We start from the raw sequence: 56096 nt of genomic DNA on the forward strand, positions 1-56096 counted from the left end.
CATCAGGCGGTTCAGGCCGTCGACCATCGCGCGGAAATCATGCTCGAAGCGCGCGCTGTCGCCACGCTGGCTGAAGTCGCCGGCGGCGGCGGCTTCGGCCAGGCGACGGATCTCGCCATTGATCGCGCCGAGGTTGTGCTTGACTGCATCCAGCGCCTCGGTGATCACCGCCTTCTCGCCGGGCAGGCGCTCCATGTCCTGGCTGAGGTCGCCGATGGCATAACGGCCCATGATCGCGATCGCGCGCATTTTCACCTGGATGTGCGCATCGACCAGCGTGTTGTTGTCGGCCACCATGGTGCCGAACGCACCGGGGAAGGCGCTGGCGTCCATGCGGTGGCTGATGGTGCCGGCCTCATGCGCCTGCGCCATCGCGGTCTGCGCATCCAGTACGCCGCGCAGTGTGGACTGCACCGCCTGCATGGCCTGTGCCAGGCGGCCGATCTCGTCGCGGCTGCGCACCTGCACCACGTGCTGCAGGTCGCCGGCGGCCACCGCGCGGGCGGCCGCTTCCACCGCCAGCACCGGCTGCACCACGGCGCGTCGCAACCACCAGGCCAGCCCCATCAGCAGCAGCACCGCGGCCAGCACGGTCAGCGCCGCGCACAGCAGCAGGGTCTGCCGCGCCTGCTGCGAGCGCGCCGCCACCGCCGCTTCGGCCACCTGCGTGGCGTGCGTGCTCAGCGCGTCCAGGGCGCTCGCCACCGGGCGATCCTTGCCGCGCACCAGATTGTCGCCGGCGGCTGGCGCGTAGCCGGCTTCGGCGAAGGCCTGCAGCGCGGCGTGGTAATCGCGCTGCAGCTGCGCGTGCAGGCCGGTGAACGCCTGCGCCAGTTCGCGCGTGCGTGCATCGGGGCTGCTGGCCAGACCCTTGGCCAGCTGTTCGACCAGGCGGCCTTCGCTGTCAAAGGCATCCAGGTGCCGCTTGCGCAGCGCATCGTCGTGGCCACGCAGCAGCACGTTCTTCCATTCCTGCACCTGGCCGCGGAACTCGCGCTGCAGGCGTTCGGCGTCGCGGCTGTGCGCGACCTCGGGCGGAACTTCGGTGGACAGTTTCAACCAGGCAGAAGCCAGGCCGGCCAGGGCGCACAGCAGAACCACAGCCAAGCCAACGGAAACCGCGCCGAGCAGCTTGGACTGCAGCCGCGGCGCACGGGTGGACGCATTCATGTGGGAGCACTCTCGGGAAGGGGCGATGCGGTATCGACCGGTTTCGATCCCCTCTGAAGTGCGACGCTCATCACATTCGCGTTTCGTTCAAGGAGGTGAAGGAAACATTTCATAGGACAAATGTGTCCAGATGGAACGAAATCAGACTCTCGACAGGGGATTTAAATGTAACTATGGTAGTTACATGAAATCCGCGAACCCGCTCTCCGACGCCCTGCACGTGATGGCCCACCTGGTCGGCCAGCAGGGCCCGCGCACCTCCGAACAGCTGGCCGCGTGCCTGCCGACGCACCCGGTGGTGATCCGCCGCCTGTTGGCCCAGATGCACAAGGCCGGGCTGGTGAACAGCACGCGCGGCCACGGTGGCGGTAGCCAGCTGGCACGCGAAGCCGCAGCGATCACCCTGCACGACATCTATCTGGCCGTCGGGGCGCCCGCGCTGGTGCAGGTCGGTACGCGCGATGCCGGCCGTGGTTGCCCGATCCAGCAGCTGGTCAACAACGCCCTGCTGGAGGGCGCGCGCGAGGCGCAGCGGCTGCTGGAAGCGCGCCTGCAGGCGACCACGCTGGATCAGCTCGGCGCCGACTTCGCCCGTCATCTCGCTCATCATCGCTCCCTGGAAGGTCACCATGAATCCTGATGTGCTCATCGTCGGCGGCAGCTATGCCGGCATCGCCGCTGGCCTGATCCTGGCGCGTGCCCGTCGGCCGGTCACGATCATCGACGCCGGTTCACCGCGCAATCGCTTCGCCAGCCACTCGCACGGCGTGCTTGGGCTGGACGGCATCAGTGGCGCCGAGCTGCTGAAGACCGCGCGCCAGCAACTGCTGGCTTACCCCAGTGTGCGCTGGCTCAATGCCGAGGCCGTGCAGGCCGATGCCACCACCGACGGTGTGGAAGTGCGTACCGCCGATGGCCAGGTGCTGGCGGCGCGCAAGCTGCTGCTGGCCAGCGGCATCGCCGACCAGCTGCCGGCGTTGCCGGGCCTGGCCGAGCGCTGGGGCAGCACCGTGCTGCATTGCCCCTACTGCCACGGCTATGAAGTCGGTGGCGGCGCCATCGGCCTGCTCGGCGGTCATCCGATGTCGGCCGCCAAGGCGCCGTTGTTTGCCGACTGGGGCAATGTCACCTTCTTCAGCCAGGGCCTGGCGATCACCGACGAAGAGAGCGCCGCCATGCAGCAGCGCGGCGTGCAGATCGAGACGGTGCCGGTGGTGGCTGTGCACGGCGATCAGCCGACCTGGCTGGAAGTGGAGTTGGCCGATGGCCGCCGCATCGCGCAACGCGCGCTGTTCGTGCCGGCCACGCAGGCGATGGCGACGCCGCTCGTGCAGCAGCTGGGCTGCGCGTTGGCGGAGAGCCCGTTGGGCGTGCTGATCGAGGTCGATGCGATGAAGCAGACTTCGGTGCCGAACGTGTACGCCGCCGGCGATGCGACCACGGTCGGCAACATCACCCTGGCCATGGCCGAAGGCGTGCGCGCAGGCATCGGCGTGCATCACGCGCTCGTGGCCCAGGACAGCGTGCCGCGCTGAACGCACGTGTTCCGGTAGATGCCGACCTTGGTCGGCGCTGCTCCATCCACGCATGGCGTGGATCTACCGCAGGGCGGTCGAGCAAGCTGGACGCTACGGACGTGGGTGCATATGCATCCACGCAGTGCATGGATCCACCGCAATCGGGCGCGGTGGGTGCCGGCCTTGGCCGGCACCGTTCCATTACCCCTTCACGCACAGCACCTGCCGCAGCGTATGCACCACATCGACCAGATCCAGCTGCGCTGCCATCACATCGTCGATCGACTTGTACGCTGCCGGTGACTCGTCCAGCACGCCGCTGTCCTTGCGGCATTCCACATGTGCGGTGGCTTCGCGATGCTGTGCCAGCGTGATCTGCTGGCGTGCGGCGCCACGGCTCATCACCCGGCCGGCACCGTGGCTGCAGCTGTGGAAGCTGTCCGCGTTGCCCTTGCCGCGCACGATGTAGCTACGCGTGCCCATGCTGCCGGGAATGATGCCCAGCTCGCCCTCGCGCGCACTGACCGCGCCCTTGCGCGTCACCAGCAGTTCCTGCCCGTGGTGCGTTTCCTTCTGCACGTAGTTGTGGTGGCAGTTCACTGCCATTGCCGCCAGCTGGAACTTCGGCAAGCGGTGGCGCATCTCGGCCAGCACCCGCGACATCATCGCCTCGCGGTTCTGCCGCGCGTAGTCCTGCGCCCACGACACCGCCTCAACGTAGTCGTCGAACAGCGGCTCGCCTTGCATGAAGAACGCCAGGTCCTTGTCCGGCAGGTGGAAGCCGAGCACACGCCGTGCCAGTTCCTCGCGCGCCTTCTCGATGAAGTAGGTGCCGATCAGGTTGCCGGTGCCGCGCGAGCCGCTGTGCAGCATCACCCACACCGTGTCCGTCTCGTCCAGGCACAGCTCGATGAAGTGATTGCCGCCGCCCAGCGTACCCAGCTGACGGTCCAGCTTGTCGGTGCGGATCTTCCGATGCCCGTCCTTGATCTTCTCCAGCCCGGCGGCGAGCCCGGACTGCACCAGCCGGGTGTGGATGCTGTCGGGCATGCGCTGATGCTCGCCACCGCGCCCATTGCCAACCGGGATGCTGCGCTCGATGCTGTTGCGCAGCTGCCGCAGGTCATCGGGCAGGTCATTGGCGCGCAGCGTGGTACGCACCGCCACCATGCCGCAGCCGATGTCGACGCCGACCGCAGCCGGGATGATCGCACCGCGGGTCGGGATCACCGAGCCCACGGTCGCACCCTTGCCCAGGTGCACGTCCGGCATCACCGCCACCCACGGCCCGACGAACGGGATCGCGGCGATGTTGCGCAGCTGCTCGTGGGCCTGTGCTTCCAGGGGCACACCGTTGACCCAGCCCTTGATCGGCGTGGTTCCTTCGGCATGCAGCCATTGATAGTTCTGTTGCGTGTCCATTGTCTTGTTGATTGTCCTTGATGGGCCGGCGGCGCGTCCCTGCGCCGCCGCTGCCCCCTACCTGATCGTCACCAGCTGCTTCAGCACGCCATCCAGGCCGCCGAACACGGTGAGCTTGTCGATCTTCTCGGTGACCTTCTCCAGCGCCTCCAGCTCCTTCAAGCGCATCAGCACCGGGTTGTCCTCGATCAGCTTTGCGGTGTTGAGCTGCGAACGCGTGGCGTTGGCCTCCTCACGGCGACGGATCACGCTGGCCTGGGCCTGCTTCTCGGCCAGTACCACGCCGTTGAGGATCTCCTTCATCTCGCCCGGCAGGATCACGTCCTTGATGCCGACGCCGAGCAGGCGTACACCGTGGCCCTCGATCGCGGCCTGCACATGGGCGGCGATCTCGCCGTCCAGCGCCGCCTTGTCACCCAGCAGCTCGTCCAGGCTGCGTGCGGCGATCGCCTGGCGCAGGCCGAACTGCAGCTGCCGATAGATGAACTCATCGGCGTTGCTGAGCGTGCGGTGTGCACGCACCGGGTCGACCACCTGCACGGTCGCGGCCAGGTTCACCCGCAGGGTCACCTTGTCGCGGCTCAGCAGCTCCTGGCCGGACACGTCCAGCGAACGCGCACGCAGCTCCACACGCTCCACCGACACGTTGCCGTTGAAGTTCCAGAATGCGTGCAGGCCGGCGCCCAGCGTCTGCCGCAGCGTGCCATCGATGAACAGCAGGCCGACCGACTCGCTCGGCACGGTGCTGATCACCGCCACACGCGGCAGCACGCCCAGCTGACCCAGGCGCTGCTGCACCTCCACCGGCACGTACGGCTCGTCACCCAGCGCCAGCACGCGCACCTGGGTGTCGACCGAACCGCGCCAGTACAGACGGCGGCTGCCCGGCGGCAGGACCTCGTCGATGCGGCCGTTGCGCAGCAGCAGGCCGACCTCCCCGGCGCCGACGTTGGCCAGCACGAAGTGCGTGTCCAGCGTTGCGCCAAGCGCTTCGATCAGGCTGTCCTGGTCGCTGCCGGTGTAGGCCGCGCCCTTCGATGCGCTGTGGATGTCCACCTGCGGGCGGCCGCCGAACAGCGACAGGCGGTGCACACCCGGCAGCAGGATCTGCTGGAAACGACGGTTGCGATACACCAGGCCGCGCTCGCCGTCGCCGATTACGACCTTGATGGTCCAGAACATGGGAGTCTCTCCTTGTATGGCTCTGGTGGTTCGACCCGATGGAATGAGTGCCATGACCCGGGTCGAACAGGTCGTGGCAGGGCCGGCGGCACACGCTGTGCGGCCGGCGGAAGAGGGCGGCCATCGGGGGACGGTCCGCGCGCGGAGCCTGCGGTGCGTCATCACGCTTGCGGCCATCGCTGCCGGCAGACAGCGCCGGAGCAGGGTGGGGCAGGTAGTGGTGACAGGCCGAGGCCCGGCGTGCGGTCCGTTGCCGTTCCTGTGGCGCCCGGAGGCGTTCGCAGGACAGGCGACGATGGCCGCTGGGGCTTGCGCCCCGGGTGTTGCTTCTCGTCATGACGTGGAAGGTCATGTGGTTGGAGTGGGAGTCGAACCCACGACAGACGGAATCAGGATCCGTTGCTCTACCCGACTGAGCTATCCAGTGGTGAACCGCGCGGAATCGAACCGCGTGCCGGCGAACCGGCGCCTGCCTCCAGCAGGCGATCCAGGCGATGGCATGTCCGCGACCTCCGGCATACGCCACGGCAACGCCGCGCGCACCAGCCCGTGGTTGAAACGGGACCGTTGGTAGTCGAGGGTGCAGGCCACCGACATTATCGCGAGCGATAATGTTTGGGTGCGATGCAGATAATGTCCAGGCGTTGCCATGCGCGCAGAGAAAATCCTCCGGCGCGGCGGGAAGACCTGGGTCAGTGCGTGGCGGGCTGCCGCGCGGGGTGCAGTTCTGGCATCGCGGGTCCTTGTGTCGACGCAAACGAAAACGCCCCCGGGACTTGCGTTCCGAGGGCGTCGTCAAGCCTCGGAGATCGGGGTGGCCGATCTCCGCAGGGCGGGTATCAGGCCGTTGTCAGCTGGATTTCCTTGCCGAACGCGCGCGCCAGCACGTCCATGCGCAGGCATGGCAGCAGTTTGGCGATGGCGACGGAATGCGCGTTCAAGGGAGGTTTCCAGTGGTTGTTGAAACGAGGTGCGCACGATAAACCACGATTTAGTCGTGCGCAACCATTTTGTTCAATTATTTTCTTCGGAATGTGTGCAATGCCGGCCAGCGGCCGGCACTACCGGGTCTCACGCTTCCGTGCTGGCGGCGTCCAGTTGCGCGACATCCTGCACGCTCAGCGACAGGCTCGCCGCCGCCAGCAGCTCGTGCAGCTGCTCGACGCCGGTGGCGCTGACGATCGGCGCGGTGATCGACGGACGCGCGATCTGCCACGCCAGCGCGATCTGCGCGGCGGTCGCGCGGTGCTTGCTGGCCACGTCATCCAGCGCCTGCAGGATGCGCAGGCCGCGCGGGTTGAGATAGCGCTTCACCACCGTCTCGCCACGCGCCGGGCTCTTGGCTGCATCGGCCGGCGTGCGGTACTTGCCGCTGAGGAAGCCACTGGCCAGCGCGTAGTAGCCGATCACGCCGATCTGTTCGCGCTGCACCAGCGGTTCCAGTTCCTTTTCGTAGCCGGCGCGGTCATACAGGTTGTACTCCGGCTGCAGGGTTTCGTAACGCGGCAGCTTGTAGTCGGTGGAGACCTTCAGCGCATCAGCCAGGCGCGTGGCGCTGTAGTTGGAGGCACCGATCGCGCGCACCTTGCCGGCTTCGATCAGGCGACCGAATGCGGCCAGCGTGGCTTCCAGCGGTGTGGATTCGTCGTCCTCGTGGGCCTGGTACAGATCGATCACGTCGGTCTGCAGCCGGCGCAGCGAATCTTCCACGGCGGCATTGATGTTGTCCGGGGTCAGACCGGGGCGTTCGGCCCATTTGGCCACCTTGGTCGCCAGCACCACCTTGTCGCGCTTGCCGCTGCGCGCGAACCACTTGCCGATCAGCGTTTCCGATTCGCCGCCGGCATTGCCGGGCACCCAGGCCGAATACACATCGGCCGTGTCGACCAGGTTGAAGCCGGCATCGACGAAGGCGTCGAGCAGGGCGAAGCTGGCCTTTTCATCGGCGCTCCAGCCGAACACGTTGCCGCCGAAGGCGAGCGGACGTACATGCAGGCCGGAACGGCCCAGTTCGCGGGTTGCCGTCATGGGCACGGACTCCTTGGGGGAAGTGCTCCAGAATAGAGCGCGTTGTGTGACCGTGCTGCGGCGGTGGCCACAAAACAGTGTTCCGCAACGCGCACGTCGATAACGTTTTGTGAACACCTGGGGCGCTGCGGCTGCTAGTCTCGCCGCATCTTCCGCTGGAGTCGCTCCGATGATGCCTGCTTCGTCCCTGCGTGGTTGCCGCCTGCTGCTTGCTTCGGCCCTGCTTGCCGCTGTTCCCGCATTCGCCGCACCGGCCTCGGTGGCACCGGCGAACATCCAGGTTTCGCCGGCCATCGATGCGGCGGTGAAGGCGCCGACCCGCGATGCCAACAACGTCAAGCGCGATGGCTTCCGTCATCCGGCGCAGACGCTGTCGTTCTTCAAGGTGGCTCCGGAAAAGACCGTCATCGAGATCACCCCCGGCAACGGCTGGTACTCGGAGATCCTGGCGCCGCTGCTGCATGACAAGGGTCATTACGTCGCCGCCGTGGTCGACCCGATGGCGGTGCCGGAAGGACGCGGCCGCGACTACCAGCAGCGCAGTCGCGACAGCCTGGAAAAGAAGTACGCCGGCGCCCCGGCGCAGTTCGGCAAGACTGCCGTGGTGGCCTACGATCCGGCGAAGCCGGTGTTCGGCCCGGCCAATTCAGCCGACGTGGTGCTGACCTTCCGCAACGTGCACAACTGGCGCAAGGCCGGCCAGGCGCAGGGCATGTTCCAGGGCTTCTTCAATGTACTCAAGCCGGGTGGCGTGCTGGGTGTGGTCGAGCATCGCGCCAAGGTCGATGTGGCCGACGACGATGACACCGGCTATGTCGGCCAGCAGCAGGTGATCGCGATGGCTGAGGCCGCCGGCTTCAAGCTGGATGCGCGCAGCGAGGTCAACGCCAACCCGCGCGACACCAAGGACCACCCGAACGGTGTTTGGACGCTGCCGCCGACCAACCAGCACGACAAGGCCGATGATGCGAAGTACCAGGCGATCGGCGAAAGCGACCGCATGACCCTGCGCTTCATCAAGCCATAAGAGGGGGCGCCGGGCCGCGCCCGGCGAGCGCAGCGGCGCGGCAATGGACGCAACGTGTATCCGCCGGGCATGGCCCGGCGCTACCGACAATGGAGGGGACAGTTGAAGAAGGTGTTCTACATCGCCGTTGCCGTGCTGGTGCTGGCGCGGCTGATTGATTTCGTGTTCTACGGTGGCCATGCCTACGACCTGGTAGCGACGGTGGGGTTTGCCGTGCTGTTCACCGGTGCGCTTCTGGAGGAACGCGCGCGTGCCACGAATCCGCCGCCGGTTCGCCTGCGGCGCCGGGCCAATATCATCGCGGCTTGCGGCATCGCGCTGGTGCTGGGCTCGTTCCTGCTGGAGTGGAAGGTCTTCGGCTGATCCCGCCGCAGCCTCGGCCAAAGCGATGCCCGGTGAGCGAGCAGCGCGGCGTGGGACAATGCCTCATCCGCCGCCTGCCGTGCCCGCAATGCTGATCGCCTTCAACAAGCCCTTCAACGTGCTCTGCCAGTTCACCGACCGCAGCGTGCCGCCGCGGCCGACGCTGGCCGGGTTCGGCCTGCCGCCGCGCGTGTATGCCGCTGGCCGGCTCGACCATGACAGCGAGGGCCTGCTGCTGCTGACCGATAACGGCACGCTGGCGCACAAGCTGACCGACCCGAAGCACAAGGCCAACAAGACCTACTGGGTGCAGGTGGAAGGCACGCCCAGCGATGAGCAGCTGCAACAGCTGCGCGACGGCGTGGTGCTCAACGACGGGCCGACGCTGCCGGCGAAGATCGAGCGCCTCGATCCGGCGCCGTCGCTGTGGACACGTGATCCGCCGGTGCGCTTCCGCAAGACCGTGCCCGACAGCTGGCTGGCGATCACGATCCGTGAGGGCCGCAACCGGCAGGTGCGCCGGATGACCGCAGCGGTGAACCTGCCGACGCTGCGCCTGGTGCGCGTATCGATGGGGCCGTACCGGCTGGACGATCTGCAGCCGGGACAGTGGCGGCAGATCGGTTGAAACAGAAAGGGCCGGAAGCCTTGTGGCGTCCGGCCCTCACAGGCTGATGGGGTCAGGGCCCTTCCGCAGGAAGGGGTCTGACCCACTCGGCAACTCAGGCGTCGCTGCCGATGTCGCTGTGCTCGTCAACCACGGTGGCATTGCGACGGTCACGTGCACTGATGCGATGCGCCTGGCCATCCACCACCTGGCCATTGGCGGCCTTCTTCTTCTGCTGCTTGCGGTACAGCGCATAGCCGAGCAGGCCCACACCCACCGCTGCAGCGGCCACGGCCACCGCCGGGTTGCGGCGCACGAACTTGGTGGCGGCCTTGCCGCCGGTCTTTACCGCGCCAATGGCGGCACCGGTCTTGATCCAGTCCGCATTGCGCAGGCTGCCACCGGCGCTCTTCAGGCCATCGCCGGCCGTGTGGGCCAGTTCCAGGGCGCGCTCCAGAGCGCGGTCGGTGATTACAGTCAGCTTGCTCATGCGGGGGTCCTTTGCCTCGGGTCGAACTCCAGTGTCGCGTGTTGCCCGTAAACGGTATGTCAGTCGGCGTCGCGCGTGGCGTGACTCTACCGCAGCCATTCAGGATCGGGCAGGGTGGGCTCGGATCCCATTGCGATGCAATGGGATCCGACCCCGCCCCTCAGGTTCCGCGTGGCTTGGCGCGGTGCGTGGCCGTGGCCGTCCACGGGTCATCCGGCCACGGATGGCGCGGGTAGCGCCCCTTCATTTCCTTCTTCACCTCGGCATAGGTGTTTTCCCAGAAATTGCGCAGGTCCTGGGTGACCTGCAACGGGCGTCCGCCGGGCGACAGCAGGTGCAGGGTCAACGGCACGCGGCCATCGGCGATGCGCGGGGTGTCGGCCAGGCCGAACAGTTCCTGCAGCTTCACCGCCAGCACTGGTGGCAACGGCTCGCCGCTTTCGCTGTCCAACGCGTAGGTGATCGGCCGTTCCAAGCCTGAAGGCACGGTGATGCGGGTCGGCGCATGGCGCTCGACCAGCTGCCGCTGCGACCACTCCAGCGGCGACTTCAGCGCCTCGCCGAAACTGGCTTCGTCCAGCGCGTCCAGCCGGCTCTTGCCAGCGAACGCCGGTTGCAGCCACTGCGCACGGTTGGCCAGCAGCGCAGCGTCACTGCAATCGGGCAACCCGAGTTCCGGCATCCAGCGTCGCAGCGACTCGACCCGCGCCTGCCACTGGCGCAGTCCTTCGGTCCACGGCAATGCCTGCAGGCCGAGCTCGGCCACCGCATCGGTCAGTGCCTGTGCAGCGCGCTGCGGATCGACCCGGCCGGCCGAGCGGCTGTCCAGCACGATGCGGTCGAAACGGCTTTCGCGCAGCGCCACCAGGGCGCGGCGTTCACTGTCCCAGCGCACCACATCTTCGGTGACGAAGCGCTCCGGCCAGGCTTTGCGCAGGGCATCTTCGTCCAGCGGTGCCGCGCGCAGCAGCAGCGCATCGCGCGCTTCGAAGCGCAGTTCGCTGGCCACCAGCCACGGTTCGCCACGCAGGTCGCTCAGTTCGTGCAGGCGCGCGCTGCGGCCATTGGCCAGCAGGTAGCGCAGCGGATCGGTGGGATGCCGGAAACCGATGCGGTCGGGGAAGGCATGCGCGAGCAGGTCACCCAGTTCGTGCGCCTCGATGCTGGTCGGTGGCGCGGTGTCGCAGCGCAGGCGTCGGCGCCACTGTTTGGCAGCGGCATCGATGGCGGCAAGCCCACTGCGATTGGCGTCGGCCGGCGCACGTCCACCGCGGAAGGCAGCCAGCGCACGCCAGCGCGCTGCCAAGGCATCGCCACCCTGGCGCAGCGGATCGCGGGCTTCCAGCAGTGCGGCCAGATCCGCCGCCAGCGCCTGCGCGTGTGCATCCGGCGCGGCCAGCAGCATCGCCGCCATGCGCGGGTGCGTACCCAGCGCCAGCACGCGGTGCCCGAGCGCGGTGATCGCGCCCGAGTCCGACAGTGCACCCAGGCGTTGCAGCAGTTCGCGCGCCGCACCCATCGGTCCTGACGGTGGCGGATCGAGGAAGCGCAGGTCGCTGCTGCCCCAGGCGGCCAGTTCCAGCGCCAGCCCGGCCAGTTCCACCTGGTCGATCTCGGCGCGGCGCTGCGGTTCCAGCCGTTGCGACTGTGGCCACAGCCGCCAGGCCACGCCTTCGGCCACGCGTCCGGCCCGGCCGGCACGCTGGTCGGCCGAGGCCTGTGCGATGGCCACCACGTCCAGTCGTGTGAAGCCGCTGTTGGGGTCGTAGCGCGGCTCGCGCGCCTGGCCGCTGTCGATCACCACGCGCACGCCAGGCAGCGTCACCGAGGACTCGGCCACGTTGGTGGCCAGCACCACGCGGCGGCGGCCGTCGCTGGCGGCCTGCAATACGCGCGCCTGCTGTTCCACCGGCAGCTCGCCATGCAGCGCCAGCACCTCGACGTCGCCGTCCAGCGAGTCCTGCAACCCCGCCTGCACCCGCGCGATCTCACGCTGGCCTGGCAGGAACACCAGCAGGTCGCCGGGGTGTTCGGCCAGGGCCTGCTGCACGGCGCGTCGCACCTGCAGTTCCAGTGCTTCATCGCGGCGCGCCGGGAAATGGCTGATCGCCACCGGGTAGCTGCGGCCCTCGCTGCTCAGGCGTGGGGCATCGAGGAAGCGCGCCAGCCGCTCGCCATCCAGTGTTGCCGACATCACCACCAGACGCAGGTCATCGCGCAGCTGCGCCTGCACATCCAAGGCCAACGCCAGGCCGAGATCGCCACTGAGGTGGCGCTCGTGGAATTCGTCGAACAGGATCGCGCCGACCTCTTCCAGCATCGGGTCGTCCTGCAGCATGCGGGTCAGGATGCCTTCGGTGACCACCTCGATGCGCGTGCGCGACGAAACCTTGTTCTCGAAGCGGATGCGGTAGCCGACGGTGCCGCCCACCTCTTCGCCCAGCTGCCGCGCCATGAACAGCGCGGCGCTGCGTGCGGCCACCCGGCGCGGCTCCAGCAGGATGATCCTCCTGCCCAGCAGCCACGGCGCATCCAGCAGCGCCAGCGGCACCTGGGTGGTCTTGCCGGCGCCGGGCGGGGCTTCCAGCACCAGCCGCGGCTGCGCGGCCAGGTGCTGCTGGATCTGCGGCAGCAGCGGGGAAATCGGGAAGAGCGGGGCGTTCATGTGCAAAGGATAAGGGGCCACGGCGGGCACAGGTACAATGCGCAGGCACTTTTCCCCCGCGATGACCATGCACCTGATCGATATCGGCGCCAACCTGACCCACGATTCCTTCGACCGCGACCGTGACGCCGTGCTGGACCGCGCGCGCCAGGCCGGCGTGGTGCAGATGGTCATCACCGGCGCCAGCCGCGAGCACTCGCCGCTGGCCCTGCAGCTGGCGCAACAGCATCCGGGCTTCCTGTATGCCACCGCCGGCGTGCACCCGCATCATGCGGTGGAATACACCGAGGAATGCGATGCCGAAATGCGCGCGCTGCACGCGCATCCGGAAGTGGTGGCGGTGGGTGAGTGCGGGCTGGATTACTTCCGCGATTTCTCGCCGCGCCCGGCCCAGCACCGCGCGTTCGAGCGCCAGCTGCAGCTGGCGGCCGAGAATGGAAAGCCGCTGTTCCTGCACCAGCGCGACGCGCATGCCGACTTCATGGCGCAGATGAAGAACTTCGAGGGCCGTCTGGGCCCGGCGGTGGTGCACTGCTTCACCGGTGAACGCGACGAACTGTTCGACTACCTGGACCAGGACTGGTACATCGGTATCACCGGCTGGCTGTGTGACGAGCGCCGTGGCGCGCACCTGCGCGAACTGGTGAAGAACATCCCGGCCAACCGCCTGATGATCGAGACCGACGCGCCGTACCTGCTGCCGCGCACGCTGAAGCCGATGCCGAAGGACCGCCGCAATGAACCGATGTTCCTGTCGCACATCGTCGAGGAACTGGCGCGCGACCGTGGCGAGGACGTGGCGGTGACCGCGGCCAATGCCACGGCGGCCACGCGCACGTTCTTCCGGCTGCCCAACGCCGGTTGATGGTAGTGCCGGCCGCTGGCCGGCAACAGCGTGAACGCCGCAATCATCACGCGATTGCCGGCCAGCGGCCGGCACTACCGGAGCAGGTCGCGCAGGCCTTCGCGGTAACTCGGGAAGCGCGGTTGCCAGCCCAGCGCCGCACGCGTGCCACGGCTGTCGATGCGCTTGTTGCTCTCGTAGAAGCGCCGCAGGGCTGGGCTCAGCCCCGGGTCGTCCCACGCCACTGGAGGCGGCATCACAAAGCCACCCAACTGCGCGGCGAAGGCCAGCACCTCCTGCGGCGGCGCAGGTTCGTCGTCACTGGGCAGGTACAACCCTTGCGTGATGGGTCGCTGCATCGCGGCGATGATCACCGCGGCAAGATCCTGCACATGCAGCCGGTTGAACACCAGCCCTGGCCGCACCACGTGGCGTGCACGCCCCTGCGCCAACTGCACCAGCGCATTGCGACCCGGTCCGTACAGGCCGGGCAGTCGGAACACCGCCGAGGCGATGCCGCGTTGTCCGGCCAGTGCACGCCACTGTGCTTCCGCCAGCTGGCGCTGCACACCGGCGGTCTCGGTGGCATCGGCCACGCTGGTTTCGTCGATCCAACCGCCGGCGCGGTCGGCGTACACCGAGGTCGATGACAGGTAACCGACCCAGCGTAGTGCGGGGCTGGCCTGCAGCGCCGGCAGCAGCCTACGCAGCGCCGGATCACCCTCGGCATCCGGCGGCACGCTGCACAGTACGGCCTCGGCGTGTTCGATCTCATCGAGCAGGGCCGGCGAAGGCGCGGCGTCTGCCTGCAATCGGTGCCGACGCAGGCCATCATCGGGCGCCGCTGCCGGATCGCGTACTGTTCCCGCCACCTGCACGCCGCGTGCCTGCAGCTGCGTGGCCAGCACGCGTCCGCTCCAGCCCAGGCCGAGGATCAGCACCCGCGCCGGCAGCGCGCCGGCCCGCAACGACTGGCTCACCCGCCGCGCTGGGCCTGGTAGGCCTGCAGGCTGCTGTAGGCGACCTGCAGCAACAGGCCTTCCTGGTCGGCCTTGCGCGCACGCGCCAGCATGTCGCCGACGATCTGCTCGGCCTCCACCTGCAGGCCGGCTTCCAGGTCACGCAGCATCGAGGCCTTCAGCGCAGATCCTGCCTGGGTCAAGGTGCCGCGCGCGATGTCCTGCGCGCTGTCGGGAATCGGTTCGCCGGCTGCTTCGGCCACCGCCAGGCATTCGTCGTACAGGCCGCGCACGATGGCCTGGCCATCATCGGTGGCGACGATGGTGCCGATGTCCGCACGCAGCAGGCAGGTGGCAGCTGCCAGTGCAGTCAGGAAGGTGTACTTGATCCACTGCTCCTGGCCGATGCGTTCGCTGGCCAGGTGATCAAGATCGGCCTGCGCGCAGGCGGCGGCAAAGCCGCGCACGCGTGCGGAGATCGCGCCGCCATCGCGCTCGCCGAAGGTGAGCTTGGCCGGCTTGCCCAGGTGCAGCACGGCGCCATCAGCGGCCTTGGTGGCGCTGATGAAGCACAGGCCGCCCAGCACCGCCTCACGACCGAAGCGCGCATCCAGTGCGTTGTAGTGATGCAGGCCATTGAGGATGGGCAGCACGGTGGTACCTGCACCCACGGCCGGGGCGATGGCGTCAATCGAGCTGTCCAGGTCATAGGCCTTGCAGCTGAGGATGACCAGATCGAAGGGCTTTTCTGCAGCGAGCGCGGGCAGGGCGTCGGCGGTGACGTGCTGCACCGGGAAGCGGGCATCGCCGATCGGGCTGCGGATGACCAGACCATCGCGGCCGAGCTGTGCAGCGCGTGCCGGGCGCACCAGGAAGGTGACATCGACGCCGGCCTGGGCCAGGCGACCACCGAAGTAACCGCCGGTACCGCCGGCGCCGAGGATCAGGATGCGCATTGCACGTTCACCGTGTTCTGGGGGAATCAGAACTGCGATTGTGCCGGAGATTGCAGGCGAAAAAGAGCCGAGCATGGGCTCGGCTCTACAGGGCAACGGTCTCCTGCGCTTCATCAGCGGCCGGCACGACCATGGCAGGGCTCAGCTGCGCATGCCCACGCCACGGCGCAGCAGCCACAGCGCCACCGCAGTCAGCACCACCACGAAACCGATCATCAGCGCGTAGGCCACCCACAGCGGCACATCACTGCTGCCCAGCAGGCCATAGCGGAACGCGTTGACCATGTAGAAGATCGGGTTGGCATGGGTGGCGGCCTCGGCCCAGGTCGGCAGCAGCTTCACCGAATAGAACACGCCGCCCAGGTAGGTCAACGGGGTCAGGATGAAGGTCGGCACGATCGCCACGTCGTCGAACTTCTTGGCGTACACCGCGTTGATGAAGCCGGCCAGCGAGAAGATCGTCGCACCCAGCAGCACCGTGCTCAGCGTCACCAGCGGGTGCGGGATGCGCACCGGGGTGAAGAACATGGCGATGATCAGCACGATCACGCCCACCATCAGGCCGCGCAGCACCGCGCCGGCCACGTAGCCCCACAGGATCACCCAGTTCGGCATCGGGCTGACCAGCAGCTCTTCCACATGGCGGCCGAACTTTGCGCCGAAGAACGAAGAGCTGATGTTGCCGTAGCTGTTCTGGATCACGCTCATCATCACCAGGCCCGGCACGATGAACTGCATGTAGCTGTAACCGCCCATGTCACCTACGCGCGAACCGATCAGGCCGCCGAAGATCAGGAAGTACAGGGTCATGGTGATCGCCGGCGGCACCAGGGTCTGGCCCCAGATGCGCATGATGCGGGCGACTTCGCGGCGCACGATGGTCATCAGTGCGACGCGGTTGCGCTGGCCGTCGGTCAGCTCGGTGGTGCTCATGCGGAGGTCTCCAGGTTGCCGGTGAGGCGCACGAACAGCTCCTCCAGGCGATTGCTCTTGGTACGCATCGAACGCACGCGGATGCCGGCCTCGTTCAGCGTGGCGAACACGCGGTTGAGGTCCATCGCGCGCGGCATGTCGATGTCCAGCGTGTGCGGGTCCGGTGCGGTCAGGGTCGCGCCCTCGATCACCGGCAGCTGCGCCGGCAGCTCACCGTCGATGTCCAGCAGGAAGCCTTCCACATCCAGCTTGGCCAGCAGGGTGCGCATCGGCCCCTGCTCGACGATCTGGCCGTGGTTGATGATCGCCAGGTGCCGGCACAGGTACTCGGCCTCTTCCAGATAGTGCGTGGTGAGGATGATGGTGGTGCCGGCCGCATTGATCTCCTTCAGCACCCGCCACATGTCACGGCGGATCTCGATGTCCACGCCGGCAGTCGGTTCGTCCAGGATCAGCAGGCGCGGGCGGGTCATCATCGCGCGGGCGATCATCAGCCGGCGCTTCATGCCGCCGGACAGGGTGCGGCTCATGACCTGCGCCTTTTCCCACAGGTGCGCGCGCTTGAGCTCTTCTTCGGCGCGCTGCTCGGCCTCCTCGCGCGGCACGCCGTAGAAGCCGGCGTAGTTCACCAGGATGTCGAAGGGCTTTTCGAACAGGTTGAAGTTGATCTCCTGCGGCACCAGCCCGATCAGGCGCATGGTGGCGCTGCGGTTGCGCACCAGGTCGCTGCCGAACACTTCCACCTGGCCCTGGCTGAGGTTGACCAGGGAGCTGATGATGCCGATCAGGGTCGACTTGCCGGCGCCGTTGGGGCCGAGCAGGGCGAAGAAATCGCCCGGGGCCACTTCCAGGGAGACCCCCTTCAGGGCCTGGGTGCCGTTGTCGTAGGTCTTGCGCAGGTCGCGCACGCGCAGGGCGGGCGCCATATCGTTCAGGGATGCCAAGCTCGAAGCCTTCGCGCCCATGGGCTGGCGCTGGAGAGGGGCGGGGAGGGGCTATTATAGAAGACCCCGAGGGCTTGCCCCGGCTACACACTGTCCCGAAAAGTCGTGCCTGTTCAATTCCCCCTCAAGCTGGTCGGCCGCCGCATGCTGGCCCCGACCGTCGGCCACTACCAGTTCGTGCGTGACGACGGACAGCCGCTGGATTTCCAGCCGGGCCAGTTCATCCAGGTCCATTTCAGCTACGCCGACGGCACCGAAACCAAGCGCAGCTACTCGCTGGCAACCATCCACGACCATGCGCTGGGCCCGGGCGAGGCGGTGGATATCGCGGTCAGCTTCGTGCCCGGCGGCGCCGCCACGGCCTTGTTCGAAGCGCTGGAGCACGGCGGCCAGGTCAGCGCGTCCGGCCCGTATGGCCGGTTCTGCCTGAACCCCGGCGACCACAACGCCCGCTACCTGCTGATCGCCACCGGCACCGGCGTCACCCCGTACCGCTCGATGCTGCCGCTGCTGGAAACGGCCATGGCCGAGCGCGGCGTGCAGATCGTGCTGCTGCAGGGCGCACGCAGCCCGGGCGAGCTGCTGTACAGCGAAGATTTCTACAGATTCGCCGAAAAGCATCCGAACTTCCGTTATGTTCCGTGCCTGTCGCGCGAACTGCCGGCCGATCCGCATCCGGACGTGCAGCACGGCTACGTGCAGCAGGCACTGGCCGGCTTCACCCCGGACCCGGCCACCGACATCGCCTACCTGTGCGGCAACCCGGACATGGTCGATGCCTGCGCCGAGCTGCTGAAGGCTGCCGGCCTGGGCAACCCGCAGATCCGCCGCGAGAAGTACGTCAGCAGCAAATAGATCCGGGTAGTGCCGGCCGCTGGCCGGCAACCCGATGAACCGGAGGCGGCTTCATGCCGCCCCCGGAACCTGCCTCAGTACGCGATCCAGGCATCCCGCCAGGCGAATCCGGTGCCCGGGCGATAGGCGTCGGCATTGATGTTGCACCAGGCGCCTTCCGGGAACGGGCGGCAGGCGTACAGCTTGCCGTCGGTGCCCTTCACCACGGTCTGGCCGGGGATGTAGCTGCCGAGACCGGCCGGGTACACGAAGTCGTAGTCGCCGGGCGGCGGATCGACCGGGCCCGGATTGCGGGTTTCCAGCTCGAAGCGATTGCCCGGCTTGAGGTAGACACGGTTCTCGGTAGCCGACGCCACCGGCGTGATCACGCCGTTTCTCATCACGCCTACGCGGGCATGCTGGGCACTGCCGTTGACCTTGCGTGCCAGCGCCAGCGGCCACTGTGCCGGAGCGGTCTGGCCGGCGGCCAGGACGGTTTCCGGGCGTTCCAGGTCGTTGCCGTTGGCGTTGAACACGCGCAGGGTCACGGTCGACCCGACCTCCAGCGCCCCGCGTGCGGTGACCGCGCCCGCATCCTGCCACTGCGGCGGCGGTTCGACGCCATCACCGCCTTCGAAGCGCACGTCCATGCAGGTGTAGAAGGCTTCACCCGAATCCGAGCGCTGCCAGGTGTTGTAGATGATGTGCTGGCCGCTGCGCTTGGGCAGCGGGCAGTCCAGCTTGTAGACACCGCCCTCGGACAGCGGCGTGTTGCCCAGCGTGCAGAACGCCTCCAGGTCTGACCAGCGCAACCCGTCGCTGGCCTTCCAGCCATCGCGGGTGACGTAGAACTTCCATTCGCGGGTGGCGTGCGGCGCCGGTGCCAGGAATTCAAAGGTGTAACGGCCGCGCGCATCGGCGCGGATCGGCGAGGTCGGCCAGTCGTTGCGGTTCAGGTCGAGACCGCGGAACTTGCTGTTGCCGCCGCTGCACAACTGGCCATCCGGAACCACGGCCTGATGGTTGCCATTGGCATGGGCTTGGTTGATGCCATTCCAGTCGTAGAACGGCTGTGCGCCGCCGATCGCCTTGGCCGCAGCGCAGGCCGGGTTGGTCGGACTTTCCGGGTTGCCTTCATGGCACTGCTTCACGCGGCTGAGGGGCTTGGACATGGTGCCGTGGGCGAAGGCGCTGCCGGACAGGGCCAGGCCCGCAATGACGGACAGCGCGAGCGCGGCCCGATGGGACAGGTGCATGGTGATCTCCTCTGCAAGGGTGGGACTGCCTGCAGGAGTCTTCCCATCCGAGCCGAGGATGACCATCGGATCTGTACGAAATTCGTGGTCACGCAATTGCATCTGTGCGTGCGTGCCCACTTTGCATTCCTGCCGGTGGGAGGCGATGCAGTCGCATCGCCTCCCGGTCGTGCAATCAGTACGCGATCCAGGCATCCCGCCAGGCAGAACCGGTACCCGGCCGATACGCCTCGGCATTGACGTTGCACCACGCGCCTTCCGGGAACGGGCGGCAGGCGTACAGCTTGCCGTCGCTGCCCTTCACCACGGTCTGGCCCGGCACATAGCTGCCGATGCCCGCCGGGTACACATGGTCGAAATCACCGCCCGGCGACGGCGTGCCCGGGTCCGGCACCTTGGTGTCGAGCTGGAAGCGGTTGCCGTCCTTCAGGTACACGCGGTTGGCGGTGGCCGAGGCCGACGGCGTGATCACGCCATTGGCAAGCACGCCCATCCGTGCGTGCTGCGCGCTGGCATTGACCTTGCGCGCCAGCACCAGCGGCCACTGCGCGGCCGCGGTCTGGCCACTGGCCAGCGTGGCCTCCACGCGTTCGACGTCATTGCCGTTGGCGTTGAACACGCGCAGGGCCAGGGTGGTGCCGACCGGCAGCTCGCCGCGTGCGGTCACCGGGCCGGCATCCTGCCATTGCGGCGCCGGTGTCGTACCACCGCCGCCCTGGAAGCGCACGTCCATGCAGGTGTAGAACGCTTCGGTCGAATCCGAGCGCTGCCAGGTGTTGTAGATCACGTGCTGGCCGGTGCGCTGCGGCAGCGTGCACTGCAGCTTGTAGGTGCCATCGGCCGACAGCGGCGTGTTGCCCAGCGTGCAGAATTCCTGCAGGTCGGCCCAGCGCAGCGGGCTGCCCGGCTGCCAGCCCTCGCGGGTGACGAAGAAGCGCCAGTCGCGGGTCGCGTGCGGCGCGGTGGCCTTGAACACGAAGGTGAACCTGCCATTCGCATCGGGCTGGATCGGCGTGGTCTGCCAGTCGCTGCGGTCCACGTCCAGGCCGCGGAAGGTCGGGTTGTTGCCGCTGCACAGCTTGCCATCGGGTACCACCGCCTGATGATTGCCGTTGGCGTTGGCCTGGTTGATGCCGTTCCAGTCGTAGAACGCCTGTGAGCCGCCGATCGCCTTGGCGGCGGCACAGGCCGGATTGGTCGGATTCTCGGGATTGCCCTGGAAGCAGGCGTAGACGCGGCTGACCGGCGTGGTCATGGTGCCGTGGGCGGCCGCAGTGCCGGCCAGGCCCAGGCCGGCGGCGGCGAACGCGGTGGCCAGCAGCAGCGGTTTGGATCGGAATGACATGGCGCATCCTTGTGGTCGTCGAAAGGGAACGGTGACCGCAGGAGCTGCGCTGCACGGCGGACTTTCGGCGGCACCTCCGCGAGTATCGAGTCGCGATGCGAGCGGCGGAACCGCGAAGATGCCGATCCGTGACTGCGCATGTGAAGCCCTTCCCGCGGGCTTCACGTGGGGCTGAACGGATGCGCGGGCGATCACGTGACCGGCGTGCCATCGATCACGTCATGAAGGTCACGCGGCGGGGATGCCACAGCGACCCGATCGGCCTGGCACGAGAAACATCCGTGGGCCGCGTTGTGCAGCTGGACGAAGGCCACTGCCGGATCGGCAAACAGCCGATCCAGCTGCGCACCGACCTCGCTGCCTGCGGCGATCTGCGCCTCCCGCATCAGCGCGGCGTGATCGTAGGCACGCAGCGAGATCATCCGGCGCTGCACATAGGGCGGTACTTCGCCAGGCGGCAGCACGCATCGGGTCGCCCCGCGCTGTACGAAGATCGGGCCGGACGCGTGATAGGGCGAGTGCAGCGGCAGATGGACATGCGAGAGCAGGAGCAGCTCGCTGCCCGGCGGCGGATCGCTCAGTCCCACCCGGCAGGGGTGGCCGCCGTGCGCGCCGGCCCAGCGGCGCTGGATGCCCAGTGCGGCCAACGCCGTGTCGCTCTTCTCGAACAGGTGCAGGAACGGGCGGTGGTCGATGCCACCGAGGTACCACATGTGCATGCCGGTCTCCTTGTGTGCGCCGCATTCTGCGCTGCGGTGTGCGCACGGTGCTCGCCGTTTTCCGACCTTGCATTCCACAGCCCGGGGCCGAAGCCTCAGCCGGTGGCCGCAAGGCGCTAAGATGCGCGCGGCGCCCCTGCCGACGAGCGGCGAATGTCCCTGCATTTCCCTACCATCACCGTGCTTGGCTTCCTGCTCTGCATCGGCATTGCGATGGGGTTTTCGCTGCTGCTGCTGGTGCTGCGAGGGCAACCGGTGCTGCGCCAATGGACGATCAGCCTGTGGCTGATGACGCTGGGGGTGACCCTGCTGGCATTGCGCCCGTATCTGCCGCTGGTGCCTGCGGTGCTGGCCGGCAACGCGGCAATGGCGGCCTGCGGCCTGATGATGCTGCGGGGCGTGGCCCTGCATCTCGAGCGACCGTTGCCGCTGTGGCGGCCGCTGCTGCTGGCGGCCACGTTCATGGCCTGCGTCTTCGCGTTCCTGGTGATGTGGCCCGACCTGGGCATCCGCCTGCAGGCGTTCAGTGTGTTCGCGGTGCTGGTCAACGGCTGGATTGCCGTGCTGCTGCTGCGCTACGCGCCGCCGCAGCAGCGCACCAGCTGCCGGCTGGCCGCGGCGGTGTTCCTGGCCGAGGCCGCGCTGTATGTGGTTCGCCTGTGGCTGCCGGTTGCGCCTGACGCCGGTGAGGACATCATGCGCACCGGATCACCGATGTTCGCCACCTATCTGGCCGGCGTGATGCTGGAGCTGGCGCGCTGTTTCGCCATGGTGCTGCTGCTGGTTGAACGCATGCTGGTCGATCTGCGCCACGCCGCGCGTACCGATGGACTGACCGGCCTGCTCAACCGCAGTGCGGTGCTGGCCGATGGCCAGGCCCGGTTGCAGCAGTTGCGCCGCCAGCGACGATCGTTGGTGCTGCTGCTGATCGACGTGGACCACTTCAAGATGATCAACGACCGCTGGGGCCATCCGGCCGGCGACGAGGTGCTGCGCCACTTTGCCCATGTGCTGCAGCAGTGCCTGCGCGGACGCGACCACCTGCTGGGGCGCTACGGTGGCGAGGAGTTCGTGCTGGTGCTGGCAGGCAGCTCGCAGCGCGAAGCGGTGGAACTGGCCGCGATGATCCGTGTGCGCCTGCAGCAGTGGCCGGCGTCCCTGGCCCAGGGGCCGGTGGCCGTCACCGCCAGCGTCGGCCTGGCCGTGGACGCCGGGCAGGGCGAACTGGGGCTGTTGCTGGCGGCTGCCGACGTCGCCCTCTACCGTGCCAAGGCCGAGGGACGCGACCGCCTGGTCTGTGCAGCCCCGGAGACGGTTTCGTCTTTGCCCATCGCCGCCGACGCCGTGCCCGTGTAAGTTGGGTCACATCTTCCGCGGCAGCCCGTCGTGGTCGGCAGGAACGTCCTCCAGGGGAAACGAGCACGATGCAAAGACACCACCTCGCACTGGCCACCATGCTGGCCAGCCTGATGCTGGCCGGCTGCAGTCCATCACCCTCGGGCAATGCCGGGGGCGGTGCCGATGCACCCAGCCGCCGCTACGGCACGCTGGCATTCCAGCCCTGCACGCTGTCCAGCGAAGGCGCCAGCGCCAACGTCGCGGCCCAATGCACCACGTTGCAGGTGCCCGAAGACCGCGCCCGGCCTGACGGTCGCCGCATCGACCTGCGCATCGCCTGGCTGGAGTCGGGCGACAATGGCGCCAGCCAAGCCGATCCGGTGTTCTTCCTTGCCGGCGGCCCCGGCCAGGCCGCCAGCGAAGTGGCGGTCATCGTCGACACCGCGCTGCGCCAGGTCCGCAAGCAGCGCGACATCTTCCTGATCGACCAGCGCGGTACCGGCGGCTCCAATCCCCTGACCTGCCTGGGCGCGGACGGCAAGCCGCTGCCCATCGACGAGGAGGCCGCTCCCAGCGAGGCCCTGCTGCGCGACTACGCCCAGCGCTGCGCCGCATCGCTGAAGGGACGCGCCGACGCGCGCTTCTACACCACCAGCGAGGCGATCGCCGACCTGGACGCGGTACGCCAGGCATTGGGCGTGGACCAGCTCAACCTGGTCGGCGGCTCCTACGGTACCCGGGTGGCCCAGCGCTATGCCGGCGCCTACCCGCAGCACACCCGCAGCATCGTCATCGACGGCGTGGTGCCCAATGAGCTGGTGGTCGGCGGAGATTTCGCCAACACTTTCGAAGACGCGATCACGCTACAGGCAGCGCAGTGCCGCAAGAATGCGGCGTGCAGCAAGCGTTTCCCGGTCGATACCGCTGCCCAGCTGCGCAGCGTGGTTGCAACCCTGCGCCGTGCACCGGTAACCGTCGACTATCGCGACCCGGGCACCAACGCGCCACGCCAGGACGTGCTGAGCCCGGACAGCGTGGTGGGCCTGGCGTTCGCCTTCTCCTACGTGGCGCAGTTCTCCTCGCTGCTGCCGCTGGTGCTGGATGAAGCCGCACAGGGTCGCTATGCACCGCTGGCATCGCTGGCGCGCGGTGCCAACCGCAGCATGGATTTCCAGATCAACCGCGGCATGCAATGGTCGGTGATCTGCAGCGAGGATGCACCGCGCTACCGCGCACCGCCTGCGAACCCAGACCGCCTGTTCGGCAATGAAGTGGCCAGTGCGTTCTTCGCCGCCTGCCCGGTATGGCCGCACCAGCCTGCTGCGCCGGCCAATGCCGATCCCTTGCGCAGTGAGGTACCGGCGCTGCTGTTGTCCGGTGAGCTGGATCCGGTTACCCCGCCGCGCTACGCCGAACAGGTCCTCAAGGGCCTGCCCAACGGCCGCGCGCTGGTGGCCCGCGGTCAGGGCCACGGCACCCTGGCTGCCGGCTGCATGCCGCGCCTGCTCGGCCAGTTCATCGACAAGACCGATGCCAAGGCGCTCGACGCCAGCTGCCTGGACACGCTGAGCTACGTGCCGGCGTTCACCTCGTTCAACGGATGGGAACCATGATCGTCGCCGACAACCTGCACAAGGCCTTCGACACCCGCAGCGGGCGCATCCAGGCGGTGTCCAACGTCGGCTTCCGCGCCGAGGATGGCCGCATCACCGGCCTGCTTGGCCCCAACGGCGCCGGCAAGACCACCACCATGCGCATGCTCTACACGCTGATGACCCCCGACCAGGGCAGCATCACCGTCGATGGCATCGACGCTGCGCGCGACCCAGTGGAAGTGCGCCGCCACCTCGGCGTGCTGCCCGATGCGCGTGGCGTCTACAAGCGCTTGACCGCACGCGAGAACATCGCCTACTTCGGCGAACTGCACGGCCTGTCCGCGCAGATGATCCGCGAACGCATCGAGGTGCTGTCCCATGCACTGGACATGGGCGACATCCTCGACCGGCAGACCGATGGCTTCTCGCAGGGCCAGCGCACCAAGACCGCGATCGCGCGCGCGCTGGTGCATGATCCGCGCAATGTCATCCTGGATGAACCGACCAACGGCCTGGACGTGATGACCACCCGCGCACTGCGCCGCTTCCTGCTGGGGCTGCGCGAGGAAGGCCGCTGCGTGATCCTGTCCAGCCACATCATGCAGGAGGTCGGGGCGCTGTGCGACCACATCGTGATCATCGCCAAGGGCACGGTGATGGCCGCCGGCAGTGCCGATGAACTGCGCGCGCAGGCCGGCGAGCCCAATCTGGAAGATGCATTCGTGACACTGATCGGCAGCGAAGAGGGCCTGCACGCATGAGCATGATGTCGACCCTGATGACGGTGATGCGCAAGGAACTGCGCGATCTGTCGCGCGATCGCCGCACTTTGCTGTTGACCCTGCTGTTCGGGCCGCTGCTGTACCCGGTACTGCTGCTGGGCATGGGCAAGCTGGCCGAAAGCCGGGTGCGCACGCAGATCGAACAACCGTTGCAGATTCCCACCATCGGTGCGGAGAACGCGCCCAACCTGGTGCGCTTCCTTGCTGCGCAGGGCCTCAATGCCACCCCGGCACCGAAGGAACTGGCAGAGGCGATCCGCAGCCAGGACATCGACGTCGCGTTGCGCATCAGCGATGACTTCGGCAGCAACTGGGCCGATGGCAAGCCGGCACTGGTGGAGGTGATCAAGGACAGCACCCGTCGCGCCGCTGAAGTTCCCAGTGCGCGTCTGGAAGCTGCCCTGGCCACCTACAACGGCCAGGTGGGCGCGCTGCGGCTGATGTCGCGTGGCATCGACGCGCAGGTGGCACGCCCACTGGATGTGGCACGCCAGGATATGGCCAGTGCCGAAGCCAAGCGCGGCATGATCCTGTCGATGCTGCTGCCGGTGCTGCTGACCCTGACCTCGTTCATCGGCGGCGCCTATCTGGTGATGGATGCCACCGCCGGTGAGCGTGAGCGGCAGTCACTGGAGCCGTTGCTGGCCACGCCCGGCTCGCGCAGCGCGATCGTCAGCGGCAAGATCGCGGCGGCCTGCGTGGTTGGCTTCATTTCGCTGCTGTTGACCCTGGTGGCATTCAAGGTGAGCGCGCAGATCGCACCGGGCAATGTCGGCCGCCAGTTCAACATGAACATCGGCTCGATGCTGCAGATGCTGCTGGTGATGCTGCCGATGCTGCTGATCGGTACCTCGCTGCTGACCTTTCTCTCGGCCGCCGCCAAGAGCATGAAGGAAGCGCAGAGCCACATGACCTGGTTGATGCTGCTGCCGATGCTGCCGGGCTACGCGCTGGTGGCGTATCCGCTGAAGAGCGAGCTGTGGCAGTACGCAGTGCCGTTCCTGTCGCAGAACCAGATGCTGCTGAAGGTGATCCGCCACGAGATGATCACCCCATCGGTGTGGGCGATCTACCTCGGCGCCAGCCTGGGCCTGGCCGCGCTGCTGTGGTTCGCGGCCGTGCGCCGCTACCACAACGAGCGCCTGGCGATCTCCGGCTAAGCGCGAAAAAGGGGACGGAGGGGATTAAGTCGTTTTTGCCTCTTCCGTCCCCGTTTTTCGAGGACGTCCCCTGGCCCGCATCACCACGGATCGCCCAAGGGTCTCTTCCACCCTCTGCAGGAAGGCTGCGTCCCCCAACGGTCGTTGCCTGCTGCTATGGGCACGGATGGCAGGCACGTCGGCAGACGCGCCCGTATCACGCAGGAACTGCGCATACAGTGCGGCTCTGCGTTCGGTGTCGGGCGAAATCGCCAGGAAGGCGGGGTGCGGCGTCAGCAGAGGATCATCGCGCTGGTTCAGATGGCCCTGAGCGCTGGACCACGGATGATCTTCCGCAGCGGTGACCATGCCGGCCCGGACCGGGTTGCGTTCGATGTAGCGGTACACACTGAGAAGATAGGCATCGGTATCGATCATCGAGGAATGAAAGCGGCCCTGCCAGAGCGGGCCGCTGCGTCCATGCCGCTGGTTGAAGGCCTGCACGTAGTTGTTGCCCTGCACGCGCATGGCGTTGGCCAGCCCCAGCGGCGTCGTTGGCGTGGCCAGAAGATGGATGTGGTTGCCCATCAGTACATATGCATGCAGCGCTACGTGGTACTTGTCGAATGCACTGCGCAGCAGGTGCAGGAACAGCTGCCGGTCGATATCGTCGACGAAGATTGCACCTCTGTTCACTCCGCGCTGGGTCACGTGATAGGCGTAGCCGGCCAACATCAGGCGCGCTTGTCTGGGCATGGGAATCCGCGTTTGCAAGGGAGTCCCAGCGTGCCGTGACCATCGCAGGCAAGGCCATCAGAGGTTGCCGCGCGAGGCTGTGGGGCCGGGCAGAAGCGACTTAATCCCCTCCGTCCCCTTTTCCATACCGCGCCGGCGTTACCCCCATCTCACGCTTGAACACGGCGATGAAGGCGCTGGGCGTGTCGTAGCCCAGCGACAGCGCAACACGGATCACCGACTCACCCATCAGCAGGTGTGGCAACGCCAGCAGCACGCGAAGTCGCTGCCGCCACTGGCTCAGCGTCATACCGGTCTCGGCCAGCCAATGGCGGGCAAGGCTGCGGCTGGACAGCCCGCCGCTGGCGGACCAGTCCTCGATGCTGCGGTTGTCGTGCGGGGTGCGCGCCAGTGCGGCGGCGATCCGCCGCAGGCGTCGGTCGCGCGGTTGCGGCAGGGCAAGCGGTAGCGGTGTGCTGGCAGTGATCTCATCGGCGATCACGCCGGCCAGGCGTTCCTGCGCCGCGTCCAGTGCCCGTTGCTGCCATTGCAGCGCCCGCATCGTCGCGGCCTGCAACAGCGTGCTGGGCTGGAAAATGCGCGGTGTCGTGGGCAGTTCCATGCAGGCCGCAGCGCTGAAGTACAGGCTCCAGCCATCGAACCCGTCCGCGCCCACCAGTGCGTGGGGCAGCGAGGGCGGAATCCAGGCGACGTGCCCCGCCGGCAGCAGCCAGTGCAGGTCGCCGGCCTCGATCCGCAGCAGGCCGCGGTGGGCGCCCAGCAACTGGCCGCGCACATGCTGGTGGCGCGCGGTGCGGCGTCGTCCGGGCACGCGCAGCTGGGAAGCGAGCACGCTGGGGCCGCCTTCGGTGTTCGCCAAAGCCGGGTCGATCAAGCGCACTGGTGTCTGATCTGCCATATTGGTTGGCAGTTATACGGCAGAAACGCCCGCGCGCGAGCGCCACACTGGGCGCCCAATCTCACAGGAGCACCCTCATGCGGCCACAGGATATCCTCCCCGACCATCAGAACGAGGTGCAGGTGAACGGCCTCACCGTGCGCAAAGGCAGCGTCGGTGCCTTCCTGGCCAGCGTCCGCCACTGGCAGGATCCGGCCAGTTCCGCTGCCACCCGCGCCACTGCCGAGGCCGACCTGCGTGCACTGCTGCCCGGCCTGCACGCGCTGGGCCTGTTCCAGATCCTGGCCGCGCGCGACCCTGCGCTGCAGCGGCTGATCGACGCGGCGGCCTGAAACGCACAAGGCCCGGGCATGCCGGGCCTTGGTGTCAGGGCGGGGCGGAAGCGACTTGATCCCCTCCGTCCCCTTTTCTGTGGTCAGCCGCCCGGTGCGAATACCAGCGTGCGGCGGGTGGTGACCGGCGCGCCGACCGGCTCGAAGCGCCAGCGCTTCACCGCGTTCAGCGCCTCGCGATCAAACACGCGCGACGGGGTTGCACGCAGCACGCGGGCGTTGATCACCGAACCGTCCGTGCCGACCGTGATTTCCACCAGCACCTCGCCGGAAGTACCCGCACGCAGCGCCTCGGCCGGATAGCGCGGCGCCGGTGTGCTGACCGGGCGCAGGTTGGGTGCGGCAGCGGCGGCCGGTGCGGCGGCCTGGCGTGCCGCACTGGCCTGCTGGGCAGCGGCCTGCTGCTGCTTCTGCTCGGCCTCGCGACGGGCGGCGGCCTGGCGCTCGGCCTCCTGGCGCTCGTTGTCGCGGCGCGTGGCATCCTGCTGCGCGGCGATCTGCTTGGCGGCGTCGGCTTCCTTGGCACGCTGCTCGGCCAGGCGCTGCTGCTCGGTCTGCTGCTTGCTGCGGTCCTCGGCGTCCTTCTTCGCCTTCTCGGCTTCGGCCTCGGTGCGCTTGGCGGCGTTCTGCACGCCCTTGGCCAGGCCATCCTTCAGCCGCGGCAGTGCCGGCGCGGACGCATCCACTTTCTCGATCAGTGCCACCAGCCGCTGCGCTTCGGTGAAATCCTCGCGGCCCAGGTGCTGTTCGGCGGCGATGAGGGTGTAGGGCAGCAGATCGGTCAGTGCGCTCTTCACCGACGCATCGTCCGGCGTCTTGTCGCGCAGGGCGAGGTAGTACTCGATGGCGTTGTCGCCGGCCGGGGCATACATGCGGTTCTCGCGCAGGGCCTGGCTGGCCGATTCACGCAGCTGTTCGGTACCCATCGACTGCACCTTGGCCGCGACCGCCGGGGCGGCCGGTGCCGTGGCCGCCGGGGCGGCGCCCGGCGCCGGTGCGGGTGTTTCTTCCTTGCCCGAGCAGGCGGCCAGCGCCAGTGCCAGGGCAACCGGCAGCCACCGGCGCGCGGCGGTGATCGTTGAGACGTGCGACATCCTGCTCCCCTCTAGAAGACGACGTGACGTAAATCATTGATACGCATGGCCGGGACCTGCGGTCCGGGCGCGGCAGGGTGACGTTTCCCGACGCCACCGCCGGCAACGGCGAGGGTGCAATCTAGCATCCCGGCCACCGCCGCGTACAAGGGGCGATGGCCGGGATGGGGCAGCGGCGTCATGCCGCTGCCGGCAACGAGGTCAGTGGTCGTGCGGCTTGCTGTGGCTGTTGGACATCAGCTTGTCGGTCCAGGCGATGCCGATCGCCGACAGGATGAACACGCAGTGGATGATGGTCTGCCACAGCACACCGTCCGGGGTCAGGTTGGTGCACTGCGCCGCGGCGATGTTCTCGGCGGCCAGCGCCATGCGGTCCGGCGTGCAGAACGGCATGGCACCCAGCCCGCCACTGGCGATGAAGGTCTTCAGCAGGTGGATCGAGGAGATGCCGATGATCGCCATCGCCAGCTTCACCTTCAGCACGCTGGCATTGACGTGGCTCAGCCATTCCGGCTGGTCCGGGTGGCCTTCCAGACGCAGGCGCGAGACGAAGGTCTCGTAGCCACCGACGATCACCATCACCAGCAGGTTGGAGATCATCACCACGTCGATCAGGCCCAGCACGATCAGCATGATCTGTTGCTCGCCCATCGACGGCGAGTGCGAGATCAGGTGCCACAGTTCCTTGCCGAACAGGTAGACATAGACGCATTGCGCCACGATCAGGCCCAGGTACAGCGGCAGCTGCAGCCAGCGCGAGGCGAAGATCAGGGTCGACAGGGGGGAGAGCGGCGGACGGTTTGCACTCATGCGGGGGATGCTGCGTTGCGGGGGAGTGGCGAGGTTACTGGCCCGCCATGACGGTGCCAACCCAACTCACGCACTAGACTTCAGGTTCCCTTCCGTACCCCGAGCCGCTGCCATGATCGACCTGTATTACTGGCCCACCCCGAACGGCCACAAAGTGACCCTGCTGCTGGAGGAAGCCGGCCTGGAGTACCGCATCCATCCGGTCAACATCGGCTCGGGCGAGCAGTTCAAGCCTGAATTCCTGGCCATCTCGCCCAACAACAAGATGCCGGCGATCGTCGACCACGCTCCGGCCGATGGCGGCGCACCGCAGAGCGTGTTCGAATCCGGCGCGATCCTGCTGTACCTGGCCGAGAAGACCGGCCGCTTCCTGCCCAGCGACGCGCGTGGCCGCGTCACCACGCTGGAATGGCTGTTCTGGCAGATGGCCGGGCTGGGCCCGATGAGTGGCCAGATGGGCCACTTCCACGTGTACGCACCGGAGAAGATCCCGTACGCGATCGAGCGCTACGACAACGAAGTACGCCGCCTGCACGGGGTGATGGACAAGCGCCTGGCCCAGCATGCGTTCCTGGCCGGCGAGGAATACACCATCGCTGACATGGCCAGCTACCCGTGGATCGGCGCCTACGACAGGATTCCGGTCGATTTCGCCGCCTTCCCCAACCTCAAGCGCTGGCACGAGGCGATTGCCGCGCGCCCGGCCACCCAGCGGGCCTACGCCCTGCGCCAGCAGGTGAACCCCAACGCCGGCAAGCCGCTCAGCGACGAAGAACGCAAGCACCTGTTCGGCCAGCGTTGACCGCCCCGGGGTCGGATCCCTTTGCAGCGCAAAGGGCTCTGACTCCAGCACCGGGCCATGGGCAGAAGGTCATGCTGCCTTCCCGCACAGGCTTGGTTAGGATGGGGGATGACCGCTCCGCGCCCGACGCGGGGGCGGACCTGCCGTTTGCCGGGATCCTCCATGCGCCACCTGTTCGCTTCGCTCGCCCTCATGCTCGCCACCACAACCGCTGCCCACGCTGAAAAGCTGACCCTGGAAGCCATCACCGGCCCGCTGCCGCTGTCCGGCCCGACCCTGATGAAGCCCAAGGTGGCACCAGACGGTTCGCAGGTCAGCTTCCTGCGCGGCAAGGACAGCGACCGCAACCAGCTGGACCTGTGGAGCTACGACATCGGCAGCGGCCAGACCCGCCTGCTGGTCGATTCCAAGGTTGTGCTGCCGGGCACCGAGACCCTCAGCGACGAAGAGAAGGCCCGCCGCGAGCGCCAGCGCATCGCCGCGATGACCGGCATCGTCGATTACCAGTGGTCGCCGGACGCGCAGCGTCTTCTGTTCCCGCTGGGTGGCGAGCTGTACCTGTACGACCTCAAGCAGCAGGGTGCCGCGGCCGTGCGCCAGCTGACCCACGGCGAAGGCTTTGCCACCGACGCCAAGCTGTCGCCGAAGGGCGGCTTCGTCAGCTTCATCCGCGGCCGCAACCTGTGGGTGATCGATCTGGCCAGCGGCAAGCAGCTGCAGCTGACCGGCGACGGCAGCAGCACCATCGGCAACGGCGTGGCCGAGTTCGTCGCCGACGAGGAAATGGACCGCCACACCGGTTACTGGTGGGCGCCGGATGATTCGGCCATTGCCTTTGCCCGCATCGACGAAGCGCCGGTGCCGGTGCAGAAACGCTACGAGGTCTACGCCGACCGCACCGATGTGATCGAACAGCGCTATCCGGCCGCCGGCGATGCCAACGTGCGCGTGCAGCTGGGCGTGATCGCACCGGCCGCCGACGCGCAGCCGCGCTGGGTCGACCTGGGCAAGGAACAGGACATCTACCTGGCCCGCGTCGACTGGCGCGATGCCCGGCACCTGAGCTTCCAGCGCCAGTCGCGTGACCAGAAGCAGCTGGACCTGGTGGAAGTGGCGCTCGATTCCAACCGCCAGCGCGTGCTCGCCCACGAGACCAGCCCGACCTGGGTGCCGCTGCACAACAGCCTGCGTTTCCTGCAGGACGGCAGCGTGCTGTGGTCGTCCGAGCGCACCGGTTTCCAGCATCTGTACCGCATCGACAGCGCAGGCAAGACCATCGCGCTGACCCAGGGCAACTGGCCGGTGGACGAACTGCTGGCGGTCGATGAGAAGGCCGGCAAGGCCTACTTCCGTGCCGGCATCGACAGCTCGCGCGAAAGCCAGATCTACGCGGTGTCGCTGCAGGGCGGCCAGCCGCAGCGCCTGTCGAAGGCGCCGGGCATGCACAGCGCCAGCTTCGCGCGCAACGCCAGCGTCTATGTCGACAGCTGGTCCAACAGCAGCACGCCGCCGCAGATCGAACTGTTCCGCGCCAACGGCGAGAAGATCGCCACCCTGGTCGAGAACGACCTGGCCGATCCCAAGCATCCGTATGCGCGCTACCGCGATGCACAGCGCCCGGTCGAGTTCGGCACGCTCACCGCAGCCGACGGCAAGACCCCGCTCAATTACAGCCTGATCAAGCCGGCCGGTTTCGATCCGTCCAAGCGCTACCCGGTGGCGGTGTACGTGTATGGCGGTCCGGCCAGCCAGACCGTCACCGACAGCTGGCCCGGCCGCGGCGATCACCTGTTCAACCAGTACCTGGCCCAGCAGGGCTACGTGGTGTTCTCGCTGGACAACCGTGGCACCCCGCGCCGTGGCCGCGACTTCGGTGGCGCGCTGTACGGCAGGCAGGGCACGGTGGAAGTGACCGACCAGCTGCGCGGCGTGGCCTGGCTGAAGCAGCAGCCGTGGGTGGACCCGGCGCGCATCGGCGTGCAGGGCTGGTCCAACGGCGGTTACATGACCCTGATGCTGCTGGCCAAGGCCTCCGACAGCTACGCCTGCGGCGTGGCCGGCGCCCCGGTCACCGACTGGGGCCTGTACGACAGCCACTACACCGAACGCTACATGGATCTGCCGGCGCGCAATGAAGCCGGTTACCGCGAGGCGCGCGTGCTGACCCACATCGACGGCCTGCGCTCGCCGCTGCTGCTGATCCACGGCATGGCCGATGACAACGTGCTGTTCACCAACTCGACCAGCCTGATGAGCGCGCTGCAGAAGCGCGGCCAGCCGTTCGAGCTGATGACCTACCCGGGTGCCAAGCATGGCCTGTCCGGCGCCGATGCCCTGCATCGTTACCGCGTGGCCGAAGCCTTCCTGGGGCGTTGCCTGAAACCCTGATCCACAGCCGGGAAGGAGCCCGCCAATGACCCTGCCACCGCCCATTCCCAGTCACTGCACCCGACCCGCCGGATGGTGGAGCCGGCACTGGCGCTGGGCGATGCCCCTGACCGTCGTGATGGTGTTGGGCGTGGCCGGCGGCATCGTGGCCTGGAGCGTGCTGCGCTGGAGCGAGGCGGCACGCGAGAGCCCGCCGATGCGCGAGGCGTTGCGGCGCGCCGGCTGCAGTGTCGAACTGGTGGAAGCGTTCGGCGAACCCCTGCGTACCGGATCGATGCCGCTGGGCAGCATGCAGACCGCGATCGACGGCCAGCGCGACGTCGGCCTGACCGTGGCCCTGCAGGGCTCCCGCGCGCACGGCCGGTTGTTCGTGCAGGGCAGCCGCCGCGATGACGTATGGGATTACCCGGTGATGTACGTGCTGGGCGAGAACAAGCAGACCTTCGACCTGAGCGCGCTGGATGACAATGAAGCGGCGGACGAGTGCGCGCTGCAGGAATGCCGTGATCGCGGTGAATGCCCACTTGCCGCGGCGCTGTGACCTCCAAGGGCAGGCGAGGGAGGGGCATCGACTGCTCTCCAAAACCCCCGAAGAACCCCGCGCTGCGCGCGATAGTCGACTGACAGTCGACTCTTCCCCGGCAGGTTTCCGCGGAGCCGGCCGCACAGCCCGGTCGCCATGACTTCCCGCAGATTGTCGCCATCGCCCTGAGCGCGTAGGGTGCGGGCAACCCTGTCCTGGAGTGCACCATGAAGCCGATCGCGCTGGCCGTTGCCCTGGCCCTGACCGCCGCCCCGCTGCTGTCCGCCCCGCCGGCGCTGGCCGCACCCACCGCCAAGGCCGCCACGCCGGCCAGCCCGGCCTGGGTGGCCCGCAGCAATGCACTGGCGCAGATCCTGCTCGATGCCCAGGGCCCGTTCCAGCCAGAGGAAACCGGCTTCTTCGGTGTGCCTGGCTATGACGACAAGGTGGCCGATCTCGGTCCCGACAACGACAAGCGCTACCGCGCGGCGATGGCCAAGGCGCGCGACGAACTGAAGGCGAAGCTGGCCACCGAGAAGGATCCCAACGTCCGCCAGGACCTGGAGATCATGATCCATGCCGCCAGCCAGAACATCGAAGGCAGCGAGCTCAACGAGAAGTATCTGCTGCCGTGGACCGACGCACCGCAGACGGTGTTCAGCGGCCTCAACCTGCTGCTGTCCGACCAGGTGCCAGCCGAGCGCCGGGCCAAGGCGATCGATCGTCTCAAGGCCTATGCCGGCCTGCAGCCGGGCGGCACCGCCTTCACCACGCTGGCACGCCAGCGCTACGAGGAGCGGCTGAAGGACAGCAGCCTGCTGCAGCCGACGAAGATCGAAGTGCAGCAGTCGCTGGACAACGTCGAGACCTACATCAGCGGCATCGAGTCGCTGCTGAAGAAGTACCAGATCGCCGGTGCCGATGAAGCGATGAAGACGCTGGCCGGGCAGATGAAGGACTACGCGGCGTGGACGCGCAAGGACGTGCTGCCCAAGGCGCGCACCGATGCACGCTTGCCGGCGCCGCTGTACGCCTACCAGCTCAAGCAGGTAGGCATCGACATCGACCCGAAGCTGCTGATGCAGCGCGCGCAGCTGGAGTTCATGGAAACCCGCTCGGCGATGCAGCAGCTGGCGCCGCTGGTGGTGAAGGACAAGGGCCTGAAGGTGGCCGACCCGAGCGACCCGGTGGCGGTGATCCGCGCGCTGAAGGCCGACAAGATCGCCGACGACCAGCTGGAAGGCCACTACCGCAAGGTGATCGATGCGATCGATCCGCTGATCCGCGAGCACGCCATCGTCGATGTCCCCAAGCGCGCCATGCAGATGCGCCTGGGTTCGGCGGCCGAGAGCGCGGCCAGCCCGGCCCCGCACTTCCTGCCGGCGCCGCTGGTCAACAACACCGGGCAGCAGGGCACCTTCGTGCTGCCGCTGGGCAACCCGGCCGCCGGCCCGGGCGCACAGTACGACGATTTCAACTTCGGTTCGGCCGCCTGGACCCTGAGTGCGCATGAAGGCCGCCCCGGCCACGAGCTGCAGTTCACCGCGATGGTCGAGCGTGGGGTGTCGCTGGCGCGCACCATGTTCGCGTTCAATTCGGTGAACGTAGAAGGCTGGGCGCTGTATGCCGAAGCCGAGATGGTGCCCTACGAGCCGCTGGACGGGCAGATGATCGCCCTGCAGTTCCGCCTGCTGCGTGCAGCGCGCGCAATGCTCGACCCGATGCTCAACCTTGGCCTGACCGACCGTGCCAACGGCGAGCGCGTGCTGATGGAGCAGGTGGGTTTGTCCAAGGCGATGGCCACCCAGGAACTGGACCGCTACATGGTGCGCATGCCGGGCCAGGCCGGCAGCTACTTCTACGGCTACACCCGCATCCTGGAACTGCGCATGCAGACCGAGCTGGCACTGGGCGCGAAGTTCGACCGCCTGGCGTTCAACAACTTCCTGCTCGACCAGGGCCTGCTGCCGCCGGACCAGCTGGCCGACGCGGTCAACAAGGTGTTCGTGCCGAAGTACAAGCGCTGAGCATCACCGGGTAGTGCCGGCCGCTGGCCGGCATTCCCTTTGCGCAGGAATTCCCGAGGTTGCCGGCCAGCGGCCGGCACTACCGAATCGCGTCAGCGTTGCGGTTGCGGGGTGATCACCTGTGTCGGCAATCGCGCCGGCGGTGCCGGGTTCGGCACCCAGATCGCCACGCCGGCCGCACGCTTCTGCGTGGTCGGAATGCCAATGCCGACGCCACCGCCGACATGCGAACCGAAGGTGCCGGCACCCACCGACATGCCGACTGGCGAGCCGCTGCTGCCTACCCCCATCAGCACCACGCCATTGGCGCCCAGTGCCGCCGCTTCACGCTTCAGGCGTGCCACCGCGGCATCGGTCTGGCCCTGCGTGCCGAAGCCGACCGCCGAGGCCGACTCCAGCTGGGCAATCTCCTGGGAGCCGGCCGGTGGCGTCGAATAGATCTGCACCAGCGCCGGATCGATCGGTGCCCGGGCGCGGCCCAGCATCACCTTGGAAGTACTGGCGCAGCCGGCGCTGACCAGCAGGATGGCCGCCACCGCGGCCCAACGGATGTTCATGGCACGACCCCTGTAGGACTGGTTGCGATCATCGGCGGGCCACTCTGAATCGGCGCCAACACCCGCCCGTGGGCAGGCAGCCCAGACGCTAGCACGGTGCCGGTGACAGCCCTGCCAACGACAGTAGGCGGCGGCCCCGGGAACGATTATGGTGGGGCCAGGAACCAACTGCAGGAGGGCGGCATGGGTGTGATCAGTCTGTTGTGGGGTGTGCTGGCGCTGCTGTGGATGATCCTGGCACTGATTCCGCTGCTGGGCTGGGGCAACTGGTTCCTGATCCCGTTTGCCGCCGTTGGCGCGGTGATCGCCGCGCTGGGCATCCTGTTCACCCACCCCAGCAAGCGTGGCCGGGCCTGGGCCGGGCTGGTGCTGAACGGCATCGTGGTGGTGGTTGGCATCCTGCGCCTGGGCTTGGGCGGCGGCGTGATCTGAACCCGCTGGCGGGTGCGACCGGGCGTCGCAGGCACACGGCCGGTGGCCGGGCAGGGGCGTACAATGAATGACTGCGCGAGCCCCCCGCGTGCCTGTGAATCCGCGCCCGGCGCGGCTGCCCGATGATCATCCGACCCCGTCCCCACGGCTGGCAACTGCTGTACATCCTGCGCGGCTCGATCGTTCCGGCGATCGCGCCGAAGGTGCTGGCCATCCTGATCCTGTCCATTGCCGTGGCGGCGGTGGTGGAGTTGGCGCCGCCGACCGGCATCGAGCGCTTCTCGGTGACCCCGTTCACCCTGCTCGGCCTGGTCCTGTCGATCTTCCTCAGCTTCCGCAACAGCGCCTGCTACGACCGCTGGTGGGAAGGCCGCAAGCTGTGGGGCCAACTGGTCTACGAATCGCGCTCGCTGGCCCGCCAGGTGCACCTGCTGCTGCCTGACGATGCAGGCCGCCGCCGTCGCATCGCCTACCTCACCACGGCCTTCGCCCATGCCCTGGCGGCGCGCCTGCGCGGGCGGGTGGTGGCGCTGGCGGCCGTGCCTTGGCTGGACAAGCCGCAGCGCGAGCAGCTGGGCCAGCGCGAGAACGTCCCTGACGCACTGCTGGCGATGATCGCCGCCGAACTGGCCCAGCCGCTGCGCAGCGGCGAACTGGACCCGATCCTTTACACCCAGCTGGAACAGCGCCTGCACGCGATGTCGTCGATCCAGGCTGGCTGCGAGCGCATCCTGACCACGCCGCTGCCGTTCGCCTACACCCTGCTGCTGCACCGCTGCGCGTGGATGTTCTGCGTGCTGCTGCCGTTCGGCCTGGCCAGCTCGCTGGGCTGGGGTACGCCGGTGTTGTCGGCGGTGCTGGCCTATGCCTTCTTCGGCCTGGACCAGCTGGGCGAAGAAATGGAGGACCCGTTCGGCCTGGAGCCGAACGACCTGCCGCTGGATGCGCTGGTGCGCACCATCGAAATCGACCAGCTCGACGCGCTCGGCGAACGCCCTTTGCCCGAACCCCTGCTGCCGCAGGGTTACCTGTTGCAATAGCCACTCCTCGGAGCCTGCCATGTCCCATCCGCTGTACCGCCCGCGCCGCATGCGCCACGACGAGTTCTCGCGCCGCCTGATGCGTGAGAACACGCTGACCACCGACGACCTGATCTACCCGGTGTTCGTGCACGAACAGGCCGGCCGCACCGCAGTGCCGTCGATGCCGGGCGTGGAGCGGCTGTCGATCGAAGAGCTGCTGAAGGTGGCCGAAGAGGCGCTGGAGCTGGGCATTCCGGTGATCGATCTGTTCCCGGTGATCGACCCGTCGCTGAAGTCGCTGGACGCTTCGGCCGCCTGGTCCGAAGACGGCCTGGCCCAGCGCGCGATCCGCGCGCTGAAGTCGCGCTTCCCGGAACTGGGGGTGATGACCGACGTGGCGCTGGATCCGTACACCACCCATGGCCAGGACGGCATCATCGACGACAAGGGCTACGTGCTGAACGACATCACCGTCGAGGCGCTGGTCAAGCAGTCGGTGTCGCATGCCGAAGCCGGCGCGGACATCGTCTCGCCGTCGGACATGATGGACGGCCGCATCGGTGCGATCCGCCGCGCGCTGGATGCCGAGCACCACCTCAACGTGCGCATCATGGCCTACTCGGCCAAGTACGCCTCGGCGTTCTATGGCCCGTTCCGCGATGCGGTGGGCAGCGCGGCCAGTCTCGGCAAGGCCGACAAGAAGACCTACCAGATGGACCCGGCCAACGGCGACGAGGCGCTGCGCGAGATCGCGCTGGACCTGGAAGAAGGCGCCGACATGGTGATGGTCAAGCCGGGTATGCCCTACCTGGACCTGGTGCGCCGGGTGAAGGAGACCTTCGGCGTGCCGACCTTCGCCTACCAGGTCAGTGGCGAGTACGCGATGATGAAGGCCGCCTTCGCCAATGGCTGGCTGGACGAGCGCGCCTGCGTGCTGGAGTCGCTGCTGGGCTTCAAGCGCGCCGGTGCCGATGGCGTGCTGACCTATTTCGCGCCGCAGGTGGCGCGATGGCTGCGCGAGCGCTGACAATAGCGCCTCGATAGACGGAGGAATGCGCGATGGGACCCGAACTGGGATGGATGCAATGGTTGATCTGGGGCATCGGTACGCTGGTGTTCGGCGCCATCATCGTCGGTGTCTTCATCGCCGCCTGGCGGGCCGGCAAGCGCCCGCCAGAGCAGCTCTCGGCCGCCCGCCACGTGGCCCGTGAGCAGGCCCTGCCGGAGAGCGTGCAGGCCGAACTGGCCGCGCTGAACCAGCGCAAGGACAACGGCCAGCTGAGCGAGGTCGAGTACGAGCAGCAGCGCGCCAAGGTGTTGTCGCGCTGACCCCCGCGTTCTGGTAGCCGCCAACCTGGGTTGGCGCTTGCACACGTGCCGACCCAGGTTGGCACCTACCGAACGATCATCCACGCATGGCGTGGATCTACCGGCAGCGCCGTCAGCGTGCGCCCGGCACGCACCCCGGCACCGCCACCGCCTTCGGCACCGCCAACCGGTATACGTCCACGCCACCGGCACGCGGCGCCTTCGCCGCACTGCTGGCCACCATCATTTCGCCCGGCTTGGCGTTGTCGATCACCGGCGCGCCGGTCCAGCCACCGGCCTGGTTGAACGACAGCCCCAGCGGCTGCAGCGCCACGCCGCTCCACGCACAACTGCTGCTCCACACCTGCGCGTTCGCGCCGCTGCCACGGCTGAACACCACCGCGCCGTCGTTGCCCAGCCAGTCGCCGTCGGTCTCGTCGTCGGCAGTGTTCAACGCGGTCAGTGCGCCGGCCGGGCCACGCGTGCCCTGCGCGTCCAGCGTTGCCACGAACAGGTCCCAGCCGGCGCCACGTCCCTGCTGGCGTGCAAACAGCAGCCGCTGGCCATCCGCGCTCAGGGCCGGCCCGCGTTCTTCGCGGCGTCCACCGTCGCCCGCCAGGAGGTGCGCCTCGCCCAGCTGGCCATCGGCGGCGACCGCGGCCCGGTACAGCGCCAGCGCGCCATCGCGCCCGGCCGCGAACAGCAGCCAGCGCCCGTCGCGGCTGAAGTACGGATCGACCACCTCGCCGGCCACGTCCACCGGCAGCGCCTGCGCCTGCTGCCAGCGGCCGTCGACCACGCGCGCCTGCCACAGGCCCCAGCCGGCCTCGCCGTGGCGGGCGAAGACGATGCGCTGGCCATCGGCGCTGATCGTGGCGCGGCCCTCGTCGGCGCGGGTGGAGACCACGCCCATGCCTTCGATGCCGTACTCGTTCAACGCCATCGCCACGGGGGCAGAGAGTAGACTGGCGGTGAGCACCAGCAGGGGCGGGGTGAGACGCATCATCCAGGTCCGTGCACGAAAGAGCATCAGTCTAGCCAGCTTGAGGATTCCATGACCGACCGTTACGCCGTCTTCGGACACCCCGTTGCCCACTCGAAGTCGCCGCAGATCCATGCTGCGTTTGGTCGCCAGGAAGGCGTCGCGGTGGATTACCGCGCGATCGACCTGGCCCCGGAAGCGTTCCTGGCCGGCCTGGAGGCCTTCGCCGCCGAGGGCGGTGTCGGCGCCAACGTCACCCTGCCGCACAAGGAAACCGCGTTCTCGGTGTGCACCACGCTGACCGCGCGCGCGCGCCGCGCCGGCTCGGTCAACACGCTGCTGCGCAAGGGCGACCGCTGGCACGGTGACACCACCGATGGCATCGGCCTGGTGCGCGACCTGACCGATCGCCACGGCCTGGACCTGCGCGGTCGCCGCATGCTGCTGATCGGCGCCGGTGGTTCGGCGCGCAGCGTCGCCCCGGCGCTGCTCGATGCCGGCATCACCGAACTGGTGGTGGTCAACCGCACGCCGGAACGCGCCGATGAACTGATCGATGCGATGGGTGAGCCGGGCCGCGCGATCAGCCGCTACTGGGAAGACCTGCGCGAGCTGGGCGATTTCGAACTGATCGTCAACGCCACCTCGGCCGGCCGCGACCGCGACGTCGAGTTCAAGCTGCCGCTGTCGCTGGTCAACTCGATGACCACCGCCGTCGACCTCAACTACGGCGAAGCCGCCATCGCCTTCCTGGCCTGGGCGCGCGCGGCGGAGTGCCGCAATACCGTCGATGGCCTGGGCATGCTGGTCGAACAGGCCGCCGAGAGCTTCCTGCAGTGGCACGGGGTGCGCCCGCAGACTGATGAGGTCTACCAGTCGCTGCGCCAGGGTGCGGCCGTGCTGGCTGGCGAGGACTGAGCGATGGACAACGCAACCCTGCTGATCACGGTGCTGAGCCTGGTGGGCGTGCGCCTGCCGGTGCTGATCGCGCTGTGCGTCGGCCTGGTCTGGGTGGTGGGCGCACCGCGCGATGCCACCCGCACCGGTGCCCTGGTGGGCCTGCTGCTGTTGCTGCTGGCCAGCCTGGGCGGCATGGCAGCGGGCATCCTGCCGATGTGGATGGTGCGCAGTGGTGATTTCAGTGCCGTGTCCAGCCTGAGCACCATCCTCGGCGTGCTGCACTTCGCGCTGGCGATGGTCGAGGCGCTGGGCGTGGTGCTGCTGGTGTGGGCGCTGGTGCGCCTGCTGCGCACCCGCACGATCCCGGCGGCCTGACCGTTGGCGCCGGCCCGGCCCGGCGCATCTGCCCCACCCACGGCGCGGCCATTCGACCGTGACCGCCAGCGGGCGTCGTCGCTGGCCCGTTCAGGCTGCCAGCGGCGGTGAACCCGGCCGGCCATGCGACAATGGCCGGCCTGATCCAGCCACGGTAGTTCCCGGCGTGACCGAAACTGTCGCCGCTCCGCGCACGCTCGATGACCCCTTGAAGGACGCGATCCGCAAGGCGTACACGACGCTGCAGGCCAATACGCCCGGCTTTTCCACCCGCCGCTCGCAGAGCCAGATGATCGGCGTGGTGTCGCGCGCGCTGTCCAGAAGTGGCGGCGTCGGCGTGGTCGAGGCGCCCACCGGCGTCGGCAAGAGCCTGGGCTACCTCACTGCGGGCGTGCCGATCGCGCTGGCCAGCAAGAAGAAGCTGGTGATCAGCACCGGCACCGTGGCGCTGCAGTCGCAGCTGGTCGAGCGCGACATTCCCAATTTCCTCAAGGCCACCGGCCTGGAAGCGACCGTGGCGCTGGCCAAGGGCCGCACCCGCTACCTGTGCACGCGCAATGCCGCCGAGGCGCAGGGCGAGGGCTCGCAGGGCGGCATGTTCGAGGATGACGCGCCGCTGTTCGACCGGCCGCTGGCGCCGATCGAGATGGACATCGCCAAGCGGCTGACCGACGCCTTCACCGGCGGCAGCTGGGATGGCGACATCGACAACGCACCGGAGACCATCAGCCCCGGCCTGCGTAGCCGCATCACCACGCCGGCCTCGGGCTGCGCCGGGCGCCGCTGTGCGTATTCGGCGCAGTGCGCGGTGCTGCGTTCGCGCAACACGGTGCGTGATGCGCAGATCGTGGTCACCAACCACGCGCTGCTGCTGTCGGCACTGTCGATCGGCGACAGCGACAACGGCCAGCCACTGATCGCCGCGCCGTCGGACATGCTGCTGGTGCTGGACGAAGGCCATCACATCGGCAATGTGGCCATCGACCAGGGCGCGGCCAGCCTGGCGCTGGATGAAATGGCCAAGCGCACCGGCCGCCTGCAGATCCTGATCGCCGGCGCCTACCGCGCGGTCGACAAGGACCGCCTCGGCAACCTGCTGCCGAACGAGGCGATCGAGGTGGCCAGCAACGTGGCCAAGCAGCTGCGCGCGTTCCGTGACCACATCGAGCGGGTGTGGATGCCGGCGCCGGCCGACGAGGAACCGATGTGGCGCGCCGCCAACGGCCGCCTGCCCGAGGCCTGGCGCGAGCCGATCGAAGCACTGGCCGACGATACCCGCAGCCTCTACAACTGGGCGCATGCGGCCACCGCGCAGGTGGCCAAGGGCAAGCCGGACGATGCCGCACGCGAGCGCCTGCAGCGCAACCTGGGCATGGCGCTGGAGATGATCGAACAGCAGTACAACCTGTGGCAGGCCTGGCGCCGCGAGGACAAGGACGGCGCGCCGCCGATGGCGCGCTGGGTCACCGCCACCCGCGACGGCGACCTGGTGCTGCACGGCTCGCCGGTATCGGCCGCGCACGTGCTGCGCAAGCTGCTGTGGGATGAAGTGGACTCGGTGGTGATGACCTCGGCGACACTGACCGGTGGTGGCGATTTCCAGTCGCTGGCGATCGACAACGGCATCCCCGAAGAGGCCGAGATGGTCTCGCTGTCCTCGCCGTTCGACCTGCCCAACCAGGCCGAGCTGATCGTGCCGAAGTTCCCGGTCACCCCGGACGACCGCGAAGGCCATCCGCGCGAAGTGGCGCTCTACCTGGACACCGAACTGGACTGGGCAAAGGGTTCGATGGTGCTGTTCACCTCGCGCTGGAAAATGGAGAAGGTGGCCGGCCTGATGTCGGCCGCGCGCCGCAAGCAGGTGCTGGTGCAGGGCGAGATGTCCAAGACCCGCCTGATCGACGAACACCTGCGCCGCATCGCGGCAGGTGAGGGCTCGGTGCTGTTCGGCCTGAACTCGTTCGGCGAAGGCCTCGACCTGCCCGGCGAGGCCTGCACCACCGTGGTGATCACCCAGGTACCGTTCGCGGTGCCGACCGACCCGCAGACCGCCACGCTCAGCGAATGGTTCGAGGGGCGCGGGCTGAATGCCTTCAACCTGATTGCCATTCCGCACGCACTGCGCACGCTGACCCAGTTCGCCGGCCGTCTGATCCGCACCTCCACCGACACCGGCCGCGTGGTCATTCTCGATTCGCGGCTGCTGACCCGCCGTTACGGCAAGCGCATCATCGACGCGTTGCCGCCGTTCAAGCGCGTGATTGGCTGAGGCGCTCCGGTAGCGCCGGGCCATGCCCGGCGGAAAAAAGGGGACGGAGGGAATTAAGTCGTTTGAGGCACAAACGACTTAATCCCCTCCGTCCCCTTTCCTACCGCCGCAATGGCAGCCATTGCCCTTCGCTGGCGCTGCGCCACAGCCATTCCACCGGCCCGAAGCGATGGCCGCGCAGCCACCACGCGCTCACCCACAATTGCAGCGGGAACACCACGGCCGCTACCAGCAGCACCGGCCACAGCCCGTGCAGTGGGCCGATGCCCAGCCCGAAGCCGGCAAACAGCGGCACGCAGATCGCGCTCTGCAGCAGGTAGTTGCTCAGTGCCATGCGCCCGGCCGGAACGAACACGCGCAGTACGCGTTCAGCCCAAGGACGCAGATAGAGCAGGGCAAAGGTCGCCGCCGCCGCGATGCCCAGTGCCAGTGGTGCAACGCGGTACGACACGCGCAGCAGGTAGCCCGGTACACCACCGCGCAACGCCGGCCAGGCCTGCTTGAGTGCATCGGCCGTAGCATCGACCCACAGGAACGCGGCGCCCAGCAGCAGCCCACCTGCGGCGAGTGAACGCAGCAGCGGCAGATGCGCCTGCGGCTGCTGCAGCAGGCCGCGACGGCCAGCCCAGTAGCCCAGCAGGAAGCGCCCGAGCACGAAGAACAGCAACGCCCAGTTGCTCAGCTTCAGCCACGCCGCCAGTTGCAGGTTGCGCCACCACGCCTGGGCCAGAGTGCCGTTGGCCAACGCATCGAGCGCCATGGCATTCATCTGTGCGCGTGGGGTCAGCAGGGCCACCCAGTCGCGGATCCACGGCGACAGCAGGGGCGGCAGCAGCAGGGCGACGGCCACGCCGCTGACCAGCAGGGCGCGATCACCGAGGTGCCGGAACAGCGGCAGCAGCAGGCCGACCACCGCATACACCAGCAGGATGTCGCCCCACCACAGCAGCACCGAATGCAGCAGGCCTATGACCAGCAGCGCGGCCATCCGCCGCAGGTGCGCGGCCATCCGGCCTGGGGTGTTGCCCTCCATCTGCATCGCCACGCCCATGCCGAACAGCAGCGAGAACAGGGTGATCGCCTTCATGTCCAGCAGCCACTCCATGCCGGTACGGAGGGCATGGTCGAGCGCAGCGCTGGGCAGGGCCTGCTGCGCGGCCTCGGTCATCAGCGCGTCGAGCGAGAAGAAGCGCAGGTTGACCAGGAACACGCCGAGCAGCGCAAATCCGCGCAGGGCGTCGATGAGGGGCAGGCGCGGCGGGCGTTGGGTCATGCCGGGCAGGGTAACGGATGGGCGTATCGGGATTGCGGTTTCAGAGTTGTCTGATTGCCGGGTGTGGGGGAATCGGATAGAACTGGCTGGCCGAACATTGGGCGGAAGGGGAAGGTGCGGTTCGGCCCGGGGGTACGCCGGTTCGAATGCGCTGCGCCGATGGTGCAATCGTGGGTTTCTGGTAGACACTTTTTCCAGGGAACGGGCATGAAGAATGATCAGCGTCACTTGCTTCAGTGGATCGTATTGATTGCAGCGCTTGGAAGTGGGCCGATCTGGGCCGCTGAGCCGTATCAGGAATACAACAAGCGAATAGAAACGGCACAGTCGTTGACGGCGCTTAAAGATGGTCTGATGGGGGATAGCATCAGTCTCTACAACGGGGTGACGGAGTTCTCCGTAACCGACGTCGAGCTTGCGGGATCTGGTCTCCCGATCCGTCTGACCCGACGTCTCACGATTGACGTACAGCCCTATGGGCCTGGCGAGCCGTTGACGACGCCGAAATTGACGGGGCTTGGCAACTGGGACGTCGACGTTCCCTACATATCCGGCACCTTCGACGCAGCCAATCTCTGGCGAGGACTCAACTCCAGCGGCGGAATTACGGATCAGCGCTGCTCCGTCATCGCAGCGCCGGCAATTTCGTTCAGCGGCCCCATGAGCATATTCGATATATGGCAGGGCAATACGGTCCACCTGCCGGGAGGCGGCGATCGCGCCATGCTTCTCGCAGAGGCCGGCGTACCACAGCCTGCCGATGGTGTCTCACGCCGATGGACCAGCAGGGAACGCGATGCGTTCAACTGCATTCCGATGCTGGGTGGCATGAGTGGCGAGGGCTTTTCCATGTTGACCACGGAGGGCATCAGATACGATTTCAATCTTGCGGTGACCCGGTTCGCCGGCACCATGCGGCAATCCCGAGGCCCGATGCATCCTCCGGTATCGCTGACTCGGACAAAGGTCTATCTCCTTGCCACGAAGGTGACGGATCGATTCGGGAATCGGCTGGACTACAGCTACAACGGCCAGGGGAGTCCGACGTCGATCATCGCCACCGACGCTACCGGTGAGATTCGTCGCGTGGACATGGCGTATGCGGGCGACCGCCTTGCTTCCGCGACGGCCAACGGCCGTACCTGGAATTATCAATACGATGGTGCGGGTCTTCTGTCCGGTGTAACCCTTCCTGACGGAAGCCGCTGGCAGTACGCATACGCAGGTAATCTGAGGCCGAGCTTCGACTACTGGGACGGCGAGACGGGCATCAACTGCGCCAGTGGTCCCGGCACATTGCCCGCGAACTATCAGGTGACATCGGTCCACCCTTCTGGTGCTACAGCGGTGTTCTCCTTCGAGAACATGCGGCATTACCGCTCAGGGGTACAGAGAAGCGAGTGCGTCGCAAATGTCAGCGGGTCGGATCGGTACTACGTTCTGCGCACGCCCAACAGATTCGACGTGATGTCGCTGACTGAGAAACAGATCAGTGGTCCCGGCCTGTCCGCTCCCCTGAAGTGGACCTACAACTACACGCGGACCAATCAGCCTTTGGTGGGTCAGGGCCAGCCCGTGCCGTATCCCTGCGCGACATGTCCGAAGGTGAAGGACACGACGGTGATGGAGCCTGATGGCTCCAGGACCGTTCATCGATATGGCTTCCTGTACCACCACAATGATGGCCAGCTGGTAGGCACGGATGTCTACAACGCGGCGGGCACGCTGATCTCATCGCGTACCACCGAGACGATGAGCGACGCTCAGGCTGCCGGCCAACCGTTCAGGGCGACCTATGGCCTGCACGTGGGTGGTGATGATCCGGGCCAGCTGCAGGTTCGACCCGTGACGGGCACGATCGTCCAGCAGGACGGCGCGACCTACCGGTCCGTGGTGAACAGCTTTGATGATCTCGCACGTCCTGTCAGCGTCACCCGCAGCAATCCTTGGCACAGCAGGACGGACGTCACGGAGTATCGCGATGACCGGGCCGGGTGGATTCTCGGCGCGGTCGCCAAGAGGACCAACCTCGATACCGGACTGGTCGAATCCCAGGTCAGCTTCGATCCGAAAATCATGCCGCTACAGACCTGGTCGTTCGGTAAGCTGACGCAATCGCTCTCCTATTACGGTGACGGAACGGTTGCAACCGTGGCAGATGGTGCCGGCAACACCACGACGCTCAGCAGCTGGAAGCGTGGGACACCCCAGTCGATCCGGTATGCCGACGGAACCAGTATCGCGGCAACCGTTGACGATAGCGGTTGGATTACCTCGACTGTCGATGAGAATGGCTTCACCACCAGCTACGGCTATGACCGCATGGGGCGAGTGGCCAGCATTGCCTACCCGTCAAACGATACGGTTGCGTGGAACGCGTTGAACCAGTCCTTCGCACCGAGCGCAGGGGCGGCGTACGGTTTGGCGGCCGGGCACTGGAAGCAGACGGTCGCCACTGGAAATCTTCGAAAGGAGACGTACTTCGATGCTTTCTGGCGTCCGGTGCTCTCGCGGGAGTACGACGCGTCGAATGTAGATGGTACGCAGCGGTTTCGGCGCTTTGCATACGATGAATTCGGCAGGGAGGTATTCGCCTCCTATCCAGGGGCATCGGATGCCCTGAGTGCAGGGCGTTGGACGGAGTACGACGTACTTGGGCGAACGACATCGACGTCGCAGGACAGCGAGCAGGGTCTGCTCACCACGACCACGCAGTACATCGGTGACAACCAGACCCGTGTTACCAATCCGCGCGGCCAGGTCACCATATCGCGGTTCCAGGCATTCGACACTCCAGAGTACTCATCCGTCACGGCGATCCAGCATCCAGAGGGGGCTTTTACCGATATCGTGCGCAACGTGTTCGGCAAGCCGACGACGATCCGGCGACGGAATGCCGATGGCTCACAGGGCGTAACACGATCCTACGTGTATGACGCGCAGCAACAGCTCTGCAAGTCCATCGAACCCGAAACAGGGGCGACGGCCTTCGGCTACGACGCTGCGGGAAATCTGGCGTGGAGTGCGTCAGGACTTGCATTGCCGTCGGCAAGCAGTTGCGACGCTGACGCCGCATACGCATCGGGGCGGCGCGCCGATCGCAGTTTTGACGCGCGCAATCGCCTGAAGACGCTGGTGTTCCCGGATGGCAAAGGCAATCAAGCGTGGAGCTACACCAACGATGGGAAGCCAGCCCAGATAGTCTCCCGCAATGACGCCGGCGCGGAGGCCACTACCACGTACACCTATAACCGCCGGAGACTGCTGACTGCGGAAACGCTGGCCCAGACCGATGCGGCGCCCTTGAGTCTCGGCTATGGCTACGATGCCAACGCTGCCCTCAGCGCGATCGTCTATCCAAGTGGCATGGCCGTGGACTACGCGCCCAATGCACTTGGTCAGGCTACAAGGGCGGGAAGCTACGCCACTGGCGTGGGCTACTACCCGAATGGAGGAATGAGTCGATTCACCTACGGAAATGGCGTGGTGCATTCAATGAGCCAGAACGCGCGTCAGCTGCCCCAGGTGGCGGCCGACGGCAGTTCCGTTGTGAATCACACCTACAGCTATGACGCGGTGGGCAACGTAACCCTGATCGCCGACGGTATCGATTCCGCGCGCAGCCGCTCGATGCAGTACGACGGCCTTGATCGTCTGGTGCAGGCATCGTCACCGTCCTTTGGTGGGGACGGTGTCATGAAGTACACCTATGACGTTCTGGACAACATCCGCAGCGCGAAGCTGGGCGGCGGCAAGCAACACAGCTATTTCTACGACAGCAGCAATCGGCTCACCAACGTTCAGGACAATCAGGGCGCTACGACAATCGGCCTGAGCTTCGACGTGCAGGGCAACCTGGCCAGGATGAACGGAAAGGATTTCATCTTCGATTTCGGCAATCGCCTCCGTTCTGCCGCAGGCAAGGAGCAGTATCGCTATGACGGGCATGGCAGGCGCACCTTCTCCATCGACACCACCAGCGGAGGGAAGATACTGTCGATGTACGGCAACGATGGCGCACTGCGATGGCAGTCCAACCAGCGCACCGGTGAGACATATGAGTATGTGCATCTCAATGGCAGTCTGATTGCCAAGACAACGGCGTTCACAGCGCCCATCGCGCCGACAGTCACCACACCCGCGTTCAGCAGCAACGGTGCGTACTCCGTCACCTGGAGCGCGGCGACCAATGCATCCCGGTATGAGTTGCAGGAGCGGGTAGGCGGTGGTGCTTGGGCTGGGGTCTATAGCGGCGCGGCGCGCTCCTGGTCGGCAACTGGCAAGCAAGGTGGAACCTACGAGTATCGTGTTCAGGCCTGTCATGGCACGGCTTGCAGCAACTGGAGCGTGGTCGCCAGCACCGTCGTTCAACAGCCCCCTTCGGGAACATCCAGTCTTGCGCTGCCTTCAGAAGCACCCAACGGTAGTTACTCTGTCTCCTGGACCGCGGTGGCGGGCGCGGCAAGCTATCGACTCGAAGAGCAGGTGGACGCTGGGGCCTGGCAGCAGGCACAGAACAGTGGCGCGCTCATGGCCACGTTCTCCGGGAAAGCAGCTGGGACGTACAGCTATCGTGTAAGTGGATGCAACACAGCGGGTTGCGGTCCGGCATCGGCAGTGATGAGCACCCGGTCGTACTATCCCCCCACGGCTGTCGCAAACGTCAGTGCGCCTTCGCTGGCCCTCAATGGCAGCTACTCCGTCACCTGGCCAGCTGTAGCCGGTGCGACGCGCTACAAAGTGGAAGAGAGCATCGAGGGGGCCGGCTGGACCGTTGTTGCTGAGCAGAGCACGGAAGCCGTGAGCTTCTCGGGCAAGTCCACGGGAAGCTATCGCTATCGGGTGCTGGCCGGTAATGGGGCTGGCTGGGGAGCGAACTACTCCGACGTGGTGTCCGTGAGCTCGCTGCAACCTCCGCAAGGAACCAGCGTCTCGGTGCCTGCCAGCAGCAACAGCGGAAGCTATCAGGTCAGCTGGAACGCCGTGCCGATGGCGTCCGAGTACCGCCTAGAGCAGAGTGCAAACGGCGGAGGCTGGCAGGAGATCCAGCGGGAAGGGTCGACATTGAGGAACGTGTCGGGGGCCGATACCGGCACCTATGCGTACCGCGTTCTGGCCTGCAACCAGGCAGGTTGCAGCGGATACTCCAATACCGTGTCCATTACGGTTTCCCTCCCGCCTGCCACCCCCAGCATGGTCAGCACCAAGCGGATCCAGACAGCACGGCCCCCGATCCGGATCACGTGCAACGCGCAGTGGACCGCTGTCCCAAATGCCACGACCTACGAACTGCTGCGGGATGGCGACAACATCGCGTACACCGGTCCGGAGACCCGCGTGACCGCTGCCAACACGAACTACTGCGCCACCACGTACCAGGTGCGCGCGTGCAATGCGGGTGGATGCTCGCCGTGGTCCACCCCTCCGATGACCCAGGTACTGGAGATCCGGGATGGCGTCTGAACACTTCTTCCGTCCCGCGGCAGCCATCTGCGCATGGATCTGTGGTGTTGTGCTGCTGGGGCTTCTCTGGGCAGGGTCTGCTGCGGCCCAGACGGTCACCTACATCCATACCGATGCCCTGGGCTCGGTGGTGGCCGAGACCGATGCCAACGGCAATGTGATCAAGCGCTATGACTACGAGCCCTACGGGGCCGTGGTCGGTGGTGAGGTCACGGACGGGCCCGGGTACACGGGGCATGTGAGCGACTCGGCTACTGGGCTGAGTTACATGCAGCAGCGGTACATGGATCCCCAACTGGGAGTGTTCCTGTCGGTTGATCCGGTGACGGCGTATGAACAGCCTGTCGGGGAGTTCAATCGGTATCGGTATGCGAATGGGAATCCGTATAAGTTCACGGATCCGGATGGGCGGCAAGCGTGTGTTCTCAGGACTACATGCACTCCGGATCAGTCGAATAGCGCAATTCGCGACTTTCAGCTTGAGGGCGAGGGAAGAACCTCCAGATGGCTTCGAGCTTGGCGGGGCTCCGTCGCTCATCGAGTGATTCAGGATGATATTTCTCAGAATCTTCCCGGTCGGATAGTTCAGAAGGAGAGGCGGGTCAAAACGGGAGGTGCAAACGGACGTCTGGATCTGATGGTGCTGGGCCGAGACGGAGTATGGAGTGTTTTTGAGATCAAACCGGCGTCGCAGATGCCACTTCCAGGCTTGAGATCGCCAGCCAATGTCCAGCTCTCAAGGTATGTCCAAGGATTGAAGGACGAAGGGCTCAAGGCAAAAGTTGGGAACTGGGCCGAACTCTTTCCGGGCGATGAATCGCGCTGGGTGAATGCAGCGCCTATGCGATGGGGCGGTGCATTGTTGGGCGGCTCGTATGTTTACGGGCCTAGCGACGTAGGCTCGGACTCTGGTGTCATCTACTATAGCGATGGCCCTAATGCTGTACTGAATGTTCTGGACTAGAAGGCGAACTTGGCTATGAATCACGATGAGAAGGTTTCACTACAACTGTCAGTCTACTCTGACGTGGTGAGTCAAATTCGAGATGTGCCACTCGCACTTTACGATGCCGGGCTGCATCTGCTTTCCACCGAGTTCGATGGTCCCGTGGAGGGGCGCGGGCTGCGCTCGACTTGGGTTGCGAGGGAACTGCTACGGGAGCGCTTTGGCCAGTGGTCTGTTCACCGAGGCGAAGATCGCTTTGAGTCCGTGGGGTACCGGTCGAGCCAGCTTGACGCTGAGCTCGATGCCATGGGCGTCACGCGACTGAACCTTGAAGACCCAGCGCGTCCCGAACGCGTGGACCCGTTGATTGCTGCGAAGGATTGGGGGTGGGAGTTCGATCGCGCGCGCCTTCTATGGAGCAGGTCCAATGAGATGTCTGATGCGGTCAGGCGTGAGAAGGCGGCTGAGGCTCAGCGCCTTGGGCTTTCGCAGCGAACTACCGTCGACCCGAAGTCAGTGCGGCGAGAAGTCAAAGGAATGTTCAGTTCGCTGGGCTACAGGACTACCCAGGCAATGAGGCCTGAAGGGTTCTTCGTTCGTAGGCATGGTGGATGCCTGATTGTGTGGTGCACGCTCGACGCACTCAGTGGTTGGGGAGCGAACATCCAAGTACAGGTTTGTCCTGCGCTGAATCTGGAAGGTACTTCAGATGAACTACGCAGAGGTTTCGAGAGGGCGCACTACTTCGACATGTGCGAAGCATTGGTCAAGGGATTTGGACGGTACCGTGGTGGGGTGGGGCCTGAGGGCATCGATCTGATGATGCACGCATACACGGAGTACCTGCAGCGAATTCTTCCCTTGCTGGAAGACGCTGCGGCCAATGCTGTCGAGCAATTTCCCTGAGCGGACTGTCCATCAGATGCCGGAAGACAATGGATGAGGCTCGGACTGTAATCGCGTTCAGTCGGGATTGATTCCAGTGGCAATGTGAGCAAATGCTACTTGCAAGCGTCGATATCAGACGGAGGAGAAGGCTCGGGGCCTCAGGAACAAGTCGAAGCGGGAAGAAAACGGGTGAGGTGTTGAATGTGGTATTGCGCACATGCAATTTTCTACTACAGCTATGTAGGTCAGAGTTCCTACGTTGTTCATGAGAACGTCTACCTTGTTTCAGCGGATGATGAGGACAAGGCAATGCTGCGGGCGCTGAAATTGGCGGCCGAGTACGAACAGGTCGGTGAAAATAGCCATCTGGAGATCGAGGGGCGGAAGGCCGAGTACCGATTCGCTGGAATCAGAAAGCTCATTTCGGTTGACTCGGATCTGGAAGATTCATCGGAGCTGCGGGAGTTGACAGGTGAGGTTACCTACTCGGTATTTGAGGTGGCCAATCTTTCTGATGTGGAGGCTCTCGCGGCTGGGGTGGCTGTATCGGTCAATTATCGAGAGTAGTAGGGAGGCTAATGGGGCAGCTCTCGCTTTGGGTCCAGTATTTGATTGGCTGGAATGTCGCCACTCTATTTCTCCGATTGAGTGGCGAAAAAGCGCGGGTGCTGCTGCCACTGCATGTAGGCGAGAGGGTTGGACGTTGACTGCTGGGAAAGAGATATGGCTGTAGGGAGGCGAAAGGTCGCGAGCGGCAGAGTCGTGAACATCTTCGTCAATCGATCATTTCTCCGCTGCGGTTCATTTGAGCTGCTGCGGGATGGCAACAACATCGCGTACACCGGTCCGGAGACCCGCGTGACCGCTGCCAACACCAACTACTGCGCCACCACGTACCAGGTGCGCGCGTGCAATGCGGGTGGATGCTCGCCGTGGTCCACCCCTCCGATGACCCAGGTACTGGAGATCCGGGATGGCGTCTGAACACTTCTTCCGTCCTGCGGCAGCCATCTGCGCAAGGATCTGTGGTGTTGTGCTGCTGGGGCTTCTCTGGGCAGGGTCTGCCGCGGCCCAGACGGTCACCTACATCCATACCGATGCCCTGGGCTCGGTGGTGGCCGAGACCGATGCCAACGGCAATGTGATCAAGCGCTATGACTACGAGCCCTACGGGGCCCTGGTCGGTGGTGAGGTCACGGACGGGCCCGGGTACACGGGGCATGTGAGCGACTCGGCTACTGGGCTGAGTTACATGCAGCAGCGGTACATGGATCCCCAACTGGGAGTGTTCCTGTCGGTTGATCCGGTGACGGCGTATGAACAGCCTGTCGGGCAGTTCAATCGGTATCGGTATGCGAATGGGAATCCGTATAAGTTCACGGATCCGGATGGGCGGTCGGCCACATGTGGTGAGAGGTCATGCGTAATCGAGTGCGCCAGCGGATTCGCGTGCGCCGTGGACTATGTATACGTTGGCACGGTGTATGGAGGAAGGCTGCTTCGGAATGCGGTTGAGTCGATCCTGCCAGCCATGCAGCAGTCTCAATCACCTGAAGGTGATGCTCCTGCATTGCCCGGAGGGTTGGTGGGAACCGAAGACAAGGGAAGTAGGCAGCAGGGAGGGCGTGTCAATAACGGCCCGCTGGCCCCGGACAATGGTGGGGTGGGGGATGGACTGAAGGATTTCGGTACTTTGACTGGCGGGAAGTTCGGTCCAGCGCCTGAGGGTTCACGATTGCCGGAGGGGGCGCAAGTTGGTGAGAACGGAGTAATCTATCGACCAGGAAATGCAGGTTCTGGCCCTCGAATCGATGTTCCAGCGAATGGTGAAAAGCCTCATGAAACACTTCATTATCCCAAGCCGCCTCCGCCGCCAGAGAGGTCGGGCCCGTGAGCAATCTTATTGATTTGTTGGAGTCGCGTCTGGCCGATGGCGCCGACGTCTACGTAGATGCGGGCGTGAGTCCGAGCGAATATCTTGAAGAACTTGCGAATGACATCAGGCGAAATGCATGTCAGCCATTTGAGCTGTCTGCGGTGGTAATGGCACCAGGTATCCCGGGATTTGATGATGGTGAGGTGATATCTGGGATGTGCGTCGCGAAGGACGCGGGGCGTTGGTTGGTGTACCGGGCAAAGGAAGATCTCTTCTATGCCTTTTGGGGAGCAAGGCCCGAGCAGCTTGGAGCTCACGGCATTTTTGGAAGTCCGTTGTACTGCTGGTCAGCGTGACGGAGGAGCGAGAGGCCGGATGAGGCTGCTGCGTTCTGCGTTACATCGACGATCCTAGCGGCAACGCGATCGAACGCTATGACTGCGAGCGCTGCTGGAACGCGATAGGCAACCAGATCGTGCATGGAGCGCCGCCTGGTATTACCCAGGAGCCTATCGCAGAGCTCGATTTGCTGGTGCTGGTGCATCCTTCCCAGACTCCATTGATTGAATTCACCAGTCGCTTTCCTGTCTTTTCAGTACCAATCTCTGCTCCAGCGATTCTTCGGGACCTCAGAGGCTTTGGGCCCAATCATCGAGGTGCCTGGATCGAAGAGATTATTGATTTCGTCCGGTCCATCACTGGTCAGGGCGGGTGCATCCGAGGGCCGAGGAGCCGTTGAGAAATCCCATGATGCTTCAGACAATCTTTGCTGTGGGTTTCGTGTCGGTCGTCTGCTATGTGATCGCGTTCCTCCGATTCGCCAGGCGCTTTCCTCGGCTTTACCCTGAGCTGTGGAGGACTCTGGGCTGTCCTGAGGCATTCGGGTTGCGTGGCCAGTCCACCTATCTGGCCGTTGTGCTGGGTTTGGAAAGCAAAGCACCGCGCCAGGCATTGCAGCAGCTGCGACGCGAGATGGTGGTCATGAGAATTCTTCTTGGATTGACTCTGCTTGCGTTCATCCTGGCCGCAACCATGACCGGATGACAGGAGCCAGGCTGTCAGCCACAACCCACCCAAGGCAATTGGATAACGCGTGGTCTGACCGGATGCCTGTGGGCTTCTGTTGGCATGAAGACGGCGGAATGCCAGGAGCCTCATCCGGGATGAGGCCGCAGGCACTGTGCTAATCGCCATCAAAACAGCCGCCAGCCCTGCTGGCCTGGAGCAGGTAGATGCAGATTGAGTTCTATTCGGAGTACTACGATGGTTTGATCCAGGGCGTACTGTCCGATGAAGGCCGCCTGTTCTATGCCTTCTGCATCCACGCCGATTTCCCGGATGCCGGCCAGGACCGTGCCTACTGGGTGATCCCGATCAATGCCGTCGAAGACCATCACCTTCGCTCATGTCTGCTGCAGGCAGGGGACGGGGCACTGGATGCCTTCTTCCGCTCCGCATTACTGGACAGGCACGGCGTGGTGCTGGAAGGCGATCCAGAGTCGTGGAGCAGCACGGGCCTGCGTTTCGAAACCCGTGGCGATGCCTACGCGGCTTTCGTCCGACGTTCCTCGCTGGAAGTGCTGGCGAGTGCAGGGGCGCGGATGGAGGTGCGCTAACGGGGGCGCTAACGGGGTCAGAGCCCTTTCTGCGAAAGGGATCCGACCCCATGCCGCGATCCGGGCTCTGACCCCAGGGCCACTCAATCGCCCAGCAGGGCGGTGTTGCGCACCGCGCCCTTGTCGGCGCTGGTGGCCAGCAGGGCGTAGGCCTTCAGCGCGCTGGTGACCTTGCGCGGTCGCGGCGCGCGCGGTTTCCAGCCGCGGGCATCGGCGTCTGCGCGGCGCTGGGCCAGCGTCGCCTCGTCCAGCAGCAGATCGATGCGGCGCGCCGGGATGTCGATGCGGATGCGGTCGCCGTCTTCCACCAGACCGATCGTGCCACCGCTGGCCGCTTCCGGCGAAACGTGGCCGATCGACAGGCCCGAGGTGCCGCCGGAGAAGCGGCCGTCGGTCAGCAGCGCGCACTGCTTGCCCAGCCCCTTCGACTTCAGGTAGCTGGTG

General features: G+C 66.4%; 53 protein-coding genes and 1 tRNA gene (2 of these 54 only partly in view). 32 read left to right on the forward strand and 22 right to left on the reverse strand.

Annotated elements, in window-relative coordinates; all coding sequences use genetic code 11:
• Positions 1–1170 carry the 5' portion of a methyl-accepting chemotaxis protein gene (locus tag AC5YGJ_RS14275; protein WP_496186903.1) on the reverse strand. Its footprint begins 951 nt before the window's first position, so only the first 1170 of its 2121 coding nucleotides appear in the window; its start codon is at positions 1168–1170; the stop codon falls past the left edge of the window.
• A 184-nt stretch (positions 1171–1354) separates the two neighbouring features.
• Here AC5YGJ_RS14275 and AC5YGJ_RS14280 point away from each other — a divergent pair, with 184 nt between their 5' ends.
• Positions 1355–1810: an Rrf2 family transcriptional regulator gene (locus AC5YGJ_RS14280; protein WP_249842491.1), complete on the forward strand. Its 456-nt coding sequence runs from the start codon at positions 1355–1357 to the stop codon at positions 1808–1810.
• Positions 1800–2705 carry an NAD(P)/FAD-dependent oxidoreductase gene (locus AC5YGJ_RS14285; RefSeq protein ID WP_496186904.1) on the forward strand — a complete coding sequence of 302 codons (906 nt, stop codon included), beginning with the start codon at positions 1800–1802 and terminating at the stop codon, positions 2703–2705. Before AC5YGJ_RS14280 ends, AC5YGJ_RS14285 begins: the two co-directional genes overlap by 11 nt.
• 183 nt (positions 2706–2888) lie before the next feature.
• Here AC5YGJ_RS14285 and AC5YGJ_RS14290 read toward each other — a convergent pair whose 3' ends face one another.
• From AC5YGJ_RS14290 to AC5YGJ_RS14305, 4 genes are all read right to left on the reverse strand, one after another.
• Positions 2889–4109 (reverse strand): RtcB family protein, encoded by a 1221-nt coding sequence (locus tag AC5YGJ_RS14290; RefSeq protein ID WP_496186905.1) that lies wholly within the window; start codon positions 4107–4109, stop codon positions 2889–2891.
• Positions 4110–4166: 57 nt separating this feature from the next.
• On the reverse strand, positions 4167–5291 hold the full coding sequence (locus tag AC5YGJ_RS14295; protein ID WP_496186906.1) for a slipin family protein: 1125 nt from the start codon (positions 5289–5291) through the stop codon (positions 4167–4169).
• Positions 5292–5644: 353 nt separating this feature from the next.
• Positions 5645–5715 (reverse strand) — tRNA-Gln (locus AC5YGJ_RS14300).
• 647 nt (positions 5716–6362) lie between these two features.
• Positions 6363–7319, reverse strand: a complete 957-nt coding sequence (locus tag AC5YGJ_RS14305) for an aldo/keto reductase (RefSeq protein ID WP_496186907.1) — start codon at positions 7317–7319, stop codon at positions 6363–6365.
• Between the two features lie 169 nt (positions 7320–7488).
• On the opposite strand from AC5YGJ_RS14305, the gene AC5YGJ_RS14310 reads away from it, so the two are divergent.
• The 3 genes from AC5YGJ_RS14310 to AC5YGJ_RS14320 all read left to right on the forward strand — a co-directional run bounded on the left by AC5YGJ_RS14310 (position 7489) and on the right by AC5YGJ_RS14320 (position 9337).
• The gene (locus tag AC5YGJ_RS14310; protein ID WP_496186908.1) at positions 7489–8346 is read left to right on the forward strand and encodes a class I SAM-dependent methyltransferase; all 858 of its coding nucleotides are present in this window, start codon (positions 7489–7491) and stop codon (positions 8344–8346) included.
• A 111-nt stretch (positions 8347–8457) separates the two neighbouring features.
• On the forward strand, positions 8458–8709 hold the full coding sequence (locus AC5YGJ_RS14315; RefSeq protein ID WP_496186965.1) for a hypothetical protein: 252 nt from the start codon (positions 8458–8460) through the stop codon (positions 8707–8709).
• 88 nt (positions 8710–8797) lie between these two features.
• Positions 8798–9337, forward strand: a complete 540-nt coding sequence (locus AC5YGJ_RS14320) for a pseudouridine synthase (RefSeq protein WP_249842497.1) — start codon at positions 8798–8800, stop codon at positions 9335–9337.
• A gap of 94 nt (positions 9338–9431) precedes the next feature.
• On the opposite strand, the gene AC5YGJ_RS14325 is transcribed toward AC5YGJ_RS14320, so the two are convergent.
• Entirely contained in the window at positions 9432–9806 is a 375-nt protein-coding gene (locus tag AC5YGJ_RS14325) for a hypothetical protein (RefSeq protein WP_107232582.1), read from the reverse strand.
• 160 nt (positions 9807–9966) lie between these two features.
• Positions 9967–12471 carry an ATP-dependent helicase HrpB gene (hrpB, locus tag AC5YGJ_RS14330; protein ID WP_496186909.1) on the reverse strand — a complete coding sequence of 835 codons (2505 nt, stop codon included), beginning with the start codon at positions 12469–12471 and terminating at the stop codon, positions 9967–9969.
• 67 nt (positions 12472–12538) lie between these two features.
• On the opposite strand from hrpB, the gene AC5YGJ_RS14335 reads away from it, so the two are divergent.
• Positions 12539–13336 (forward strand): TatD family hydrolase, encoded by a 798-nt coding sequence (locus AC5YGJ_RS14335; RefSeq protein ID WP_496186910.1) that lies wholly within the window; start codon positions 12539–12541, stop codon positions 13334–13336.
• A gap of 74 nt (positions 13337–13410) precedes the next feature.
• On the opposite strand, the gene AC5YGJ_RS14340 is transcribed toward AC5YGJ_RS14335, so the two are convergent.
• The 4 genes from AC5YGJ_RS14340 to AC5YGJ_RS14355 form a co-directional block, all read right to left on the reverse strand.
• Entirely contained in the window at positions 13411–14295 is an 885-nt protein-coding gene (locus AC5YGJ_RS14340; RefSeq protein ID WP_496186911.1) for an NAD-dependent epimerase/dehydratase family protein, read from the reverse strand.
• On the reverse strand, positions 14292–15230 hold the full coding sequence (gene panE, locus AC5YGJ_RS14345) for a 2-dehydropantoate 2-reductase (RefSeq protein WP_496186912.1): 939 nt from the start codon (positions 15228–15230) through the stop codon (positions 14292–14294). Before panE ends, AC5YGJ_RS14340 begins: the two co-directional genes overlap by 4 nt.
• Positions 15231–15371: 141 nt before the next feature.
• On the reverse strand, positions 15372–16163 hold the full coding sequence (locus AC5YGJ_RS14350) for an ABC transporter permease (RefSeq protein ID WP_107232578.1): 792 nt from the start codon (positions 16161–16163) through the stop codon (positions 15372–15374).
• Positions 16160–17128: an ABC transporter ATP-binding protein gene (locus tag AC5YGJ_RS14355; protein WP_249842503.1), complete on the reverse strand. Its 969-nt coding sequence runs from the start codon at positions 17126–17128 to the stop codon at positions 16160–16162. Before AC5YGJ_RS14355 ends, AC5YGJ_RS14350 begins: the two co-directional genes overlap by 4 nt.
• A gap of 84 nt (positions 17129–17212) precedes the next feature.
• Between AC5YGJ_RS14355 and AC5YGJ_RS14360 the strand changes: the two genes are divergently transcribed.
• A complete protein-coding gene (locus AC5YGJ_RS14360) occupies positions 17213–17962 on the forward strand; it encodes a ferredoxin--NADP reductase (RefSeq protein WP_309338436.1) in 750 nt (249 codons plus the stop codon).
• A 74-nt stretch (positions 17963–18036) separates the two neighbouring features.
• Here AC5YGJ_RS14360 and AC5YGJ_RS14365 read toward each other — a convergent pair whose 3' ends face one another.
• From AC5YGJ_RS14365 to AC5YGJ_RS14375, 3 genes are all read right to left on the reverse strand, one after another.
• A complete protein-coding gene (locus AC5YGJ_RS14365; protein WP_496186913.1) occupies positions 18037–19197 on the reverse strand; it encodes a lytic polysaccharide monooxygenase in 1161 nt (386 codons plus the stop codon).
• 175 nt (positions 19198–19372) lie between these two features.
• Positions 19373–20542, reverse strand: coding sequence for a lytic polysaccharide monooxygenase (locus AC5YGJ_RS14370; RefSeq protein ID WP_496186914.1), 1170 nt, complete (start codon positions 20540–20542; stop codon positions 19373–19375).
• 191 nt (positions 20543–20733) lie between these two features.
• On the reverse strand, positions 20734–21261 hold the full coding sequence (locus AC5YGJ_RS14375) for a DUF1203 domain-containing protein (RefSeq protein ID WP_496186915.1): 528 nt from the start codon (positions 21259–21261) through the stop codon (positions 20734–20736).
• 153 nt (positions 21262–21414) lie between these two features.
• Here AC5YGJ_RS14375 and AC5YGJ_RS14380 point away from each other — a divergent pair, with 153 nt between their 5' ends.
• From AC5YGJ_RS14380 to AC5YGJ_RS14395, 4 genes are all read left to right on the forward strand, one after another.
• The gene (locus AC5YGJ_RS14380) at positions 21415–22617 is read left to right on the forward strand and encodes a GGDEF domain-containing protein (RefSeq protein ID WP_496186916.1); all 1203 of its coding nucleotides are present in this window, start codon (positions 21415–21417) and stop codon (positions 22615–22617) included.
• 68 nt (positions 22618–22685) lie between these two features.
• Entirely contained in the window at positions 22686–24212 is a 1527-nt protein-coding gene (locus AC5YGJ_RS14385) for an alpha/beta hydrolase (RefSeq protein ID WP_496186917.1), read from the forward strand.
• Positions 24209–24955 carry an ABC transporter ATP-binding protein gene (locus tag AC5YGJ_RS14390; RefSeq protein ID WP_249842509.1) on the forward strand — a complete coding sequence of 249 codons (747 nt, stop codon included), beginning with the start codon at positions 24209–24211 and terminating at the stop codon, positions 24953–24955. The genes AC5YGJ_RS14385 and AC5YGJ_RS14390 overlap by 4 nt, the downstream gene beginning before the upstream one ends.
• Complete coding sequence (locus tag AC5YGJ_RS14395) at positions 24952–26136, forward strand: ABC transporter permease (RefSeq protein ID WP_249842510.1); 1185 nt, start codon at positions 24952–24954, stop codon at positions 26134–26136. Before AC5YGJ_RS14390 ends, AC5YGJ_RS14395 begins: the two co-directional genes overlap by 4 nt.
• A 24-nt stretch (positions 26137–26160) precedes the next feature.
• On the opposite strand, the gene AC5YGJ_RS14400 is transcribed toward AC5YGJ_RS14395, so the two are convergent.
• Entirely contained in the window at positions 26161–26871 is a 711-nt protein-coding gene (locus tag AC5YGJ_RS14400; protein WP_496186918.1) for an REP-associated tyrosine transposase, read from the reverse strand.
• A gap of 100 nt (positions 26872–26971) precedes the next feature.
• On the reverse strand, positions 26972–27769 hold the full coding sequence (locus AC5YGJ_RS14405) for an AraC family transcriptional regulator (protein ID WP_496186919.1): 798 nt from the start codon (positions 27767–27769) through the stop codon (positions 26972–26974).
• A gap of 77 nt (positions 27770–27846) precedes the next feature.
• Here AC5YGJ_RS14405 and AC5YGJ_RS14410 point away from each other — a divergent pair, with 77 nt between their 5' ends.
• On the forward strand, positions 27847–28101 hold the full coding sequence (locus AC5YGJ_RS14410; protein WP_249842513.1) for a hypothetical protein: 255 nt from the start codon (positions 27847–27849) through the stop codon (positions 28099–28101).
• Between the two features lie 83 nt (positions 28102–28184).
• Here AC5YGJ_RS14410 and AC5YGJ_RS14415 read toward each other — a convergent pair whose 3' ends face one another.
• Together AC5YGJ_RS14415 and AC5YGJ_RS14420 are read right to left on the reverse strand one after the other, a co-directional pair.
• A complete protein-coding gene (locus AC5YGJ_RS14415) occupies positions 28185–29195 on the reverse strand; it encodes an energy transducer TonB (RefSeq protein WP_249842514.1) in 1011 nt (336 codons plus the stop codon).
• 201 nt (positions 29196–29396) lie between these two features.
• A complete protein-coding gene (locus tag AC5YGJ_RS14420) occupies positions 29397–30005 on the reverse strand; it encodes a TIGR00645 family protein (RefSeq protein WP_249842515.1) in 609 nt (202 codons plus the stop codon).
• 112 nt (positions 30006–30117) lie between these two features.
• Here AC5YGJ_RS14420 and AC5YGJ_RS14425 point away from each other — a divergent pair, with 112 nt between their 5' ends.
• The 4 genes from AC5YGJ_RS14425 (at position 30118) to AC5YGJ_RS14440 (ending at position 35745) form a co-directional block, all read left to right on the forward strand.
• The gene (locus AC5YGJ_RS14425) at positions 30118–30807 is read left to right on the forward strand and encodes a glutathione binding-like protein (protein WP_309339360.1); all 690 of its coding nucleotides are present in this window, start codon (positions 30118–30120) and stop codon (positions 30805–30807) included.
• A 162-nt stretch (positions 30808–30969) separates the two neighbouring features.
• Complete coding sequence (locus tag AC5YGJ_RS14430) at positions 30970–33195, forward strand: S9 family peptidase (RefSeq protein WP_249842517.1); 2226 nt, start codon at positions 30970–30972, stop codon at positions 33193–33195.
• Between the two features lie 25 nt (positions 33196–33220).
• Complete coding sequence (locus AC5YGJ_RS14435; RefSeq protein WP_496186920.1) at positions 33221–33736, forward strand: cytochrome c oxidase assembly factor Coa1 family protein; 516 nt, start codon at positions 33221–33223, stop codon at positions 33734–33736.
• Positions 33737–33945: 209 nt separating this feature from the next.
• Entirely contained in the window at positions 33946–35745 is a 1800-nt protein-coding gene (locus AC5YGJ_RS14440; RefSeq protein ID WP_496186921.1) for a DUF885 domain-containing protein, read from the forward strand.
• A gap of 92 nt (positions 35746–35837) precedes the next feature.
• Here the strand turns inward: AC5YGJ_RS14440 and AC5YGJ_RS14445 are convergent, their stop codons facing one another.
• Positions 35838–36302 carry a hypothetical protein gene (locus AC5YGJ_RS14445; RefSeq protein WP_057497881.1) on the reverse strand — a complete coding sequence of 155 codons (465 nt, stop codon included), beginning with the start codon at positions 36300–36302 and terminating at the stop codon, positions 35838–35840.
• 183 nt (positions 36303–36485) lie between these two features.
• On the opposite strand from AC5YGJ_RS14445, the gene AC5YGJ_RS14450 reads away from it, so the two are divergent.
• From AC5YGJ_RS14450 to AC5YGJ_RS14465, 4 genes are all read left to right on the forward strand, one after another.
• A complete protein-coding gene (locus AC5YGJ_RS14450; protein WP_006475755.1) occupies positions 36486–36734 on the forward strand; it encodes a hypothetical protein in 249 nt (82 codons plus the stop codon).
• Between the two features lie 122 nt (positions 36735–36856).
• Entirely contained in the window at positions 36857–37774 is a 918-nt protein-coding gene (locus AC5YGJ_RS14455; protein ID WP_309339377.1) for a bestrophin family protein, read from the forward strand.
• 19 nt (positions 37775–37793) lie between these two features.
• Positions 37794–38783 carry a porphobilinogen synthase gene (hemB, locus tag AC5YGJ_RS14460; RefSeq protein ID WP_496186922.1) on the forward strand — a complete coding sequence of 330 codons (990 nt, stop codon included), beginning with the start codon at positions 37794–37796 and terminating at the stop codon, positions 38781–38783.
• A gap of 32 nt (positions 38784–38815) precedes the next feature.
• Positions 38816–39085, forward strand: a complete 270-nt coding sequence (locus tag AC5YGJ_RS14465) for a gas vesicle protein GvpG (protein WP_010482214.1) — start codon at positions 38816–38818, stop codon at positions 39083–39085.
• Positions 39086–39197: 112 nt separating this feature from the next.
• Here AC5YGJ_RS14465 and AC5YGJ_RS14470 read toward each other — a convergent pair whose 3' ends face one another.
• Complete coding sequence (locus AC5YGJ_RS14470; protein ID WP_496186923.1) at positions 39198–40070, reverse strand: TolB family protein; 873 nt, start codon at positions 40068–40070, stop codon at positions 39198–39200.
• 48 nt (positions 40071–40118) lie between these two features.
• Between AC5YGJ_RS14470 and aroE the strand changes: the two genes are divergently transcribed.
• From aroE to dinG, 3 genes are all read left to right on the forward strand, one after another.
• Positions 40119–40964: a shikimate dehydrogenase gene (aroE, locus tag AC5YGJ_RS14475; protein WP_496186924.1), complete on the forward strand. Its 846-nt coding sequence runs from the start codon at positions 40119–40121 to the stop codon at positions 40962–40964.
• A 3-nt stretch (positions 40965–40967) separates the two neighbouring features.
• Positions 40968–41321: a hypothetical protein gene (locus AC5YGJ_RS14480; protein ID WP_249842526.1), complete on the forward strand. Its 354-nt coding sequence runs from the start codon at positions 40968–40970 to the stop codon at positions 41319–41321.
• A gap of 166 nt (positions 41322–41487) precedes the next feature.
• A complete protein-coding gene (gene dinG, locus AC5YGJ_RS14485) occupies positions 41488–43590 on the forward strand; it encodes an ATP-dependent DNA helicase DinG (protein WP_496186925.1) in 2103 nt (700 codons plus the stop codon).
• A gap of 100 nt (positions 43591–43690) precedes the next feature.
• Here the strand turns inward: dinG and AC5YGJ_RS14490 are convergent, their stop codons facing one another.
• Complete coding sequence (locus tag AC5YGJ_RS14490; RefSeq protein WP_496186926.1) at positions 43691–44863, reverse strand: DUF418 domain-containing protein; 1173 nt, start codon at positions 44861–44863, stop codon at positions 43691–43693.
• A gap of 207 nt (positions 44864–45070) precedes the next feature.
• On the opposite strand from AC5YGJ_RS14490, the gene AC5YGJ_RS14495 reads away from it, so the two are divergent.
• From AC5YGJ_RS14495 to AC5YGJ_RS14535, 9 genes are all read left to right on the forward strand, one after another.
• Positions 45071–50326 carry an RHS repeat protein gene (locus tag AC5YGJ_RS14495; protein WP_496186927.1) on the forward strand — a complete coding sequence of 1752 codons (5256 nt, stop codon included), beginning with the start codon at positions 45071–45073 and terminating at the stop codon, positions 50324–50326.
• Entirely contained in the window at positions 50316–51290 is a 975-nt protein-coding gene (locus AC5YGJ_RS14500) for an RHS repeat domain-containing protein (RefSeq protein ID WP_496186928.1), read from the forward strand. The genes AC5YGJ_RS14495 and AC5YGJ_RS14500 overlap by 11 nt, the downstream gene beginning before the upstream one ends.
• 15 nt (positions 51291–51305) lie before the next feature.
• Positions 51306–52178 (forward strand): hypothetical protein, encoded by an 873-nt coding sequence (locus AC5YGJ_RS14505; protein ID WP_496186929.1) that lies wholly within the window; start codon positions 51306–51308, stop codon positions 52176–52178.
• A 183-nt stretch (positions 52179–52361) separates the two neighbouring features.
• Positions 52362–52727 carry a DUF4288 domain-containing protein gene (locus AC5YGJ_RS14510; RefSeq protein WP_496186930.1) on the forward strand — a complete coding sequence of 122 codons (366 nt, stop codon included), beginning with the start codon at positions 52362–52364 and terminating at the stop codon, positions 52725–52727.
• Between the two features lie 195 nt (positions 52728–52922).
• Positions 52923–53144 carry a hypothetical protein gene (locus AC5YGJ_RS14515; protein WP_107232528.1) on the forward strand — a complete coding sequence of 74 codons (222 nt, stop codon included), beginning with the start codon at positions 52923–52925 and terminating at the stop codon, positions 53142–53144.
• On the forward strand, positions 53134–54054 hold the full coding sequence (locus AC5YGJ_RS14520) for an RHS repeat domain-containing protein (RefSeq protein WP_496186931.1): 921 nt from the start codon (positions 53134–53136) through the stop codon (positions 54052–54054). The genes AC5YGJ_RS14515 and AC5YGJ_RS14520 overlap by 11 nt, the downstream gene beginning before the upstream one ends.
• On the forward strand, positions 54051–54392 hold the full coding sequence (locus AC5YGJ_RS14525; protein WP_146160156.1) for a hypothetical protein: 342 nt from the start codon (positions 54051–54053) through the stop codon (positions 54390–54392). Before AC5YGJ_RS14520 ends, AC5YGJ_RS14525 begins: the two co-directional genes overlap by 4 nt.
• Positions 54393–54786: 394 nt before the next feature.
• The gene (locus AC5YGJ_RS14530; RefSeq protein WP_496186932.1) at positions 54787–55080 is read left to right on the forward strand and encodes a hypothetical protein; all 294 of its coding nucleotides are present in this window, start codon (positions 54787–54789) and stop codon (positions 55078–55080) included.
• A gap of 188 nt (positions 55081–55268) precedes the next feature.
• Positions 55269–55652, forward strand: a complete 384-nt coding sequence (locus tag AC5YGJ_RS14535) for a hypothetical protein (protein ID WP_496186933.1) — start codon at positions 55269–55271, stop codon at positions 55650–55652.
• 83 nt (positions 55653–55735) lie between these two features.
• Here AC5YGJ_RS14535 and ilvD read toward each other — a convergent pair whose 3' ends face one another.
• On the reverse strand, positions 55736–56096 hold the 3' portion of the coding sequence (ilvD, locus tag AC5YGJ_RS14540) for a dihydroxy-acid dehydratase (protein WP_496186934.1). It continues 1478 nt past the right edge of the window; 361 of the gene's 1839 nt are visible here — the last part of the coding sequence; its start codon lies off the right edge, out of view; the stop codon is at positions 55736–55738.

It is taken from the genome of Stenotrophomonas sp. CS3K5, from assembly GCF_059515225.1.

Excerpts from the sequence above, each read along its gene's own strand:
- AC5YGJ_RS14510 (WP_496186930.1), top strand. The coding sequence starts at position 52,362 with ATGTGGTATTGCGCACATGCAATTTTCTACTACAGCTATGTAGGTCAG.
- AC5YGJ_RS14305 (WP_496186907.1), bottom strand. The coding sequence starts at position 7,319 with ATGACGGCAACCCGCGAACTGGGCCGTTCCGGCCTGCATGTACGTCCG.
- AC5YGJ_RS14285 (WP_496186904.1), top strand. The coding sequence starts at position 1,800 with ATGAATCCTGATGTGCTCATCGTCGGCGGCAGCTATGCCGGCATCGCC.
- AC5YGJ_RS14415 (WP_249842514.1), bottom strand. The coding sequence starts at position 29,195 with ATGTCGCACGTCTCAACGATCACCGCCGCGCGCCGGTGGCTGCCGGTT.
- AC5YGJ_RS14280 (WP_249842491.1), top strand. The coding sequence starts at position 1,355 with ATGAAATCCGCGAACCCGCTCTCCGACGCCCTGCACGTGATGGCCCAC.
- AC5YGJ_RS14440 (WP_496186921.1), top strand. The coding sequence starts at position 33,946 with ATGAAGCCGATCGCGCTGGCCGTTGCCCTGGCCCTGACCGCCGCCCCG.
- AC5YGJ_RS14325 (WP_107232582.1), bottom strand. The coding sequence starts at position 9,806 with ATGAGCAAGCTGACTGTAATCACCGACCGCGCTCTGGAGCGCGCCCTG.
- AC5YGJ_RS14375 (WP_496186915.1), bottom strand. The coding sequence starts at position 21,261 with ATGCACATGTGGTACCTCGGTGGCATCGACCACCGCCCGTTCCTGCAC.
- AC5YGJ_RS14295 (WP_496186906.1), bottom strand. The coding sequence starts at position 5,291 with ATGTTCTGGACCATCAAGGTCGTAATCGGCGACGGCGAGCGCGGCCTG.
- AC5YGJ_RS14320 (WP_249842497.1), top strand. The coding sequence starts at position 8,798 with ATGCTGATCGCCTTCAACAAGCCCTTCAACGTGCTCTGCCAGTTCACC.
- AC5YGJ_RS14290 (WP_496186905.1), bottom strand. The coding sequence starts at position 4,109 with ATGGACACGCAACAGAACTATCAATGGCTGCATGCCGAAGGAACCACG.
- AC5YGJ_RS14370 (WP_496186914.1), bottom strand. The coding sequence starts at position 20,542 with ATGTCATTCCGATCCAAACCGCTGCTGCTGGCCACCGCGTTCGCCGCC.
- aroE (WP_496186924.1), top strand. The coding sequence starts at position 40,119 with ATGACCGACCGTTACGCCGTCTTCGGACACCCCGTTGCCCACTCGAAG.
- AC5YGJ_RS14495 (WP_496186927.1), top strand. The coding sequence starts at position 45,071 with ATGAAGAATGATCAGCGTCACTTGCTTCAGTGGATCGTATTGATTGCA.
- AC5YGJ_RS14450 (WP_006475755.1), top strand. The coding sequence starts at position 36,486 with ATGGGTGTGATCAGTCTGTTGTGGGGTGTGCTGGCGCTGCTGTGGATG.
- AC5YGJ_RS14500 (WP_496186928.1), top strand. The coding sequence starts at position 50,316 with ATGGCGTCTGAACACTTCTTCCGTCCCGCGGCAGCCATCTGCGCATGG.
- AC5YGJ_RS14480 (WP_249842526.1), top strand. The coding sequence starts at position 40,968 with ATGGACAACGCAACCCTGCTGATCACGGTGCTGAGCCTGGTGGGCGTG.
- AC5YGJ_RS14410 (WP_249842513.1), top strand. The coding sequence starts at position 27,847 with ATGCGGCCACAGGATATCCTCCCCGACCATCAGAACGAGGTGCAGGTG.
- AC5YGJ_RS14425 (WP_309339360.1), top strand. The coding sequence starts at position 30,118 with ATGATCGACCTGTATTACTGGCCCACCCCGAACGGCCACAAAGTGACC.
- AC5YGJ_RS14400 (WP_496186918.1), bottom strand. The coding sequence starts at position 26,871 with ATGCCCAGACAAGCGCGCCTGATGTTGGCCGGCTACGCCTATCACGTG.
- AC5YGJ_RS14490 (WP_496186926.1), bottom strand. The coding sequence starts at position 44,863 with ATGACCCAACGCCCGCCGCGCCTGCCCCTCATCGACGCCCTGCGCGGA.
- AC5YGJ_RS14335 (WP_496186910.1), top strand. The coding sequence starts at position 12,539 with ATGCACCTGATCGATATCGGCGCCAACCTGACCCACGATTCCTTCGAC.
- AC5YGJ_RS14455 (WP_309339377.1), top strand. The coding sequence starts at position 36,857 with ATGATCATCCGACCCCGTCCCCACGGCTGGCAACTGCTGTACATCCTG.
- AC5YGJ_RS14430 (WP_249842517.1), top strand. The coding sequence starts at position 30,970 with ATGCGCCACCTGTTCGCTTCGCTCGCCCTCATGCTCGCCACCACAACC.
- AC5YGJ_RS14380 (WP_496186916.1), top strand. The coding sequence starts at position 21,415 with ATGTCCCTGCATTTCCCTACCATCACCGTGCTTGGCTTCCTGCTCTGC.
- AC5YGJ_RS14435 (WP_496186920.1), top strand. The coding sequence starts at position 33,221 with ATGACCCTGCCACCGCCCATTCCCAGTCACTGCACCCGACCCGCCGGA.
- hrpB (WP_496186909.1), bottom strand. The coding sequence starts at position 12,471 with ATGAACGCCCCGCTCTTCCCGATTTCCCCGCTGCTGCCGCAGATCCAG.
- AC5YGJ_RS14520 (WP_496186931.1), top strand. The coding sequence starts at position 53,134 with ATGGCGTCTGAACACTTCTTCCGTCCTGCGGCAGCCATCTGCGCAAGG.
- AC5YGJ_RS14470 (WP_496186923.1), bottom strand. The coding sequence starts at position 40,070 with ATGATGCGTCTCACCCCGCCCCTGCTGGTGCTCACCGCCAGTCTACTC.
- AC5YGJ_RS14390 (WP_249842509.1), top strand. The coding sequence starts at position 24,209 with ATGATCGTCGCCGACAACCTGCACAAGGCCTTCGACACCCGCAGCGGG.
- AC5YGJ_RS14530 (WP_496186932.1), top strand. The coding sequence starts at position 54,787 with ATGCTTCAGACAATCTTTGCTGTGGGTTTCGTGTCGGTCGTCTGCTAT.
- AC5YGJ_RS14310 (WP_496186908.1), top strand. The coding sequence starts at position 7,489 with ATGATGCCTGCTTCGTCCCTGCGTGGTTGCCGCCTGCTGCTTGCTTCG.
- AC5YGJ_RS14395 (WP_249842510.1), top strand. The coding sequence starts at position 24,952 with ATGAGCATGATGTCGACCCTGATGACGGTGATGCGCAAGGAACTGCGC.
- AC5YGJ_RS14365 (WP_496186913.1), bottom strand. The coding sequence starts at position 19,197 with ATGCACCTGTCCCATCGGGCCGCGCTCGCGCTGTCCGTCATTGCGGGC.
- hemB (WP_496186922.1), top strand. The coding sequence starts at position 37,794 with ATGTCCCATCCGCTGTACCGCCCGCGCCGCATGCGCCACGACGAGTTC.
- AC5YGJ_RS14420 (WP_249842515.1), bottom strand. The coding sequence starts at position 30,005 with ATGAGTGCAAACCGTCCGCCGCTCTCCCCCCTGTCGACCCTGATCTTC.
- AC5YGJ_RS14355 (WP_249842503.1), bottom strand. The coding sequence starts at position 17,128 with ATGGGCGCGAAGGCTTCGAGCTTGGCATCCCTGAACGATATGGCGCCC.
- AC5YGJ_RS14505 (WP_496186929.1), top strand. The coding sequence starts at position 51,306 with ATGAATCACGATGAGAAGGTTTCACTACAACTGTCAGTCTACTCTGAC.
- AC5YGJ_RS14405 (WP_496186919.1), bottom strand. The coding sequence starts at position 27,769 with ATGGCAGATCAGACACCAGTGCGCTTGATCGACCCGGCTTTGGCGAAC.
- panE (WP_496186912.1), bottom strand. The coding sequence starts at position 15,230 with ATGCGCATCCTGATCCTCGGCGCCGGCGGTACCGGCGGTTACTTCGGT.
- AC5YGJ_RS14385 (WP_496186917.1), top strand. The coding sequence starts at position 22,686 with ATGCAAAGACACCACCTCGCACTGGCCACCATGCTGGCCAGCCTGATG.
- AC5YGJ_RS14350 (WP_107232578.1), bottom strand. The coding sequence starts at position 16,163 with ATGAGCACCACCGAGCTGACCGACGGCCAGCGCAACCGCGTCGCACTG.
- AC5YGJ_RS14535 (WP_496186933.1), top strand. The coding sequence starts at position 55,269 with ATGCAGATTGAGTTCTATTCGGAGTACTACGATGGTTTGATCCAGGGC.
- AC5YGJ_RS14445 (WP_057497881.1), bottom strand. The coding sequence starts at position 36,302 with ATGAACATCCGTTGGGCCGCGGTGGCGGCCATCCTGCTGGTCAGCGCC.
- AC5YGJ_RS14465 (WP_010482214.1), top strand. The coding sequence starts at position 38,816 with ATGGGACCCGAACTGGGATGGATGCAATGGTTGATCTGGGGCATCGGT.